The organism is Methylobacterium sp. J-092 (genome assembly GCF_022829325.1).
Lineage (GTDB): Bacteria > Pseudomonadota > Alphaproteobacteria > Rhizobiales > Beijerinckiaceae > Methylobacterium.
In genome coordinates this window covers 1-54,248 of record NZ_JAKSXU010000119.1, presented here as the reverse complement: position 1 = coordinate 54,248, position 54,248 = coordinate 1, and the positions used below count along the sequence as shown (strand labels likewise).

At 72.5% G+C, this 54,248-nt stretch carries 59 protein-coding genes (1 of these 59 running past the window's edge); 28 read left to right on the top strand and 31 right to left on the bottom strand.

Annotated elements, in window-relative coordinates:
• The 3 genes from MKK60_RS13875 to MKK60_RS13865 all read right to left on the bottom strand — a co-directional run.
• Positions 1–706 carry the 5' portion of a mannose-1-phosphate guanylyltransferase/mannose-6-phosphate isomerase gene (locus tag MKK60_RS13875; RefSeq protein WP_243986566.1) on the bottom strand. 719 nt of this gene lie to the left of the window's left edge, so only the first 706 of its 1,425 coding nucleotides appear in the window; its start codon is at positions 704–706; its stop codon lies off the left edge, out of view.
• 157 nt (positions 707–863) lie between these two features.
• A complete protein-coding gene (locus MKK60_RS13870) occupies positions 864–2,663 on the bottom strand; it encodes an alkaline phosphatase family protein (protein WP_243986565.1) in 1,800 nt (599 codons plus the stop codon).
• Positions 2,664–2,809: 146 nt separating this feature from the next.
• Positions 2,810–3,481, bottom strand: coding sequence for a metal ABC transporter permease (locus tag MKK60_RS13865; protein ID WP_147729579.1), 672 nt, complete (start codon positions 3,479–3,481; stop codon positions 2,810–2,812).
• A gap of 222 nt (positions 3,482–3,703) precedes the next feature.
• Between MKK60_RS13865 and MKK60_RS13860 the strand changes: the two genes are divergently transcribed.
• The 9 genes from MKK60_RS13860 (at position 3,704) to MKK60_RS13820 (ending at position 11,733) form a co-directional block, all read left to right on the top strand.
• Entirely contained in the window at positions 3,704–5,002 is a 1,299-nt protein-coding gene (locus tag MKK60_RS13860) for a LarC family nickel insertion protein (protein ID WP_243986564.1), read from the top strand.
• Complete coding sequence (locus MKK60_RS13855; protein ID WP_243986563.1) at positions 4,999–5,829, top strand: adenine nucleotide alpha hydrolase; 831 nt, start codon at positions 4,999–5,001, stop codon at positions 5,827–5,829. The genes MKK60_RS13860 and MKK60_RS13855 overlap by 4 nt, the downstream gene beginning before the upstream one ends.
• On the top strand, positions 5,826–6,506 hold the full coding sequence (gene larB, locus MKK60_RS13850) for a nickel pincer cofactor biosynthesis protein LarB (RefSeq protein ID WP_243986562.1): 681 nt from the start codon (positions 5,826–5,828) through the stop codon (positions 6,504–6,506). The genes MKK60_RS13855 and larB overlap by 4 nt, the downstream gene beginning before the upstream one ends.
• A gap of 32 nt (positions 6,507–6,538) precedes the next feature.
• Entirely contained in the window at positions 6,539–7,654 is a 1,116-nt protein-coding gene (locus MKK60_RS13845) for an aldo/keto reductase (protein WP_147729793.1), read from the top strand.
• A gap of 82 nt (positions 7,655–7,736) precedes the next feature.
• On the top strand, positions 7,737–8,339 hold the full coding sequence (locus MKK60_RS13840) for a HupE/UreJ family protein (RefSeq protein ID WP_243986559.1): 603 nt from the start codon (positions 7,737–7,739) through the stop codon (positions 8,337–8,339).
• A 187-nt stretch (positions 8,340–8,526) separates the two neighbouring features.
• Positions 8,527–9,078 (top strand): iron transporter, encoded by a 552-nt coding sequence (locus tag MKK60_RS13835; protein ID WP_147844021.1) that lies wholly within the window; start codon positions 8,527–8,529, stop codon positions 9,076–9,078.
• Between the two features lie 2 nt (positions 9,079–9,080).
• A complete protein-coding gene (locus tag MKK60_RS13830) occupies positions 9,081–9,461 on the top strand; it encodes a cupredoxin domain-containing protein (RefSeq protein ID WP_243986558.1) in 381 nt (126 codons plus the stop codon).
• A 12-nt stretch (positions 9,462–9,473) separates the two neighbouring features.
• On the top strand, positions 9,474–10,868 hold the full coding sequence (locus tag MKK60_RS13825) for a 4Fe-4S binding protein (protein ID WP_243986556.1): 1,395 nt from the start codon (positions 9,474–9,476) through the stop codon (positions 10,866–10,868).
• A 40-nt stretch (positions 10,869–10,908) separates the two neighbouring features.
• The gene (locus tag MKK60_RS13820; protein ID WP_147859047.1) at positions 10,909–11,733 is read left to right on the top strand and encodes an FTR1 family protein; all 825 of its coding nucleotides are present in this window, start codon (positions 10,909–10,911) and stop codon (positions 11,731–11,733) included.
• Positions 11,734–11,835: 102 nt separating this feature from the next.
• Here MKK60_RS13820 and rplS read toward each other — a convergent pair whose 3' ends face one another.
• Entirely contained in the window at positions 11,836–12,231 is a 396-nt protein-coding gene (gene rplS / locus MKK60_RS13815; protein ID WP_147729513.1) for a 50S ribosomal protein L19, read from the bottom strand.
• Between the two features lie 284 nt (positions 12,232–12,515).
• Between rplS and MKK60_RS13810 the strand changes: the two genes are divergently transcribed.
• From MKK60_RS13810 to MKK60_RS13795, 4 genes are all read left to right on the top strand, one after another.
• On the top strand, positions 12,516–13,082 hold the full coding sequence (locus MKK60_RS13810; protein ID WP_147729514.1) for a NifU family protein: 567 nt from the start codon (positions 12,516–12,518) through the stop codon (positions 13,080–13,082).
• Positions 13,083–13,271: 189 nt separating this feature from the next.
• The gene (gene tsaB, locus MKK60_RS13805) at positions 13,272–13,961 is read left to right on the top strand and encodes a tRNA (adenosine(37)-N6)-threonylcarbamoyltransferase complex dimerization subunit type 1 TsaB (RefSeq protein ID WP_243986554.1); all 690 of its coding nucleotides are present in this window, start codon (positions 13,272–13,274) and stop codon (positions 13,959–13,961) included.
• Between the two features lie 115 nt (positions 13,962–14,076).
• A complete protein-coding gene (locus MKK60_RS13800) occupies positions 14,077–14,598 on the top strand; it encodes a GNAT family N-acetyltransferase (RefSeq protein ID WP_147844003.1) in 522 nt (173 codons plus the stop codon).
• Positions 14,599–14,605: 7 nt separating this feature from the next.
• Entirely contained in the window at positions 14,606–15,481 is an 876-nt protein-coding gene (locus MKK60_RS13795) for a lysophospholipid acyltransferase family protein (RefSeq protein ID WP_147844004.1), read from the top strand.
• 6 nt (positions 15,482–15,487) lie between these two features.
• Here MKK60_RS13795 and MKK60_RS13790 read toward each other — a convergent pair whose 3' ends face one another.
• Both MKK60_RS13790 and MKK60_RS13785 read right to left on the bottom strand, forming a co-directional pair.
• Entirely contained in the window at positions 15,488–15,787 is a 300-nt protein-coding gene (locus tag MKK60_RS13790; protein WP_147844005.1) for an addiction module antidote protein, read from the bottom strand.
• Positions 15,784–16,044, bottom strand: a complete 261-nt coding sequence (locus tag MKK60_RS13785; protein ID WP_409567179.1) for a type II toxin-antitoxin system RelE/ParE family toxin — start codon at positions 16,042–16,044, stop codon at positions 15,784–15,786. Before MKK60_RS13785 ends, MKK60_RS13790 begins: the two co-directional genes overlap by 4 nt.
• Before the next feature lie 190 nt (positions 16,045–16,234).
• On the opposite strand from MKK60_RS13785, the gene miaB reads away from it, so the two are divergent.
• The 7 genes from miaB to MKK60_RS13750 all read left to right on the top strand — a co-directional run bounded on the left by miaB (position 16,235) and on the right by MKK60_RS13750 (position 24,037).
• Entirely contained in the window at positions 16,235–17,575 is a 1,341-nt protein-coding gene (gene miaB / locus MKK60_RS13780; protein ID WP_313901125.1) for a tRNA (N6-isopentenyl adenosine(37)-C2)-methylthiotransferase MiaB, read from the top strand.
• A 70-nt stretch (positions 17,576–17,645) separates the two neighbouring features.
• Positions 17,646–18,728 (top strand): PhoH family protein, encoded by a 1,083-nt coding sequence (locus MKK60_RS13775; RefSeq protein WP_243986644.1) that lies wholly within the window; start codon positions 17,646–17,648, stop codon positions 18,726–18,728.
• Positions 18,728–19,234, top strand: a complete 507-nt coding sequence (ybeY, locus tag MKK60_RS13770; RefSeq protein WP_147729656.1) for an rRNA maturation RNase YbeY — start codon at positions 18,728–18,730, stop codon at positions 19,232–19,234. Before MKK60_RS13775 ends, ybeY begins: the two co-directional genes overlap by 1 nt.
• 36 nt (positions 19,235–19,270) lie before the next feature.
• A complete protein-coding gene (locus MKK60_RS13765; RefSeq protein WP_147859051.1) occupies positions 19,271–20,443 on the top strand; it encodes a CBS domain-containing protein in 1,173 nt (390 codons plus the stop codon).
• Positions 20,440–22,101, top strand: coding sequence for an apolipoprotein N-acyltransferase (gene lnt / locus MKK60_RS13760; protein WP_409567177.1), 1,662 nt, complete (start codon positions 20,440–20,442; stop codon positions 22,099–22,101). Before MKK60_RS13765 ends, lnt begins: the two co-directional genes overlap by 4 nt.
• Complete coding sequence (locus MKK60_RS13755) at positions 22,098–23,291, top strand: MFS transporter (RefSeq protein ID WP_409566112.1); 1,194 nt, start codon at positions 22,098–22,100, stop codon at positions 23,289–23,291. Before lnt ends, MKK60_RS13755 begins: the two co-directional genes overlap by 4 nt.
• Before the next feature lie 173 nt (positions 23,292–23,464).
• Entirely contained in the window at positions 23,465–24,037 is a 573-nt protein-coding gene (locus tag MKK60_RS13750) for a YgjV family protein (protein WP_243986552.1), read from the top strand.
• A 57-nt stretch (positions 24,038–24,094) separates the two neighbouring features.
• Here the strand turns inward: MKK60_RS13750 and panD are convergent, their stop codons facing one another.
• On the bottom strand, positions 24,095–24,556 hold the full coding sequence (gene panD / locus MKK60_RS13745; protein WP_147729911.1) for an aspartate 1-decarboxylase: 462 nt from the start codon (positions 24,554–24,556) through the stop codon (positions 24,095–24,097).
• A gap of 139 nt (positions 24,557–24,695) precedes the next feature.
• Complete coding sequence (locus MKK60_RS13740; RefSeq protein WP_243986550.1) at positions 24,696–26,126, bottom strand: RsmB/NOP family class I SAM-dependent RNA methyltransferase; 1,431 nt, start codon at positions 26,124–26,126, stop codon at positions 24,696–24,698.
• Between the two features lie 78 nt (positions 26,127–26,204).
• On the opposite strand from MKK60_RS13740, the gene MKK60_RS13735 reads away from it, so the two are divergent.
• Together MKK60_RS13735 and MKK60_RS13730 are read left to right on the top strand one after the other, a co-directional pair.
• On the top strand, positions 26,205–26,456 hold the full coding sequence (locus MKK60_RS13735; RefSeq protein ID WP_243986548.1) for a DUF1674 domain-containing protein: 252 nt from the start codon (positions 26,205–26,207) through the stop codon (positions 26,454–26,456).
• A gap of 78 nt (positions 26,457–26,534) precedes the next feature.
• Positions 26,535–26,843: a cupin domain-containing protein gene (locus MKK60_RS13730; RefSeq protein ID WP_243937844.1), complete on the top strand. Its 309-nt coding sequence runs from the start codon at positions 26,535–26,537 to the stop codon at positions 26,841–26,843.
• A gap of 21 nt (positions 26,844–26,864) precedes the next feature.
• Here MKK60_RS13730 and MKK60_RS13725 read toward each other — a convergent pair whose 3' ends face one another.
• Positions 26,865–27,380: a L,D-transpeptidase gene (locus MKK60_RS13725; protein ID WP_147844213.1), complete on the bottom strand. Its 516-nt coding sequence runs from the start codon at positions 27,378–27,380 to the stop codon at positions 26,865–26,867.
• Positions 27,381–27,553: 173 nt separating this feature from the next.
• Positions 27,554–28,201 (bottom strand): 5,6-dimethylbenzimidazole synthase, encoded by a 648-nt coding sequence (bluB, locus tag MKK60_RS13720; RefSeq protein ID WP_243986546.1) that lies wholly within the window; start codon positions 28,199–28,201, stop codon positions 27,554–27,556.
• Between the two features lie 414 nt (positions 28,202–28,615).
• Between bluB and MKK60_RS13715 the strand changes: the two genes are divergently transcribed.
• Positions 28,616–28,990, top strand: a complete 375-nt coding sequence (locus MKK60_RS13715) for a DUF2794 domain-containing protein (protein ID WP_147727234.1) — start codon at positions 28,616–28,618, stop codon at positions 28,988–28,990.
• Positions 28,991–29,275: 285 nt separating this feature from the next.
• Here MKK60_RS13715 and MKK60_RS13710 read toward each other — a convergent pair whose 3' ends face one another.
• The 3 genes from MKK60_RS13710 to MKK60_RS13700 all read right to left on the bottom strand — a co-directional run bounded on the left by MKK60_RS13710 (position 29,276) and on the right by MKK60_RS13700 (position 33,579).
• A complete protein-coding gene (locus tag MKK60_RS13710) occupies positions 29,276–30,043 on the bottom strand; it encodes a Bax inhibitor-1/YccA family protein (protein ID WP_147844215.1) in 768 nt (255 codons plus the stop codon).
• Positions 30,044–30,316: 273 nt separating this feature from the next.
• Entirely contained in the window at positions 30,317–32,887 is a 2,571-nt protein-coding gene (locus tag MKK60_RS13705) for an ABC transporter permease (RefSeq protein ID WP_243986536.1), read from the bottom strand.
• Positions 32,887–33,579, bottom strand: coding sequence for an ABC transporter ATP-binding protein (locus tag MKK60_RS13700; protein WP_243986642.1), 693 nt, complete (start codon positions 33,577–33,579; stop codon positions 32,887–32,889). Before MKK60_RS13700 ends, MKK60_RS13705 begins: the two co-directional genes overlap by 1 nt.
• Before the next feature lie 207 nt (positions 33,580–33,786).
• On the opposite strand from MKK60_RS13700, the gene MKK60_RS13695 reads away from it, so the two are divergent.
• Positions 33,787–34,437: an arylesterase gene (locus MKK60_RS13695; RefSeq protein ID WP_243935727.1), complete on the top strand. Its 651-nt coding sequence runs from the start codon at positions 33,787–33,789 to the stop codon at positions 34,435–34,437.
• A 2-nt stretch (positions 34,438–34,439) separates the two neighbouring features.
• Complete coding sequence (gene thpR / locus MKK60_RS13690) at positions 34,440–34,979, top strand: RNA 2',3'-cyclic phosphodiesterase (protein ID WP_243986534.1); 540 nt, start codon at positions 34,440–34,442, stop codon at positions 34,977–34,979.
• Between the two features lie 8 nt (positions 34,980–34,987).
• Here thpR and coaA read toward each other — a convergent pair whose 3' ends face one another.
• The 14 genes from coaA to MKK60_RS13620 form a co-directional block, all read right to left on the bottom strand.
• A complete protein-coding gene (gene coaA, locus MKK60_RS13685) occupies positions 34,988–35,998 on the bottom strand; it encodes a type I pantothenate kinase (RefSeq protein ID WP_147725797.1) in 1,011 nt (336 codons plus the stop codon).
• Entirely contained in the window at positions 35,995–36,318 is a 324-nt protein-coding gene (locus tag MKK60_RS13680; protein ID WP_147725798.1) for a phosphoribosyl-ATP diphosphatase, read from the bottom strand. The genes coaA and MKK60_RS13680 overlap by 4 nt, the downstream gene beginning before the upstream one ends.
• Before the next feature lie 191 nt (positions 36,319–36,509).
• Positions 36,510–37,286 carry an imidazole glycerol phosphate synthase subunit HisF gene (hisF, locus tag MKK60_RS13675; RefSeq protein ID WP_147725799.1) on the bottom strand — a complete coding sequence of 259 codons (777 nt, stop codon included), beginning with the start codon at positions 37,284–37,286 and terminating at the stop codon, positions 36,510–36,512.
• 11 nt (positions 37,287–37,297) lie between these two features.
• Entirely contained in the window at positions 37,298–37,783 is a 486-nt protein-coding gene (locus tag MKK60_RS13670) for a DUF29 domain-containing protein (RefSeq protein WP_147725800.1), read from the bottom strand.
• Positions 37,784–37,820: 37 nt separating this feature from the next.
• A complete protein-coding gene (gene hisA, locus MKK60_RS13665) occupies positions 37,821–38,567 on the bottom strand; it encodes a 1-(5-phosphoribosyl)-5-[(5-phosphoribosylamino)methylideneamino]imidazole-4-carboxamide isomerase (protein WP_243986532.1) in 747 nt (248 codons plus the stop codon).
• A 44-nt stretch (positions 38,568–38,611) separates the two neighbouring features.
• Positions 38,612–39,274, bottom strand: a complete 663-nt coding sequence (gene hisH / locus MKK60_RS13660) for an imidazole glycerol phosphate synthase subunit HisH (RefSeq protein ID WP_243986530.1) — start codon at positions 39,272–39,274, stop codon at positions 38,612–38,614.
• Between the two features lie 22 nt (positions 39,275–39,296).
• On the bottom strand, positions 39,297–39,776 hold the full coding sequence (locus MKK60_RS13655; RefSeq protein ID WP_243986640.1) for a DUF2628 domain-containing protein: 480 nt from the start codon (positions 39,774–39,776) through the stop codon (positions 39,297–39,299).
• An 87-nt stretch (positions 39,777–39,863) separates the two neighbouring features.
• Positions 39,864–40,451 carry an imidazoleglycerol-phosphate dehydratase HisB gene (hisB, locus tag MKK60_RS13650; protein ID WP_147842693.1) on the bottom strand — a complete coding sequence of 196 codons (588 nt, stop codon included), beginning with the start codon at positions 40,449–40,451 and terminating at the stop codon, positions 39,864–39,866.
• A gap of 88 nt (positions 40,452–40,539) precedes the next feature.
• Entirely contained in the window at positions 40,540–41,415 is an 876-nt protein-coding gene (locus MKK60_RS13645) for an S-methyl-5'-thioadenosine phosphorylase (RefSeq protein WP_243986528.1), read from the bottom strand.
• A gap of 261 nt (positions 41,416–41,676) precedes the next feature.
• Complete coding sequence (locus tag MKK60_RS13640) at positions 41,677–42,588, bottom strand: cytochrome c1 (protein WP_147725805.1); 912 nt, start codon at positions 42,586–42,588, stop codon at positions 41,677–41,679.
• A 20-nt stretch (positions 42,589–42,608) separates the two neighbouring features.
• Positions 42,609–43,895 (bottom strand): cytochrome b, encoded by a 1,287-nt coding sequence (locus MKK60_RS13635; protein ID WP_147725806.1) that lies wholly within the window; start codon positions 43,893–43,895, stop codon positions 42,609–42,611.
• A gap of 17 nt (positions 43,896–43,912) precedes the next feature.
• The gene (petA, locus tag MKK60_RS13630) at positions 43,913–44,485 is read right to left on the bottom strand and encodes a ubiquinol-cytochrome c reductase iron-sulfur subunit (RefSeq protein WP_147842694.1); all 573 of its coding nucleotides are present in this window, start codon (positions 44,483–44,485) and stop codon (positions 43,913–43,915) included.
• Positions 44,486–44,699: 214 nt separating this feature from the next.
• On the bottom strand, positions 44,700–46,136 hold the full coding sequence (locus MKK60_RS13625; RefSeq protein WP_243986526.1) for an MATE family efflux transporter: 1,437 nt from the start codon (positions 46,134–46,136) through the stop codon (positions 44,700–44,702).
• Positions 46,137–46,234: 98 nt separating this feature from the next.
• On the bottom strand, positions 46,235–48,118 hold the full coding sequence (locus tag MKK60_RS13620) for an ABC transporter ATP-binding protein (RefSeq protein ID WP_147859056.1): 1,884 nt from the start codon (positions 48,116–48,118) through the stop codon (positions 46,235–46,237).
• A gap of 168 nt (positions 48,119–48,286) precedes the next feature.
• Between MKK60_RS13620 and MKK60_RS13615 the strand changes: the two genes are divergently transcribed.
• Entirely contained in the window at positions 48,287–48,748 is a 462-nt protein-coding gene (locus tag MKK60_RS13615; RefSeq protein ID WP_147842697.1) for a tRNA (cytidine(34)-2'-O)-methyltransferase, read from the top strand.
• 91 nt (positions 48,749–48,839) lie between these two features.
• Here MKK60_RS13615 and MKK60_RS13610 read toward each other — a convergent pair whose 3' ends face one another.
• Together MKK60_RS13610 and MKK60_RS13605 are read right to left on the bottom strand one after the other, a co-directional pair.
• Entirely contained in the window at positions 48,840–49,241 is a 402-nt protein-coding gene (locus tag MKK60_RS13610) for a carboxymuconolactone decarboxylase family protein (RefSeq protein WP_147727510.1), read from the bottom strand.
• Complete coding sequence (locus MKK60_RS13605; protein ID WP_243935734.1) at positions 49,177–49,602, bottom strand: MerR family transcriptional regulator; 426 nt, start codon at positions 49,600–49,602, stop codon at positions 49,177–49,179. Before MKK60_RS13605 ends, MKK60_RS13610 begins: the two co-directional genes overlap by 65 nt.
• Before the next feature lie 161 nt (positions 49,603–49,763).
• Here MKK60_RS13605 and hemF point away from each other — a divergent pair, with 161 nt between their 5' ends.
• A complete protein-coding gene (gene hemF / locus MKK60_RS13600) occupies positions 49,764–50,690 on the top strand; it encodes an oxygen-dependent coproporphyrinogen oxidase (protein WP_243986638.1) in 927 nt (308 codons plus the stop codon).
• Positions 50,687–51,808 carry an ATP-dependent RecD-like DNA helicase gene (locus MKK60_RS13595; protein WP_243935735.1) on the top strand — a complete coding sequence of 374 codons (1,122 nt, stop codon included), beginning with the start codon at positions 50,687–50,689 and terminating at the stop codon, positions 51,806–51,808. The genes hemF and MKK60_RS13595 overlap by 4 nt, the downstream gene beginning before the upstream one ends.
• A gap of 104 nt (positions 51,809–51,912) precedes the next feature.
• Here MKK60_RS13595 and trpB read toward each other — a convergent pair whose 3' ends face one another.
• Positions 51,913–53,133 (bottom strand): tryptophan synthase subunit beta, encoded by a 1,221-nt coding sequence (gene trpB / locus MKK60_RS13590; RefSeq protein ID WP_147844278.1) that lies wholly within the window; start codon positions 53,131–53,133, stop codon positions 51,913–51,915.
• A 227-nt stretch (positions 53,134–53,360) separates the two neighbouring features.
• Positions 53,361–54,248, bottom strand: an 888-nt coding sequence (locus MKK60_RS13585) for a c-type cytochrome (protein ID WP_243986524.1), incomplete at its 5' end; no start/stop codon positions are given.

Here is a 54,248-nt window from a genome sequence, read left to right as displayed (position 1 = left end):
CGAGGTCGACGCCGGCCCGCTCCAGCGCCGCGCGGGCGGCGGAGAGCACCGCGGGCGCGTGCGCCTCGAGCTCGGCCAGCATCAGGTCGGCCCGGAACAGGAAGTAGCCCGAGTTCCACAGGGCGCCCTCCGCGATCAGCGCGGCGGCGCCCTCCGCATCCGGCTTCTCGACGAAGCGCGCCACCGCGAAGGCGCCCTCGGCCTCCGGCAGCGCCCCCCCGCGGCGGATGTAGCCGTAATCGGTCGCCGGGCGCGTCGGCTCGATGCCGAGCGTCATGGTGTAGCCGGCCCGCGCGCCGACCGCCGCCGTGCGCACGGCGGCGGCGAAGGCCGGCACGTCGCCGATCACGTGGTCGGCGGCCATGATCAGCACCACCGCCTCCGGGTCTGCCTTGGCCGCGTGCAAGGCCGCCACCGCCACGGCGGCGGCCGAGTCGCGCCCCTCCGGCTCCAGGATGATGTCGGCGGACATCCCGGCCTGGGCCAGCTGCTCGGCGACGATGAAGCGCGACTCGGCTGCCGCGATCACCGCCGGCCGGGCGAAGACCGCCGCGTCGCCCACCCGCCGCGCGGTGGCCTGGAACGTCGATTCCGACGCGTCCACCAGCCGCGCGAACTGCTTGGGCATGCTCTCGCGCGATACCGGCCACAGCCGCGTGCCCGAGCCGCCGCACAGGATCACGGGCAGGATGCGGACGGTGCTCATCGGACGACTCCTGTTCCTGGGACCGGGCCGCACGGCCCGGTCTCGGCGAACCCACGGTAGCGCCCGCGCCGCCGCGAGGCGACTCGATGCCGGTCCGGCCGGCCGCGAATCCGTCGTGATGGCAAACGCCCGGCGTCGGGCGCCTCGGCCGGCGGCCTCACTCCAGCCCGAACGTCCGCCCCGGGAACCCGGCCGCATCGAAGTAGTGCTGGTCCCCGACCTGCTGGAAGCGCAGCACCGTGGTCAGGCCCGCCGGCGACGGTTCCGAGCGGAGCGTGCCGGCCTGCGCCTGCGGTACCGGCGCCTCCCGCATCGCCTCCCGCATCGGGCGGCCGATCAGGCGGCCCTTGGCGGGGATCTCGAGCTTGAGCAGGGCGGCGAGCGTCTGCCCGACATCGGCGTTGCTCACCGGCAGCGGGTCGACGAAGCCGGCCTTGAAGCTCGGGCCGATGGCGGCCATGAAGTTGTGGGTGTCGGCCCGGCTGAAGCTGCCGTGCATGCCCTGGCCCTGCTGCAGCGCCGTGTCGGCGACCTCGACGACGCAGGTCTCCGGGTTGGCGCAGCCGGTGCTGTACGAGCGGAAGTTGACGACGATCGCCGGCGTCGGCGTCGCGGCCTCGCCCTTCAGGTTCACCGCCGAAAGCGGCAGCGTGCCGGGGAAGCGCCCGAGCGCGTCGTCGACGAAGAGGCCGCTGACGTAGTCCTGCGCCAGGAGCGCCGCGATCGTGCGCGCGGCGAGCGCCCTGTCGCCCTTCGGCAGGTAGACGAGGTCCGAGCCGCCGTTGACCGCGACGACGAGGTCCGGCGCCTTCGGGTCGGGGCCGAGCAGCGCGTTGCCGAGCTTCGGCCGCTGGCCGGCGAGGACGGGGGCGGCGCTCGCATCGGGCTCGTGCAGCGGCAAGCCGAGGGCGGCCGCGAGGTCGAGCGCGAGGAAGCCCGGCGGAAGCTGCCCCGCGGGCACGCCGGGAAGCGCGGTCTTCGCGGACGGGCTCGTCGCGCTCTCCTTCGAGATGGTCGAGAAGCCGTGGTCGGCGGCGACGACGATGTCGGTGGTGTCGGCCAGCCCGAGCGCGTCCAGCGCCCGGCGCAGCGCCGCGAGGTTGTCGTCGGCGTTGCGGATGCCGGCGAGCGAGGTCGGCCCGTTGATGCCGGGCACGAGCTTGCCCAGGCTGTCGCCGTGGTTGTGCTGCACGGCGTCCGGGTCGCGCGACCAGTAGACCAGCACGAACGGTTTTCCGCGGGCCTTGAACAGCGGCAGCACGACCTTCGTGGCGACGTCGACGAAGTAGGCCTGCTGCGCGATGTTGGCGACCAGCGTGCCCGGCGTCGTCGCGTCGCCGGCCTTGCCGTTCTCCCCGCGCGAGGGGGCGGCCAGCGGCAGGCCGCCGGCCGCCAGCAGGCCCCGCATCTCGGCGCTGAAGGGGATGCCGCGCGCCGAGCCGGTGTCGTCGTCGACGATGATCGTCGGGGCGCCGTCGCGGCTGATGTTGTCGAAGTTGAGGGTCGGCCCGAGCTTGCCGATCGCCGCGGTGCTGATCCCGGCCTTGGCGGCGGCCCGCAGCACCGTCTCCTCGTTGAGCCAGTCGCCGTTGAAGAAGCCGTTCATCTCGCCGAGCACCGCATCGTTCTCGACGAAGGGCGTCACCGTCCCGTTCTGCGCCGCGACCGGCTTGCCGACGTAGATCGTGTTCGAGAAGTCGCCGGTGTCGCCGAGGTGGTGGCCGGTCGCCATCGCCGAGCCGTTGGCGGTGGTGAAGGTCGGGAACAGCGAATGGCTGTTGGCGAGGTTCACGCCCTGGTCGCGCAGCGCCGCCATGGCGGGCGCGGTCTCCGGGGTGACCATCCCGGCGCGCATCCCGTCGGGGACGAACAGGATCACGTTGCGGGGGCGCTCGGCCGCCGCGGCGGCGGTGCCGAGCAGGCCGGCGACGATGACGCCGTTGAGGATCGCACGCATCGCCGTCGTCTCCTGAAGCGCCGGCTGGAACGCGGCTCGGGGCCGCTTCTCCCCACGTCCCCATGACGTCCGTGTGACGACGAACGCGGGCGGGGCGGCGGGCGGGTCGGAATCCCCGGCCCGCCCGCGCGATCGGGGCGCGACGCCTACATCGGCGGTGTCAGCCCGTCCTTGCCGACGGCGACCCGGCGGGCGCTCAACGCGCTGCCGTCGCGGGCCGCGGTGACGAAGGCCTTGGCGCCGGGCTTCAGGACCGCCCGGTCGGCCGGCTCGAAGGTCACCACCGGCACCTGGGGCGGCACGACCACCGTCTGCGCGCCGTCCTTGTAGGTCACGGTCAGCGTGCGCTCCCCGCCGCCGGCGGCGCTGGCCGACACGGTGCCGTTGGTCATCGCGCTCTTCACCCGGGGGGCCGGGGCGTCGGCCTTGACCGTGCCATTGGTCATGGCGCTCTTCACCCGGGCGCCGCCGGCGGTGGTGTCGGGGATCGCGTCCCAGCCGTAATGGCCCTCGCCGGTGCCGCGCATGGCTTCGGGGAACAGCACGACCTCGATCGCGGTGCGCGGGCTCTCGCCCTTGGTGGCGGTGCCGATGAAGGTGCCCTCCTTCACGTCGTCGAGGCTGGCCTTGACCACCGAGACGAACTTGGTGTCGTCGCCGAGCGCGATCGTCTCCGACACGCCGTCGATGGTCTTCAGGGTGATCGCGCCGGGCGCGACCGCCTCGATCGTGCCGCGCAGGCGCTCGACGACCGGGGCGGCCTGGGCGCCGCCGATCGACAGGAGGCCGGCGAGGGCGAGAAGCGGGAGGCGTGTCATGAGGGTCCTGTCGTTGGGAAGGCCCGACCATCCGGCACGATCGTCCGAAAGCCTGCGGCTGCGGCCCGACCGCTATCATGCCGGCGCCGGGCCCGGCACCTGCCGGCCGGCGCGGCCATCCGCCTCGCCGGGGCTCGGCCGCGGGGCCTTGCCGCGAAACCTTTCCGGCCGATCTGGTGTTCGAACCGACGGGCCTTTCGCCCGCTCCACCATCGGACAGGCATGCAGATCCACCTCGACGCGGTCGGCGGCATGGCCGGCGACATGTTCGTCGCCGCCCTCCTCGACGCCTTTCCCGAGCACACCGAGGGCGTGTCGGCGAGCGTCCGCGCGGCGAGCCGGGCGGGCGTCGCCTGCCGCGTGCTGCCGCACAACGACGGCGTGCTCCAGGGCAGCCGCTTCCTGGTCTCCGGGCCCGGCGAGCCCGGTCCCGCGCCGCAGGGCGCGGACCGGCACGCGCACGGCCATCACGCGCACGGCCCCCACGATCACGATCCTGCGCACGGCCCGTCGCACGCCCACGCCCACGCTCACGATCACCGCCCGTGGTCCGAGATCCGCGTCGCGCTCGAACGCGCCGATCTCGAAGCGGCGGTGCGCGGGCACGCGCTCGCGATCTTCGGCCACCTCGCCGAGGCGGAGGCGCGCGTGCACGGCATCGCGGTCGAGCAGGTGGCGTTCCACGAGGTCGGCGCCTGGGATTCGATCGCCGACATCGTCGCCGCCGCCCACCTCGTCGCCGCGCTCGGCGCCACGCGATGGAGCGTCGGCGCCCTCCCCCTCGGCTCCGGGATGGTGCGCACGCAGCACGGCCTGCTGCCGGTACCGGCCCCGGCGACCGCGCTGCTGCTCGACGGCTTCCCGACCCGCGACGACGGCGTGCCGGGCGAGCGGGTGACGCCCACCGGCGCCGCGATCCTGCGCCATCTCTGCGGCGGGGCCAGATCGGCGCCGAGCGGCCCGCGCCGTCTCGGGCGCTCCGGCGTCGGCTTCGGCACCAGGCGCCTGCCCGGCCTGAGCAACTGCGTGCGGGTGCTTGCCTTCGATGAAGCGGCGCCGGAGACGCATCCGGACCATCGCACAATCGCGGTGATCGAGTTCGAGGTCGATGACCAGTCCGGCGAGGACTTGGCCATGGGGCTCGACCGCCTGCGGATGCGGGACGACGTGCTCGACGTCGTGCAGATGCCGGTCTTCGGCAAGAAGGGCCGGATAATGGCGCATGTCCGCCTGCTCGCCCGCGCCGACGCCCTCGATGCCGTGGTCGCCGCGTGCTTCTCCGAGACCGCGACGATCGGCCTGCGCCACGCGCTCGTCGCCGGCCGCGCCCTGCCCCGCCGGGCCGCGACCGTCGCGGTCGAAGGCCGGGACGTGCGGGTCAAGCTCGCGGAGCGGCCGGGCGGGCGCACCGCCAAGGCCGAGGCCGACGACGCCCGGTCGCTCGGCGGCCACGCCGCCCGGGTCGCCCTGCGCCGCGAGGCCGAGCGGATCGCCCTCGAGAGGCCGGAGCCGACGTCGTGAGCGCCCTTCCCACCCGGCTCGAGGCCGTCCTGCGCGAGATCGGGTCCGTCGCCGTGGCGGTAAGCGGCGGCGTCGACAGCCTGACGCTGGCGGCGCTCGCCCATCGCGTGCTCGGCGCCGACGCCGCGCTGATGGTGCATGCCGCCTCCCCCGCCGTGCCGGCGGAAGCCACCGACCGCGTCCGCGCCGAGGCGGCGCGCGCCGGCTGGAGCCTGCGGGTGATCGAGGCCGGCGAGTTCTCCGATCCGGCCTATCGCGCCAACCCGGTGAACCGCTGCTTCTTCTGCAAGACCAATCTCTACGGCGCGATCCGCGGCGTCACCGACCGGCCGATGGCCTCGGGCGCCAACCTCGACGACCTCGGCGAGTACCGGCCCGGCCTCGACGCCGCGGCCGGCTACGGCGTCCGCCACCCCTACGTCGAGGCCGGCCTCGACAAGGCGGCGGTGCGGCGGCTGAGCCGCGATCTCGGCCTCGGCGCGGTGGCCGAGCTGCCCTCCGCCCCCTGCCTGTCGAGCCGGGTCGAGACCGGTATCCGCATCGAGCCGGAGGTGCTGGCCTTCATCCACGCGGTCGAGCGCCGCGTCGGGGCCGCGCTGGCGACCCGGGCGGAGCCGGGCCGCGCCGTGCGCTGCCGCGTGCGCGCCGCGGGGATCGTCGTCGAGCTCGATCCGGCGAGCCTCGCGGCGCTCGATGCCGGCGGCCGGGACGCGCTCGAAGGCTGGATCGCGGCGCAGGCACCGGGACGCCTCGCCGCGAACGCGATCCGCTTCGAGCCCTACCGCACCGGCAGCGCCTTTCTCGTCGGCGGCGGGGCCCGGGCATGAGCGTTTCCGACGAGTTCACCCTGGATTTCGCCCGCGCCGAGCGGATCGGCCTCGAGGAGGCGGTGTTCTGCGCCGGCAAGTCCGCCGCGCAGATCGACGCGATCCTCGCTGCCGCGGCCGAGCGGGAGGCGCGCTTCCTCCTGACCCGCCTCGACGCGGACAAGCACGCCGCCCTGCAGGCGGCCCACCGCGCGGCGCTGGATTACTGCCCGGTCTCGCGCACCGCCGTCTTCGGTGCTGCCCGTCCGGTCGAGGGGCCGGCCCGCATCGCCGTGGTCGCGGCCGGCACCTCCGACGTGCCGGTCGCCCGCGAGGCGTTGCGGACGCTGGCCTACCAGGGTTGCGCGGCGACCCTCGTCGCCGATGTCGGCGTCGCCGGCCTGTGGCGGCTGACCCGGCGCCTCGACGAGATCCGCGCGCACCCGGTGGTGATCTGCGTCGCCGGCATGGACGCGGCGCTGCCCAGCGTGCTCGGCGGCCTCATCGCCGGCGCGGTGATCGGCGTGCCGACCTCGGTCGGCTACGGCGTCGCCGAGGGCGGCCGCACGGCGCTCGACGCGATGCTCGCGAGCTGCGCCCCCGGCCTCGCGGTCGTCAACATCGACAACGGCTACGGCGCGGCCTGCGCCGCCCTGCGCCTGCTCCACACCGCCGAACGCCTCCGGGCGGCCGGCTGAACCGATCCGTCGCCCGAACTCAGGAGAATCCCATGGAACGCCGCAGCTTCCTTCAGAGCGCCGTCGTCGGCGCGGGCCTCGCCGCAGCCGGCGGCAGCACCGCCACCGCGGCCGTCGACCCGACGGCCCTGCCCGGCAACCGGCCGTCCGATCCCGCGAGCCTCCCCCTCGTCACCGATCCGGGCGAGCGCCGCGGCGAGATGCTCTATCGCGCCTTCGGGCGCCATTCCGACAAGATCTCGGCCATCGGCATGGGCGGGTTCCACCTCGGCAAGAGCGCGGTGACGGACGACGAGGCGACGCGGCTGATCCACCAGGGGATCGAGCGCGGCATCACCTTCATGGACAATTGCTGGGACTACAACGAGGGCCGCTCCGAGCTGCGCATGGGCGCGGCGCTGCAGGAAGGCAGCCGGCGCGACAAGGTGTTCCTAATGTCCAAGATGGACGGGCGCACCAAGGAGGAGGCGACGAAGCAGATCGACGCCTCGCTGCACCGCCTGCGCACCGACCGAATCGACCTCGTCCAGCACCACGAGATCCTGCGCTACGACGACCCGGACCGGGTCTTCGCCGAGGGCGGCGCGATGGAGGCCTTCGTCGAGGCGAAGAAGGCGGGCAAGCTGCGCTACATCGGCTTCACCGGGCACAAGGACCCGCGCATCCATCTGCAGATGCTGGAGGTCGCCCACGAGCGCGGGTTCCAGTTCGATTCGGTGCAGATGCCGCTCAACGTCATGGACGCGCATTTCCGCTCGTTCGGCCACCTCGTCCTGCCCTACCTCGTGCAGAACGGCATCGCCGCGCTCGGCATGAAGACCTTCGGCGACGGCGTCATTCTGAAGAGCGACGCGCCGATCAAGCCGATCGAGTACCTGCATTTCGGCCTCAACCTGCCGGTCTCGGTGCTGATCACCGGCATCCAGAGCCAGCGCGACCTCGACCAGGCGTTCGAGGCGGTGAAGACCTTCCGGCCGATGGACAAGGCGGCGGTCGCCGAGCTGCTCGGGCGCAGCCGCCCCTACGCGCTCGAAGGCAAGTACGAGCTGTTCAAGACCAGCGCGACCTTCGACGGCACCGCCAAGAACGCGGCCTGGCTCGGGGAGGACGTCCCGGGGGTGAAGACCCTCGCCCCGACGATGGAGTGATTTTTGCCAGGGTGTCGGTGACCCCTGGCGCCCGCCGCCTATCCATCCGATGATCGACCCGACCAGACCGTCAGGACACCCCATGAAGCGTCTCGCCGCCCTCGCTCTTCCCGCCCTCGTCCTGCTGCCGCAGGCGGCGCTCGCCCATCCCGGCCACGGCGAGGCCGCGGGCCTCGTGCACGGCTTCCTGCACCCGGTGAGCGGAGCCGACCACGTCCTCGCCATGGTCGCGGTCGGGCTGCTGGCGGCCCTGCGCGGCGGCCGGGCCCTGTGGGCGCTGCCCGCGGCCTTCCTGGCGCTGATGGCGGCGGGCGCCGGGCTCGGCATGGCGGGCGTCGAGGTCTCCGGCCTCGGCCTGCCGGTGGCCGAGACCGGGATCGCCCTGTCGGTGGTCGCCTTCGGCCTCGCGGCCGCGTTCGGCCTCCGGCTTCCGGTCGCCGCGCTCGGCGCCCTCGTCGGCGGCTTTGCCACGTTCCACGGCTATGCCCACGGCGCGGAGATGCCCGAGACCGCCTCCGGCCTCGTCTACGGCCTCGGGTTCCTCGCCGGCACCGCCCTGCTCCACGCCGCCGGCCTCGGCCTTGGCCTGGCGATCGCGGCCGGCACCCGCCGTACGGTCATGGCTCCCATGCTCGGCGGCGCGGTGGTCGCCTCCGGCGTCGTGCTGCTCGCAGGGCATTTCTAAGTCGAGACCTCCGGCGGGGCAGGCACTCGCCGGAGTTCGAGCTTCCGAGATCTATGATTCATCTTTCAAGCCGGCTGATTTTTACCAACCTGGACTTTATAGTTCCCAGTTTGGAACGATTATGATTTGAGCATGTGACGAACAAGCCTCTTCCAATTTCAGCGCGGCCGGGTATGCGATGCATCCCATGCGCGCGCTCCGTCTCACCCTCCCCCTGCTCGCCGGCCTGGCCGGCCTCACCGCCTCCGCGGTCGCCAAGGAGATCCCCGTCGGGCCCCACGTGACCCAGAACGGTCTCGAGGTCGCGGCGGTGTACCTGCAGCCGATCGAGATGGACCCGCCCGACATGATGCGCGCGGCGGCGCAGTCCGACCTGCACCTCGAGGCCGACATCCGCGCCGCCAAGGACAACCGCAACGGCTTCGCCGAGGGCGACTTCGTGCCGTCGCTGACCGTGACCTTCGAGGTGGTGAAGCTCGACGGCGACAAGCCCACTGACCAGAAGGTCTCGGGGCCGCTGATGGGCATGGTCGCCAACGACGGCCCGCATTACGGCGACAACGTCAAGCTGTTCGGGCCGGGCCGCTACCGCCTCAAGCTCACCGTGGCGCCCCCCGGCCCGCACGCCCATTTTGGCCGCCACGTCGACAAGGAGACCGGGGTGGCCGAGTGGTTCAAGCCGTTCGACATCACCCAGGACTTCACCTTCGCCGGCATCGGCAAGAAGGGCGCGTACTGAGGATGCGGGCCGCGACCGGTCTTCCCGCCCGCTGGGCGCTGCTCGCCCTCGCACCGCTTCTCCTGGCGCCGCTTCTCCTGGCGCCTCGGGCCGCGCGCGCCGACGACATGCCCGTGATCAAGGTCGAGATGAAGGACGGCGTGATCCTGCCCGCGATCATCGAGGTTCCGGCCAAGACCCGCTTCAAGCTGGAGATCTCGAACACCGGAACCTCGCCGGTGGAGTTCGAGAGCCTCGAGTTGAAGCGCGAGAAGGCGCTCGCCGCCGGCTCGACCTCGTCGATCATCTTCCGCACCCTCGATCCTGGCAGCTACGACGTCTTCGACGACTTCCATCCGGAGGCGAAGGCGACGCTGGTGGCCAAGGACGCGGTGGCGAAGTAGCCGGTGGCCGGCGTGACCCTCAGCCCCGGCCGGGAGGCCTGGATCGACGGACGCCTCGCCGACTTCGGCGACTGGCTCCGCCGGCACGGCGGCGTGCTGCGCACCATCCAGTGGGCGGTGGTCGGCATCTACGTCGTGCTCGTGGCCGTGCCTGCCTTCCTGCCGCTGCCCGACCGCGGCGCCCATCTCTGGTCGAACCTGACGCTGGCGGCGCAATTCGCGTTCTGGGGCATCTGGTGGCCGTTCGTGCTGCTCAGCATGGTCATCGCCGGGCGCGCCTGGTGCGGGGTGCTGTGCCCCGAAGGCACGCTCACCGAGTTCGCCAGCCGGTGGAGCCTCGGCCGCGCCGTGCCGCGCTGGATCACCTGGGGCGGGTGGCCGTTCCTGGCGTTCGCCGGCACCACGGTCTACGGCCAGATGGTCAGCGTCTACGGCTACCCGAAGCCGGTGCTCGCCGTGCTCGGCGGCTCGACCGTGGCGGCGATCCTCGTCGGCGCCGTGTACGGGCGCAACAAGCGGGTGTGGTGCCGCTACCTCTGCCCGGTCAACGGCGTGTTCGCGGTGCTCTCCAAGCTCGCGCCGGTGAGCTTCCAGGTCGACGGCGCCGCCTGGAGCGCCTCGCCGAAGCCGAAGCCGGGGCAAGGCTTCAACTGCGCGCCCCTCGTGGCGGTGAAGACCATGCGCGGCTCGGGCGCCTGCCACATGTGCGGGCGCTGCAGCGGCTATCGCGGCGCCGTGCGGCTGGCCCGCCGCTCGCCCAACCACGAGATCGTCCACGTGGCCGGCGACGAGCCCTCCCTCGACCAGACCGTGCTGATCCTGTTCGGCATGATGGGCCTCGCCGTCGGCGCGTTCCAGTGGTCGTCGAGCCCCTGGTACATCGACGGCAAGCAGTGGCTCGCCACCTGGCTGATCGAGCGCGGCGTCACCTGGCCGCTGGAGACCTCGGCGCCGTGGTTCGTGCTGACGAACTACCCCGAGCACAACGACGTGCTCACCCTCCTCGACGGCGCGATGCTGCTCGCCTACATCGCCGCCGCCTGCCTCGGCATCGGGCTCGCGCTGACCGGCCTGGTCGCGCTCGCGACCCGCGCGGGCGGGCCGTGGTCCACCGCCCGCTTCCACCACCTGACGCAGGCGCTGATCCCGATCGCCGGCTGCGGCGTCTTCCTCGGCCTCTCGGCGCTCACGGTCACCTTCCTGCGCGGCGAGGGCTTCGTCCTGCCCTACGTCGACGAGGTCCGCGCCGGCCTCCTCGGCGGGGCCAGCCTGTGGAGCCTCTGGCTGGCCTGGCGGATCGCCGGCCTGTCGGCCGGCGGCCCGCGCCGGGTCGCCACCACCCTGTGCATCGGTGCCGCCGCGGGCCTCGCGGTGGCGAACTGGGCGCTTCTGTTCTGGATCTGGTAGCGCGCGAGCGCCCCATCAACGCGAAAGCCGGGATATCCGCATGATCGGAGCCTTCGTCATCGCCTTCCGCGAGGTCATCGAGGCGGGCCTCATCATCTCGATCGTGCTGGCGGCCACCCGCGGCATTCCCGGGCGCGGCCGCTGGGTCGCGCTCGGCATCGTCGGGGGCCTGGCCGGCGCCGCCCTCGTCGCGCTGTTCGCCGAGAAGATCTCGGACGCGTTCGAGGGCGCGGGGCAGGACCTGCTCAACGCCGCCGTGCTCATCGTCGCCGTGCTGATGCTGGTCTGGCACAACACCTGGATGGCGGCCCACGGGCGCGAGCTCGCGGGCGAGCTGCGGGCGGCGGGCGAGGCCGTCCGCTCCGGGCAGCGCACCGCGGCGGCGCTGGCGCTGGTCGTCGGCGCGGCGATCCTGCGCGAGGGCGCGGAGCTGGTGCTGTTCCTCTACGGCCTCGTCGCCTCGGGGGCGTCGGGGGCCGACCTGCAGGCCGGGGCGCTCGCCGGCGTCGGCGCAGGCGCCCTGCTCTCGGGCATCAGCTATTTCGGCCTCGCCGCGATCCCGAGCCGCTACGTGTTCTCGGTGACGAGCGCGCTGATCATCTTCCTCGCCGCCGGCCTCGCGGCGCAGGCGGCGCAGTTCCTGTCGAACGCCGGCATCGTCACCGGGCTCGACCAGATCCTGTGGAACTCGTCCGGCCTGATCCCGGAGAACGGCTGGCCGGGCCGCGTGCTGCACGCGCTCGTCGGCTACACCGACCGCCCGACCGCGCTCCAGGGCATCGTCTACGTCGGCACGATCCTGGTGATGGTCGGGCTGATGCAGGTGACCGCCTCGAGCAAGCGCCGGGCCCTGCGCACCGCCTGAGCGCCTCGGCCGGCACGCAACCCCGGCAACGAAAAGCCCGCCGCGATCGGATCGCGGCGGGCTTTTCTCGTCGCGTCCGCTCCCCGTACGGGGAGGCGCGGACTACTCGGCGGCGGCCGGCGCGGCCTTCGCCTTGCCCTTGTTCTTGTCGGTGCGCTCGGCGATGCGGGCGGACTTACCGCGGCGGTCGCGCAGGTAGTACAGCTTGGCCCGGCGTACCTTGCCGCGGCGCACCACCTTGATCGAATCGATCAGCGGGCCGTGGACCGGGAACAGGCGCTCGACGCCCTCGCCGTAGGAGATCTTGCGGACGGTGAAGCTCTCGTTGAGGCCGCCGCCGGAGCGCGCGATCACCACGCCCTCGTAGGCCTGGACGCGGGTGCGCTCGCCTTCCTTGACCTTGACGTTCACGATCACCGTGTCGCCGGGCTGGAAGTCGGGGATGGTCTTGTTCAGTCGAGCGACTTCTTCCTGCTCGAGCTGCTGGATGATGTTCATGAATAGCTCCGGCCGTCGCGCCGCGCTGCCCCGGATGGGCTTGCGGGCGTCAGGATTTCGGCATCCTGTTTTGAGTTGGCGCCGCGATACACCAAGCCCACGCGCTTGTCGATTGCCGGCCGCGCCCGTCGATTGCCGGCGGCGATTGCCCATTGCCGGCGGGGCCCGTCGATTGCCCGCCCCGGTTGAGAAAATCCGGTCCGCGGTCCACATGGAGGATGGCGCGAGACGCGCCGTTCCCGGCCGGCCTTGAACCGGCGCAGCGGACGAGGATCCTGTCAGACATGTTCATCCAGACCGAAGCGACCCCGAACCCCGCCACCTTGAAGTTCCTGCCCGGTCGGGTGGTGCTGCAGGAGGGCACCTTCGAGGCCAAGGACGCGGACGGCGCCGCCCGCTCGCCCCTGGCGCAGCGCCTGTTCGACGTGCCCGGCGTCGCCGGCGTGTATTTCGGCCACGACTTCATCTCGGTGACCAAGGCCGACGGCGTCGACGAGTGGCCGCAGGTCAAGCCGGCCCTTCTGGGCGCGATCATGGAGCACTTCCAGTCCGGCGCGCCGGTGATGGCGGAAGGCTCCGCGCAGGCCGACGACGACGCCGAGGAATTTTACGACGCCGCCGACCACGACACCGTGGTGACGATCAAGGACCTGCTCGAGACCCGCGTGCGCCCGGCGGTGGCGGGCGACGGCGGCGACATCACCTTCCGCGGCTACAAGGAAGGCGTCGTCTACCTGGAGATGAAGGGCGCCTGCTCCGGCTGCCCGTCCTCGACCGCGACGCTCCGGCACGGCGTGCAGAACCTGTTCAAGCACTTCCTGCCCGAGATCCGGGAAGTCCAGGCGGTCTGAGACCGGCGCTTCGAAATCGCGGCGCTTCGGGTGCGCGCCCAGCCGGCACCCGAAGCGCCTTTGCAACACCTTCTCCCGAACCGCGCGCCGACGGCCGCCCCGCACTGACGGGCGCGGCCGTTTTGGCTTAGGCTCGCGGCTTCCTTCAGAGGGCGGACGGGAGCGAAGCCCCGGCGAACGGGAGTGGGCGTGCATATCCTGGCCATCGACACGGCACTCGAGCTCTGCTCGGCCTGCGTCGCGACCGAGGCGGCCGACGGGTCCGTCGATCTGCTCGCGCAGGAATCCATGACGCTCGCCCGCGGCCACGCCGAGGCGCTGCTGCCGCTGGTCGAGCGGGTGATGGCCCGGTTCGCAGCCGGGTTCGAGGGCCTGTCCCGCGTCGCCGTCACCGTCGGCCCCGGCAGCTACACCGGCCTGCGCGTCGGCCTGTCGGCGGCCCGCGCCGTCGGCCTCGCCGCCGGCATTCCCGTGGTCGGGGTCACCACCCTCTCGGCGCTGCTGGCGCCGCAGCTGGCGCTGAACGGCGACGGCCTGATCGCCGCCGCGATCGATGCCCGCCACGGTGCGGTCTACCTCCAGGCGATGAGCGCGGGCGACGGCATCGTCGTGCCGCCGACGCACCTGCGCCTCGAGGAGGCCGCCGACCGGCTCGGGGCCGGCCCCGTCACCCTCGTCGGCTCCGGTGCCGCCCTCCTGGCGGCCGTGCTCCGGGCCCGCGGGATCGCGGTCGACGTCGCGGGCGCCGGCGGGCCCGACATCGCCTGGGTCGCCTCGCTCGGCCTGGTCGCCGACCCGGCCCAGGCCCTGCCCCGGCCGATGTACCTGCGCGGGGCCGACGCCCAGCCGCAGGACCACGCGCGGATCGCCCGCCGATGACACGCAAGCCTCATCGCTCGGACCGTTCCAGCGGCCTTCGGCCGCCGGCAAGCGCGAAGGCGCGCCGCCGATGCGGCGGATCGCCCGCGATGCGGCGGCATCGAGGGCCACAGGCATGAGCCGCCCGGTCTCGCCCTTCTGGCCGCTGGAATGGTGGCTCGCCTGGTGGGAGGCCTGGGGCCCCGAGCCCTACGTCGCGCCCTTGCGCGAGGCCGACCAGGCGCGCACGCTCGCCCGGCTCCACGCCACCGCCTTCGCGCGGCCCTGGGACGCGCACGAGTTCGAGCGGATGCTGTGCGAGCGCGCGACGCAGGGGCACGCCCTGTGGCGGGCCGGCGCGATGCAGGGCTTCATCCTGTCCCGCAAGGTCGCCGACGAGGCCGAGATCCTCACCGTCGTGCTGGCGCCCTCCGCCCGCGGCGGCGGCCTGAGCCATCGGCTGCTGCGCGAGCATCTCGGGCACCTGGCGCTGATCGGCGTCGCGCAGGTCCACCTGGAGGTCGACGAGGGCAATGCGCCCGCGCTCAAGCTCTACGCCCGGCACGGGTTCACCCGGGTGGGCACGCGGACCGGCTACTACGCGCAGGCCGACGGCAGCCGCGCGACCGCGCTCACCATGCGCGCCGACCTGACGTGAGCGCCCGGTGACGCGCGTCGGGGTGGCCCTGCGCCTGGTCGTCTGCGCGCTGGCCTTCGCGCTGCTCGCCGGTCCGCACTGGCTGGCCCTGCGCTTCGGCGAGCGCCGCGGATGGGGCCTCGCGCCGGCGCTGTTCCACCGGGTGTTCCTGGCCCTGTTCTCGGTGCGCGTGACGCAGAGCGGCACCCCGCCCCGCCCCGGCGAGGCCGCGCTGGTGCTCGCCAACCACGTCTCCTGGCTCGACATCATCGCCGTCGGCTCGCTGCGGCCGCTCTCCTTCGTGGCGAAGTCCGAGATCGCCGGCTGGCCGGTGATCGGCACGCTCGCCGCCCTCCAGCGCACGGTGTTCATCGACCGGGCGCGGCGCGGCGCGACCGCGACCGTCAACGCCGCGATCGGCGACCGGCTGGCGCGGGGCGAGCTCGTGGTGCTGTTCGCCGAGGGCACCACCGGCGACGGCACCCGCCTGCTGCCGTTCCGCTCCTCGCTCGTCGGCGCGGCGCGGGCCGCGATCCAGGCGCGAGGGGCCGACGGCGGCCTCGACCGCATCCGCCTGCAGCCCCTGGCGATCACCTATCCGCGCCGCAACGGCCTGCCCGTGGGCCGGGCCGAGCGCCCCGAGATCGCGTGGTACGGCGACATGGACCTCGCCCCCCATCTCGCCCTGTTCTTCGAGCGCGGGCCGATCGACGTCCACGTGGTCTGGGGCCAGCCGATCGCCTTCGAGGCCGGCACCGACCGCAAGGCCGTCACGGCCCAGGCGGAGGCCGCCGTCCGCGCCGCGATGAAGGGCACGGGGGCGATGCAGGGCCACGCGGGGGTGCCGGGCCACGCGCCCGCCCGGCCGCTGCCGGGCCTCACGGACGGCACGGCGGCGGCCTGAATCCCGTCAGGCCGGTTCGGGCGCGTGCGGCACGGTCGCCGTCAGCCGCAGGTTCATCGCCCTCAGGACGCGCACCGTCGTATCGAGGCTCGGATTGCCCTCCTCGGAGAGGGCCTTGTACAGGCTCTCGCGCGACAGGCCGGAGGTGCGGGCGATCCGCGTCATGCCGCGGGCGCGGGCGGCGACGCCGAGCGCGTGGCGGAAGAGCGCCGTGTCTCCTTCCTCGAAGGCCGCGGTGAGGTATTCCGCCAGCGCCTCGTCGGTCTCGAGATAGTCTGCCGAATCGTAGGGCTGCGTCTCGGTCATCCGCCGTCTCCATCCTTCAGATCTGCGGCCAGCGCCCTGGCCCGCACGATATCCCGTTGCTGGCTGCCCTTGTCTCCGCCGCAGAGCAGAACGATCAGGGCTTCGCCGCGACGGATGAAGTACAGTCGGTAGCCAGGTCCGTAATCGATGCGCATCTCGCTCACCCCGGAGCCGACCGGCTTCGCATCGCCGGCATTGCCCAGAGCGAGACGGTCGATCCGGATCGCGATCCGCGCCTTGGCACGCGGATCCCGCAAGGCGCCGAGCCAAGCATCGAAATCAGCCGTGCGTCGGGCCGGAATCCTAAATGTTCGTATTCTATAGGATACGAATTGGCAAGCGCTCGGACCGGGTCGCGACGGCGGGCCGGATCTATGATAGAGGCGTGCCGCCTCGGCCGCAGAGATATTCGCGCGCCGTATCCCAAGGAACCCGGGACCCGACGCGGTGTCGAAAAAAGCCTTCGTCAAATCCTACGGCTGCCAGATGAACGCCTACGACGCCGCCCGCATGGCGGACGTCCTGGCCGAGCAGGGGTTCTCCGCCACCGACGCCGTCGAGGAGGCGGACGTGGTGGTGCTCAACACCTGCCACATCCGCGAGAAGGCGGCCGAGAAGGTCTATTCCGAGCTCGGCCGGCTGCGCGTGCTCAAGGACGCGCGGAAGCTCGAAGGCCGCGACACCCGCATCGTCGTCGCCGGCTGCGTCGCGCAGGCGGAAGGCTCCGAGATCCTGCACCGCGCGCCCGTGGTGGACGTGGTCGTCGGGCCGCAGAGCTACCATCGGCTGCCGGACCTGCTCGCCCGCTCGCATGCCAGGCGCGTGGTCGACACCGAATTCCCCGTCGAGGACAAGTTCGACCACCTGCCGGCGCGCCGCACCGCGGGCGTCTCCGCCTTCCTCACGGTGCAGGAGGGCTGCGACAAGTTCTGCGCGTTCTGCGTGGTGCCCTACACCCGCGGCGCCGAGGTCTCGCGTTCCGTCGCCGCCGTCGTCGCGGAGGCGGAGAAGCTCGCCGCCGGCGGGGTCCGCGAGATCGGCCTCGTCGGCCAGAACGTGAACGCCTATCACGGGCTCGGGGCCGACGGCGGCGCGGCGACGCTGGCCGACCTGATCCGCGCGGTGGCGCGCGTGCCGGGCATCGCGCGGATCCGCTACACCACGAGCCACCCCAACGACATGGGCGACGACCTGATCGCGGCCCATGCCGAGATCCCGGCGCTGATGCCCTACCTGCACCTTCCGGTGCAGTCGGGCTCCGACCGGATCCTGTCCGCGATGAACCGGCGCCACACCGGCGACGCCTACCGGCGGATCATCGACCGCGTCCGCAGGGCCCGCCCCGACATCGCCCTGTCCTCGGACTTCATCGTCGGCTTTCCCGGCGAGACCGACGCCGAGTTCGCCGACACGATGCGGCTCGTCTCCGACATCGGGTTCGAGAGCGCCTATTCCTTCAAGTACAGCCCGCGCCCCGGCACGCCGGCCGCCGAGCGCAGCGACGCGGTCCCGGAGGACGTGATGACCGGCCGCCTGCACGCGCTGCAGGCGCTGCTCGACGCGCAGCGCCACGCGTTCCAGCGCGCGGCGGTGGGGCAGGTGGTCGAGGTCCTGGTCGAGAAGGCCGGCCGCAGGCCCGGCCAGGTCGCGGGCAAGACGCCGCACCTGCTCGCCGTTCAGTTCGACGCCCCCACCTCCCGTATCGGGCAGGTCGTGCCCGTGCGCATCGTCGAGGCGGGGACCAACAGCCTGTTCGGCGCGGCGATCGAGGCCGCGGCGGCCGCGTAGGGCGGCGGGCCGGGCGATGAAGGGAGTGTTCGTGGCGTCATTCGACGGAACGGCCGGGCGCAGCGGCCCCTTGCGCGGGCGCGGGCCCGCCGCGCGGCCGCTCGGCCCGGGCTTCGGCCACGACGAGCCGGTCGAGGTCTCGCTGACCTTCGACGACAACCGCCTCGCGAGCCTCGTCTTCGGCCAGTACGACCAGAACGTCGCGCATATCGAGCGCCGGCTGGAGGTGACGGCCACCGCGCTGGGCAACCACGTCGTGCTCAAGGGCTCGCCGGACGCGACCGAGCGTGCCCGCCGGGTGTTCGAGAAGCTCTACGCCCGCGTGCGGACCGGCGGCAGCGCCCTGACGCTCGGCGACGTCGACGGCGCGATCCAGGAGGCCACCGTCCAGGGCCAGCTGTTCCCGGCGGCCGCCATCGCCGCCGAGCCGGACCGGCCGCATTTCGAGCAGATCGCCACGCGCAAGCGCGGCGCGGTCCGGGCCCGGAACGCCGCACAGGACGCCTACATCAAGGCCCTGCGCGCCAACGAGCTCGTCTTCGCCGAGGGTCCGGCCGGCACCGGCAAGACCTGGCTCGCCGTCGGCCACGCGGTCTCGCTGCTGGAGCAGGGCCACGCCGAGCGGCTGATCCTCTCGCGCCCGGCGGTCGAGGCCGGCGAGCGCCTCGGCTTCCTCCCCGGCGACATGCGCGACAAGGTCGACCCGTACCTGCGCCCGATCTACGACGCGCTCTACGACTTCATGGAGGCGCGCCACGTCGACCGCGGCCTGCAGACCGGGGTGATCGAGATCGCGCCGCTGGCCTTCATGCGCGGGCGCACGCTCACCAATGCGATCGTGCTGCTGGACGAGGCGCAGAACACCACCTCGATGCAGATGAAGATGTTCCTGACCCGGCTCGGCGAGAACTCGCGGATGATCGTCACCGGCGATCCCTCCCAGGTCGACCTGCCGTCGGGGCAGAAGTCGGGGCTGGTCGAGGCGGTGCGGGTGCTCGACGGCGTCGAGGGCATCGGCCGCATCACCTTCCGGGACAAGGACGTGGTCCGCCACGACCTCGTGCGCCGCATCGTCACCGCCTACGAGGGCGCAGCCCACGGCGAGGCGGATGCCGACCGCAACCCGAACCCGCGGCGGCGGCCGCTCGCGTGATGGGGCACGCGATCGACATGGTGGTCGAGGTGGCGATTGAGGACGAACGCTGGAGCGGCGCGGTCCCTGACCTCGAAGCCTTCGTGATTCGCGCCGTCGAGGCCGGGCTCGCCGCGGCCCCCGAGCCGCCCGCCGGCCCGGTCGAGGTCAGCGTCCTGCTCGCCGACGACGCGACCGTGCAGGCGCTCAACCGGACCTGGCGGGGCAAGGACCGGCCCACCAACGTGCTGTCGTTTCCGTCCTCGCCGCAGCCCGCCCATGCCGGCGTCGCGGTGCCGCTCGGCGACGTCGTTCTTGCGTACGACACGTTGGTGCGCGAAAGTGCCGAGCAGTCGAAGCCGCTCGTCCACCACCTCGCGCATCTCCTGGTTCATGGCACCCTCCACCTGCTCGGTCAGGACCACGAGACCGGCGACGCGGACGCGGAGGCCATGGAGGCCCTGGAGGTCGCGGCGCTCGCGACCCTCGGCGTGCCCGACCCTTACGCGGACTCCGCGGCCGGCTGAGCGACGACGTCCCAACCGATCCCAGACACGAGAGACATGACCCACGATCGAAGTCGCGGCGCGGCCCAGGCCGCGCTCAGTTCCAACGAGGCGGAATCGGGTGCGCGCGAGCCCTGGTACGACCGCCTCCTCCAGGTGCTGCACCTGAAACCGCGCGATTCGCTGCGCGGCGACATCGAAGAGGCCCTGGCCGAGCCCGATTCGGGCGAGAACGCGTTCTCGCCGCTCGAGCGCGCCATGCTTAAGAACGTCCTCGGGCTGCACAAGGTGCGCGTCGACGACGTGATGATCCCGCGGGCCGACATCGTCGCGGTCTCGGTCGAGACCAGCCTCGGCGACCTGCTGAAGCTGTTCCGCACCGCCGGCCATTCCCGCCTGCCGGTCTACGGCGAGACGCTCGACGACCCGCGCGGCATGGTCCACATCCGCGACTTCGTGGACCACATCGCCGCGCGGGCCGAGGCCGCCCCGCGCCGCAGCGCCGCGGCCGCAGCCAACGGCGCGACGCCCGCCCCCGCCGAGGCCGAGGCGGCCAAGGATGCGCTGAAGGACGCGCAGAAGCCCGCCCCGCGGGTGCGCCGGGCGCCCGCCCGCGCCCTGCGCACGCTCAACCTCGGCAACGTCGACCTCACCGCGACGCTCGCCTCCACCCGCATCCAGCGGCCGGTGCTGTTCGTGCCGCCCTCGATGCCGGCGATCGACCTGCTGGTGCGGATGCAGGCGACCCGCACCCACATGGCGCTCGTCATCGACGAGTACGGCGGCACCGACGGGCTGATCTCGATCGAGGACCTGATCGAGATGGTGGTCGGCGACATCGAGGACGAGCACGACGTGGTCGAGGGCCGCCTCGTCCAGCGCCTCGAGGGCGAGGCCGAGGTGTTCGTGGCCGATGCCCGTGCGCCGCTGGCGGAGGTCTCCGAGGCCACCGGCGTCGACCTCGTCGCGGCGGTGGGCGAGATGGCCGAGGAGATCGACACGATCGGCGGCATGATCGTGACGCTGGCCGGCCGCGTGCCCTCGCGCGGCGAGCTCATCGCCGGCCCCGGCGACCTCGAGTTCGAGGTGCTCGACGCCGACCCGCGCCGCCTCAAGCGCCTGCGCTTCCAACGCGGGCCCGCCCGCATCGCGGCCTCCGCCGTGCCGCTCGCCCTGCCCCCGCCCGCCGCGCCCCCTGCCGTCAACGCGATCGAGACGCCCGCACCGTGACGCCGGCTCCCGAAGCGCCCCCAGCAGCCACGCTGCCGGGCGGCGCGGCCGCGCGCCTGGCCAACGGCGTCATGCTGTTGCGCGGCTGGCGCCGGCTCGCCCTGAGCTTCCTCGCCGGCAGCGTCGGCGCGCTGGCGATGCCGCCCTTCGGCCTCCTGCCCGCGCTGGCCGTGTCCCTCGTCGTCGCGGTCTGGCTGGTGGACGGGGCGGCGGGCTCGCGCAGCACGGTCGCCGCCCGGCTCCGCCCCTGCGCGCTGGTCGGCTGGGCCTGGGGCTTCGGCTACCTGTTCGCCGGGCTGTGGTGGCTCGGCTCGGCCTTCCTCGTGGAGGCCGACGAGTTCCTGTGGGCGCTGCCGCTCGGCGTCGTCGGCCTGCCGCTGGCGCTCGGGCTGTTCTACGCCGCGGGCTTCGCCGTCGCCGGCCTGCTCTGGGTCCGCGGCCCGGCGCGCATCGCCGGCCTCGCCTTCGGGCTGGCGGGCGCCGAGTGGGTGCGCGGGCACGTCTTCACCGGCTTCCCCTGGAACACCCTCGGCATGGCGCTCGGCCAGAACCTCTGGCTGATGCAGTCGGCCTCCCTCGTCGGGCTCTACGGCCTGACGCTGCTCGCCGTCCTCGTCTGCGCCGCGCCGGCGACGCTCGCCACCGGCTCGCATCCGCGCAGCCGCCTCGGCCCGACGGCCGCCGCCGCGATCGTGCTGGCCGCCATGGCGCTCCACGGCGCGGAGCGGGTCGGGCCCGATCCCGACCCCACCGTCGCCGGGGTGCGCCTGCGGCTGGTGCAGCCGAACCTGCCCCAGGACGCGAAGTTCCGCCCCGAGAACCGGCAGGACATCGTCGACCGCTACGTCGAGCTGAGCCGGCGCCCGCCGGAGGCCGGCGAGGCGGCGCCGACGCACATCCTCTGGCCGGAATCGGCCTTCCCGTTCCTGATCCAGCGCGATCCCGCGGCGATGGCGCAGGTCGGCGCCGGGCTGGAGCCCGGCCAGCACCTGATCACCGGCGCGGCCCGCGCCGAGGAGCCGCTGCCCGGCGAGCGCCTGCGCTACTTCAACGCGATCATGGCGATCGAGCCCGGCGGCCGCATCGTCGACAGCTACGACAAGGTCCACCTCGTGCCGTTCGGCGAGTACCTGCCCGCGCCCCTCGACGCGGCCCTGCGGGCGGTAGGCCTGCGCCAGTTCGTGGCCGTGCCGGGCGGCTTCTCGGCCGGGACGCTCGCCGGCCAGCGCATCCTCAACGTGCCGGGCCTGCCGCCGGTGGCGGCGACGATCTGCTACGAGGCGATCTTCCCCGGCGCGATCCTGCCGGCCGGCGCCACCGCCGCCGATCGGCCCCCCGGCCTGATCCTGAACGTGACCAACGACGCCTGGTTCGGCGACACGCCTGGCCCGCGCCAGCACCTGGCGCAGGCCCGCCTGCGCGCCGTCGAGGAGGGCCTGCCGCTGGTGCGCGACGCCAACACCGGGATCTCGGCGGTGATCGACGCGCACGGGCGCGTCGTCGCGCAGCTGCCGATCGAGCAGGAGGCGGTGCTCGATGCCGACCTACCCGTCCGCATCCTCGGCGGCACCCTCTACGGCCGGGCCGGCGACTGGCCCTTCGCGGCGATGCTCGCCGCCTGCCTCGCGGGCGCCCTCCGGGCCCGGCGGCTCGCGTGAGAGCGGCGCGGCGCATCCCGCCCCTCCTGCTGACCTGCGGCCTGATGGCGGTGGCGTTCAACCTGCGCCCGGCGCTGAGCACCGTCGGGCCGCTGCTCTCGTCCATCCGCGCGGCGACGGGTCTCTCCGCGGCGGGGGCTGCGGTGCTGACCACCCTCCCCGTCCTCTGCCTCGGCCTCGCCTGCGCGCTGACGCCGCTGATCCTGCGACGGCTCGGCGCCGACCGCGGCGTGCTCCTCGGCATCGTCGTGGTCGCGGCCGGCCTGGCCCTGCGCGGCCTCGGCGGTGTCGCGGCGCTGTTCGCCGGTACCGCGGTCGCCGCCTTCGGCATCGGGCTCGCCAACGTGCTGCTGCCGGCCGTGGTCAAGCGCGACTTCCCCGGCCGCGCCGGGGCGATGACCGGGCTCTACACCATGACGCTCTGCCTCGGGGCCGCCGCCGGCGCCGGCCTCGCGGTGCCGCTGGAGCAGGCGATCGGCCGGGGCTGGCCGCTGGCGCTCGCGGTCTGGGCGCTGCCCGCGGTCGTCGCCGCCCTCGCCTGGGCACCGTTGAGCCGGGCCGTGCCGGAGCGGTCGTCGGCGGCCGCGCCGGGCCGGCTCCTGCGCGATCCGCTGGCCTGGCAGGTCACCGCCTTCATGGGCCTGCAATCCTCGCTCGCCTACGTGCTGTTCGGCTGGCTGCCGGCGATCCTGCAGGGGCGCGGGCTCCCGGCGCTGGATGCCGGCCTCGTCGCCTCGGTGGTGACGCTGCATCAGGCGCCGGGCGCCCTCGTCGTGGCGATGCTGGCCGCGCGCGTGCGCGACCAGCGCGGCTGGATCGTCGCGGTGCTGGCCGCGACGCTGACCGGCTTCCTCGTCCTCGCCTTCGGCCCGGAGAGCCTGCGGTTCCCCGCCTCCGGGCTCCTCGGCCTCGGCATCGGCGGCTGCTTCGGGCTGGGCTTGAGCCTCCTCGTCCTGCGCACCCGCGACGCCGCCTCGGCCGGCGCCCTCTCGGCGATGGCGCAGGGGATCGGCTACGTCTTCGCCTCGCTCGGCCCCCTCGGCTTCGGCCTCGCCCACGACGCCACCGACGGCTGGGTCCTCCCGGCCGCCCTGTTCGCGACGATCATCGCGGCGGCGGGCGTCGCCGGGATGGGCGCCGGGCGCGACCGGGCGGTCGGCGCGGCGGCCCGAGCCGCCGGCACGGCGTAGAGGCTTCCGGCCCCCGTCGGAGGGTCCCGCCCGCACCGCCCCACGCGGTGATCTGCGGTTGCGCCGCAGCGACGGGGGCGGGCACCCGAAATGGCCGTTAACCGACCGGTTACCATGACGACCTAGCGCCTGCCGCCAGTGCGGCGCGCTTCCGCGCCGACCGGGCGCGGACCATGACCCTGATGACGTTGGCCCTGAGCGGATGGGCCGCGGCGAAGCCGCATCTCGACCTCTTCGGAACCCTCGGCCTGCTGCTCGGCTTCGCCGCCGGGATCCTGCCGCATCGGCGCGGGATGCTTCTCGCCTCGGCCGGATGCGCCGCCGCCTTCGGCCTGCACTACCTGCATCTCGGCGCGCTCACCGGCACGGCGATGTGCGCCATCGCCCTGCTGCAGAACCTCGTCTCGGCGCAGGCGATCGGGCCCGCGGGCCGTGCCGCCTGGGTGGCACCGCTCTTCGCCGCGACGACGCTGGTCGCCGCCGGGACGACGCTCGCGACCTGGTCCGGCTGGCCGTCGGCCTGCGCCGGGCTCGGCGCCCTCCTGGCGACGGCTGCCCGCCTCCAGGGCGATCCGCAGGGCATGCGGCGCCTCTTCCTCGGCGCCAGCCTGTGCTGGGCCGTCCACAGCGGCCTCGTCGGCTCGGTCTTCGGGCTCACCTGCGACCTGCTGACCCTGTCGGGGCTGGCCCTGTCGCTGGTCCGGCATCAGCGGCGCCCGGCGCCGCGGGCGCTCCCCGCCACCTGAGGCCGCGCCGCGGCGGGCGGCGCCGCTTCCCTCCTCCGTCCCGAGGGGGCGCGACGCTCACGCCACGCGGATGTGGGTCGCCACCCGCGGCGGCTCCTCGGCGCCCGTCTCCGCTTCGAGGATGCGCATGTCGAGCCGGCCCTCGTCGTCGCGGAACACGTCGTAGACGACCCGGTCGACCACGGCGTTGCCGTCGCCGAAGATCAGCACGCGCGGCTTGTGGGCGATCACGTCGTCGACGCCGCCGTAGCTCGCCGAGGCGATGATGACCTCGTCGCCGACTTGGCAGGTGCGGGCGGCGGCGCCGTTCAGGACGCAGCAGCGCGAGCCGGCGGGCCCGTACAGCACGTAGGTGCTGATCCGCGCGCCCGACATCTTGTTCCAGATCTCGACGAATTCGAGCGGGTCGAGCCCTGCCTCGCGGCAGAGGTCGGCATCGAGCGTGATCGAGCCGTGATAGTTCAGGTCGGCGCCCGTCACGCGGATGCCGTGCAGCTTGGCCCGAACGAAGCTCTGCATCATGCTCCCCCGAGCCGGGCGACGTCGGCCCGGCGATGCGCGGCTGCACCTCCGAGTCGGGGCGGTCGCGTCGCGCTTCCTACGGCGGCGCATGCCTGCGTGGCAATCGGCCGGTCGGGACGCTCCCCTGCCCCCCGCGCTACCCCTTGTGCCGCAGCCGGCTCGCGAAGAAGCCGTCGAGGCCGCCGCGCCGGCTGTCCGAGCCTTCGAGGTGGGCCGGGAGCGTGCGCAGGTCGCCGTCGGCGTTGATCACGCCGTCGAGGCCGCCGACCTCGTCCGCCCGCACCGGCACCCGCTCGAACGCGCCGTTGCGCTTCAGGAAGGCGGCGACCTGGCGCTCGCCCTCCTCCTGCTCCAGCGAGCAAGTGCAGAAGACGAGGCGCCCGCCCGGCCGCACCAGGGTCGCGGCCTTGTCGAGCAGGCGCGCCTGGAGGAGGTGCAGGCGGATCAGGTCGGATTCGGTCTTGGTCCAGGCGACGTCCGGATGGCGGCGGATCGTGCCGGTGGCCGAGCACGGCGCGTCGAGCAGCACCGCGTCGAACGGCTTTGGGGGCTCGTAGGCGAGCGCGTCGCCGACGACCACCTCGGCGGTCAGCCCGAGCCGGGCGAGGTTCTCGGACAAGCGCTCCAGGCGCGGGGCCGAACGGTCCAGCGCGGTCACCAGGGCGCCCCGGCTCGCGAGCTGCGCGGTCTTGCCGCCCGGCGCGGCGCAGAGGTCGGCGATGCGCTCGCCGGGCTGCGCGCCGAGGAGTCGCGCGGGGATCGCGGCGGCGGCATCCTGCACCCACCACGCGCCATCGGCGAAGCCGGGAAGCTCGGAGACCGGCACCCGCAGGTCGCCGAGCCGGAGCGAGCCGGTGGGCAGCGCCGCCGCGCCAAGGCGCTCGGCCCAGTCGCCGGCCTCGCCCTTCAGCGTCAGGTCGATCGCGGCGCCGGCCAGGTGCGCGCGGGCGATGGCGGCGGCTTTCTCCGGCCCGTAGGCCTCGCGCCAGCGCGCGGCCAGCCAATCCGGGGTGTTGGCCTCGAGCGGGTCGTCGCATTCGGCCAGGATCGCCTCGCGCTCGCGCACGACCCGGCGCAGCACCGCGTTGACGAGGCCGGCGAGATGCCGCGCCTGCGGATCGGCCTTGGCCAGGCGCACCGCGAGGTCGACCGCGGCATGGTCGGGAACGGCGAGGTCGAGGATCTGGGCGGCGCCGGTGGCGAGCAGCGCGACGAGGCGCGGCTTGTCCTCGGGCAGGCCCTGCTCCATCCGCGCGGCGAGCGCGCGCCGGAGGAAGCCGAGGCGGCGGAAGGTGACCGTGGCGATGGCCCGCGCCAGACCGGCATCGCCGGCGTCGAGCCCCGCGACGCGGGACGCCTGGGCCAGCGCATCCTCCAGGGCGAGGGCGCGGTTCTTGCCCAGCAGGTCGGCGACGACGGCGTGCGCCACCCGGCGCGCGGCGAGGCCGGCGACGTCCGCCTCGACCGCCTCCGGTGCGGATTTCGTCGGCGATTTCTGCCCCGGGCGCGGACCCTTGGTCGCGCCCGCCGCCCGCGCCGGCCCGGACGCGTTGCGCCCTCTGCCCATGGATGCCACTTCTCGAAAGACCCTTCGTGCCGGCATGCTGCCGCCGGACCCCGATGCCCTCCCACTTGAGCGAGTCCGATGCAAGGTGAAACCAGCCGCAACGGGACCGACGAAGCCCGGACCGAACACGTCGAGGACGGCGGCGGGACCGCCCCCCGTCCCCTCACCCCGGCGGCCGCGCGCGCCCTGGCGGAGGCGGCCGAGCGCCGCAGGACGATCGACGCGCGGGCCGCCGCGCTCTCGGCCGCCCCCGAGCGCCTCGGGCGGGGCGGCCTGGAGCCGGTCCGCTACGACGACTGGGAGGTGAAGGGGCTCGCCGTCGACTTCTGACGTCGCGCCTCGCCGGCTGGAACGACCGTGCCGGCCCGCTGTTGGGCTCGCGAAGCACATGGCGCGACGAGGGACCCGATGACGACCAAGGTATCGAGCAAGGATGCGCCGAGCGGCGCCGGCGGCGAGATCGCGCTCGCGAAGGGCGCGCTGGTCGCCATGCGGATGTGGCGCGACGAGCCGCCGACCGACGACAAGCCGAGCACCACCTCGGAGCACGAGACCGTGGGCTACGTGATCTCCGGCCGGGCCAAGCTGGTGCTCGAGGACCGGACGGTCGCGCTGGAGCCCGGCGATTCCTACTGCGTGCCGGCCGGCATCGCGCACACCTACCACATCCTGGAGACCTTCACGGCGATCGAGGCGACGGCCCCGCCCGCCGCCTGATCCCGCCGGGCTCCGGGGCGTTCAGCGCGTCACGTAGACCGGGGTGCCGACCGAGACGCGGTCGTAGAGGTCAACCACGTCCTGGTTGTACATCCGGATGCAGCCGTAGGAGGCCCAGGTGCCGACCGAGCTCGGGCGGTTGGTGCCGTGGATGGCGTATTCGCCGCCCGACAGCGTCATCGCGGCGGCGCCCATCGGGTTGTGCGGCGAGCCGCCGGCGATCAGGTTCGGCAGGCGCGGGTTGTCGCGCTTGACCTCGCTCGGCGGCGACCATGCCGGCTGCACGTACTTGCCGTCGATCGCCTTGGTGCCGAACCACTGCTTGCCCGGCTTGCCGACCGCGACGGGGTAGCGGATCGCGGTTCCATCGCCGTTCACGAGGTAGAGCCGGCGCTGCGAGACGCTGATCACCACCGAGCCCGGCATCACCCCGTCCGAGAACGGCACCACCTCGCGTGCCAGGGCCGGCGCCCCCGCGACGAGGCCGGCCAGCAGCGCGCCGCCGAGGCTCGTGGACACGTACTTCCTGACCGACATCTTGGGATCTTCCTGCAAAGCGTGACCGTTCGCTGCAGCAATAATCCACGGCCAAGCTCGGCGTTCCAGCTCATCCTGCGACGACTGCGGGCTTACTCACCGTCTTCGGGGAAGACGGTAAAAAGCGCCGGGCTTCATCGTGATAAAGGCGATCGTCCGTCGAAAGACCTGCTTTACCGCTCGATCAGATCCAGCGCCGTCGCGTCCTGGGATTGCCAGCCGTGGCGGACGAGCTCGGGGTCGGCATGCTCCTCGACGGGCCAGCCGACGCAGAGGTAGGCGACGAGGTGCCAGCTGCCCGGCACGTCCAGCAGCGCCGCGATGCGGGCCGGCTCGAGGATCGAGACCCATCCGGTGCCGAGGCCGCGGGCGCGGGCGGCGAGCCAGAAGGTCTGCACGGCGCCGACCACGGAGTAGCGCAGCATCTCCGGCATGGTCGCGCGACCGAGGCCGTGGCCCGCCTCGGTCGCCTCGTCGCAGAAGACCGCCAGGTGCACCGGCGCCTCGCGCAGGCCCGCGAGCTTCAGGGCGCGATACTGCGCCTGGCGGGCGTCGGCGTAGCGCAGGGCCGCATCGGCGTTGCAGCGCTCGAAGCTCGCGACCACGCCGGCGCGGCGCTCGGGGTCGGCGACGCGCACGAAGCGCCACGGCTGGCTGTTGCCGACGGAGGGGCTGCGATGGGCCGCCGCCAGGCTCTGGCGGAGCAGGGCCTCGTCCACCGGGTCGGGCCGGAAGCGGCGCACGTCGCGGCGCCACGCGAACAGGTCGTCGAGCGCCTGCCGGAAGTCGTCGTCGAAGCGGGGCGGGCAGGGGTCGGTCATGGTCGGTCCGCCTCATAGCGGGTTTTGCGCCTTCCCGCTGCCCGTGGGCCCCGGGGAGATCGAACGGGCCGGGCGGGCACAAAAAAAGGCCGCCCTCGCGGGCGGCCTGAAGTCCTTGGGTCTCGAAACCTCTGGGATGTCGCGTCGTGGGATCCGGTGACGCCCGAGGGCTGGGGAGCTCGGGATTCGGGCGTCGACGGGCACGACCCGACGAGGGTTCGGCCTTCGTTGTCGCGCCGCAACGCGGCTCGGGAAAGGCGTGATCGGGGCGAAAGCGCGGCATTTGTTTCTTGGGCGTGTCCCGTCCGCAACGAATCGGATCGCCGCCGCGGGACTCTTGCGGGCCGGCCACCCGAGGCCCATCCTCAGCGGCTGACGGCAAGACGACGGCGGCAGGCCGACGGCGGAGGAACGATGACCGAGCGGACGAGCGGCGAGATCCGGACAGACGATTCGACGGCCCGCGTGGTCCCCTTCCCGAGCCCATCCACCGCCCCGCAGATCGCGTTCGATCGGCACGAGCTGCGCACGATCTTCAACCTCTACGGCCGCCGAGTCGCGGAGGGGGAGTGGCGCGACTACGCCCTCGACTTCCGCCGCGACAAGGCGGTGTTCTCGATCTACCGCCGCACCTCCGAGATGCCGCTCTACCGGATCGAGAAGGACCCGAAGCTCGCGCGCCGCCAGGGCGCCTACGCCGTGGTCGCCGCGACCGGCGTGGTGCTCAAGCGCGGCACCGACCTCGCCCGCGTGCTCGCGGTGCTGGAGAAGCCCCTGCGGGCCGTGTGAAGCGTTCGGATTTTTGCGCGGCGATCCTTCGTCCGGTGCCGTCTTGGCCGATGGTACGCTCGCTGCGCGCCCGGATCGCGGCGCGGGGGGCCCTCCCCCCGAGCAGGCGATCGGCCTCGCACATCTTCAGATTCCTTTTCCGGACCCTCCCCGTCATCCCGGGGCTGCGCAGGGCGGACATTGCCCGCTGGGGGAAGTGGCGCGGCGTAAGCGTAGCTCCCCCGGAACGAAGAAGGCCCCGGCGTTTCCGCCGGGGCCTTCTTCGTTCGTCCGGTCCGTCTTCGCTCAGCGGCGGTCGCCGAGGAGCGAGAGCAGGAACTGGAACATGTTGATGAAGTCGAGGTACAGCGTCAGCGCGCCGTTGACCGACATCTTGGCCGCCGCTTCGCCGTCGAAGCCGCTGGAGAGATACATCTCCTTCAGCTTCTGGGTGTCGTAGGCGGTGAGCCCCGCGAAGATCAGCACGCCGAGCACCGAGACGGCGAACTGCAGCGCCGACGAGGCCAGGAAGATGTTGACGATCGAGGCGATGATGATGCCGATCAGGCCCATCATCAGGAACGAGCCCATCCCCGAAAGGCTGCGCTTGGTGGTGTAGCCGTAGAGGCTCAGCGCGCCGAAGGTCGCCGAGGTGATGAAGAACACCCGCACCACGCTGGCGCCGGTGAACACCAGCAGCAGCGTCGACATCGAGGCGCCCATCACCGCCGCGAAGGCGAAGAACATCGTCCGCGCCGACGAGGCCGACATCCGGTCCATCCGCATCGAGAAGACCAGGATGAAGGCGAGCGGGGCGAACATCAGAACCCACTTGAGCGGGCTGTTGTAGAGCGTCTGGCCGAACGGGGTCAGGGCGAGGCGGCCGGTCGCAGTCGCGGTGGTGGCAGCCATGTTGAGGCCGAGCGCGACGAGGCCGGAGATGCCGAGCCCGACGACCATGTTGTTGTAGACGCCGAGCATGAAGGTCCGCAGGCCCTGGTCGAACGCGACCTGGGTGCCGGCCTGCGACGGCGCCTGGGCGCCGTAGCGGAAGGGAGAGTTGTCGAATGCCATGGGAGTGACCTCGGAAGGCTCGCTCGTGCGTGGTGTTTGAGACGAGGCCCACGCAGGGGACCTCTGGCGCCATCGAGCGCCTCGTGTCGGAATATGTTGCTTTCGGCCGCCCCGCACAAGAGCCCGGCAGAGCTTGAAAAAGCGCTTTCGATGAATCCCCGCGGGTGAAATTTGTTCACGAAGTCTGGGATTAAAGTTCGCTGCTACTTCGCCGACGGCTCCCGATGCCGTCGTTCACGATCGCGGCAAGCTCACACGGGGGATACGCAAGGGTCACGCCTGCCGCAGGTACGGTGCCGGCTTCTGGCCGAGGATGCGCCAAGTCCCGGCGAGCCCCAGCACCACGGCGAGCACCACCGCGGCCGCGGCCGCCGCCAGCGCCCCCGACAGGTCGAGGACGAAGTCGAGGCGCATCACCCGGGTGACGATCACCCAGCCGGCGAGCGTGCCGGCGAGCAGCCCGAACAGGGCGGTGACGAGGCCGAGCGCCCCGTATTCGAGGCCGTAGGCGGCCAGCAGCCGTCCGCGGGTTGCGCCGAGCACCTTCAGCACCACGGCGTCGTAGAGGCGCGCCCGGTGCCCCGCGGCGATGGCGCCGGCCAGCACGAACAGGCTCGCCAGCACCGCCACCGCGCTCGCGCCGCGGATCGCCAGCACCAGCCGGCCGACGAGGTCGCCGACGGCATCGAGGGCGTCCTTCACCCGCACGCTGGTGACGGAGGGGAACGCCTTGGCGACGTCGCGCAGGATCCGGTTCTCGACCGCGCCGTCGGTGCCCCCGGGCAGGGTGAGCGTCGCCAGGTCCGAGTGCGGCGCGCCGCGGAAGGTGCCGGGGGAGAACACCATCACGAAGTTGATGCCGAGGTTGCGCCACTCGACCTTGCGCAGGTTGGCGATGGTGGCGGTGAGGTTCCGCCCGAGCACGTTGACGGTGACGCGGCTGCCGACCTTGAGGCCGAGGTTTTTCGCGAGATCCGCCTCGAACGAGACCAGCGGCGTCCTGGCTTGCTCCGCGTTCCACCACGTGCCTGCGGTGAGCGTCGAGCCCTCGGGCACGTCCTCGGCGTAGGTGATGCCCCGGTCGCCGTCGAGCACCCAGGCGGCGTCCTCCGGCGGGCGGATCTTCTCGGCCGGGACGTCGTCCAGCGCCACGATGCGGCCGCGCATCATCGGCACCCGCTCGATCTTGGCGCTGGGCGCCTGGCGCGCGAGGAAGTCGTGGAAGGCGCCCGAATCGGCGGCCGGGATGTCCAGGAAGAACAGGTTCGGCGCGCGCGCCGGAAGGGTCGCCGAGATGGTGCGGCGCACGTTCACGTCGATCAGGCTCAGGGTCACCAGCAGGGTCACGCCGAGGCCGAGGGAGAGGACGATGGCCGGCGTCAGGGCGCCGGGGCGGTGGAGGTTGGCCAAGGCCATCCGCGGCGCGGCCCGCCGCGGATGCGGCAGCCGGCGGGCGAGCGCCATCACGCCGACCGCGACCAGCCGCAGCAGGCCGAAGGCGAGGCCGGCGGCGGCGATGAAGATCAGCGCCACGCGCCGGTCGAAGGCGGTGCCGACGGCGAGCCCCACCAGGGCGGCGAGCGCCAGCGCCAGGATCGCCCGGTAGCGCGGGCGGATGCCGCTGGCTGCCGGGTCGACGGCGTCGCGAAACAGCCCCGAGACCGGGACGTCGTGGGCGCGCCCCAGGGGCGTGATCGCGAAGGCCAGGGCCGTGAGGAGCCCGTAGGCCGCCGCCTGGAGCAGCTCGAGGGGCGCCAGCGTCGGGTTCAGCGGCAGGGGCAGGCTGTCCCGGAACAGCGCGTCGAGGGCGAAGGGCAGCGCGGCGCCCACAGTGAGCCCGATCGCCGTGCCGAGCCCGGCGATCAGCATCACCTGCGTCAGGTACAGGGCGACGACCTTCGAGCCCGGCGCACCGACGCTCTTCAGGGTCGCGATCGAGGGGCGCTTGCGCTCGACGAAGGCGTTGACGGCGTTGGCGACGCCGACCCCGCCGACGATCAGCGCGGTGAGGCCGACTAGCGTCAGGAACTGGGTGAAGCGCTCGATGCTCTTGGAGAACCGCGGGTCGGCGTTGGTGCGCGCCCGCATCTCCCAGCCGGCCTGCGGAGCGGCCGCCGCGATCCGGGCGGCGGCGGCGTCGAGGCCCGCATCGTCGGCGCCGGGCAGCAGCAGCCGGTAGCTCCAGCGGTTGAGGCTTCCCGGCTGGACCAGGCCGGTGCGGCGCAGCGCATTCTGCGACACGATCAGCCGCGGCCCGAAGCCGATGCCGCCGGCGATCTTGTCGGGCTCCGAGACGAGGGTCGCGCGGATGGCGAAGGGCCGGCCGGCGAGCGTGATCCGGTCGCCGACCTTGAGGTCGAGGCGGGTCAGAAGCGCGGGGTCGGCGAGCGCGCCGTCGATCCCGTCACGCTCGGCCAGCAGGTCGGCGAGGGGCGCCTGCGGCTCGGTGACGAGCTCTCCGGCGGTCGGGTAGCCGGCATCGACCGCCTTCAGCTCGACCAGCGCCGCGCCCTCGCCCGCCACCGCCATGGCGCGGAGCGAGGCGACCACGTCGACACGCCCCTGCGCGTCGAGCACCGCGCGCTCCGGCTCCGTCGCCTCGCGGTTGATCAGGCTGTAGCTGAGGTCGCCGCCGAGGATGCGCTTGCCCTCGCGGCCGAGCCCGTCCGACAGCGAGCGCGAGATCGAGGCGACCCCGGCGATCGCCGCGACGCCGAGCGCGATGCAGGCGAGGAACACGGCGAAGCCGCGCAAGCCCCCGCGGAGCTCGCGCAGCGCGAGGCGCAGGGTCAGCGGCAGGCGCGAGGCGGGCGTCGGCCGGGGTTGGGAGAGGGTGCCGTGCATCAGGCCGCCACCGGCTCCTCGATCCGCCCCGAGCGCAGGCGCACCGTACGATCGCAGAGGCGGGCGAGCCCCGGATCGTGGGTGACGAGGACGAGCGTCGCGCCGCGGTCGCGCTTCAGCGCGAACAGCAGGTCGACGATCTGGCGGCCGGTCGCCTCGTCGAGATTGCCCGTCGGCTCGTCGGCGACCAGGATCGCCGGGTCCGGTGCCACGGCGCGGGCGATGGCGACGCGCTGCTGCTCGCCGCCCGAGAGCTGAGCCGGGTAGTGGTGCAGCCGGTGGCCGAGGCCGACGGCTTCGAGCTCCCGCCGGGCGCGGGCATGGGCATCCGGCTTGTCGGCCAGCTCCAGTGGCAGGGCGACGTTCTCCAGGGCGGTCATCGTCGGGACGAGGTGGAAGGCCTGGAACACGATGCCGATCCGCCGGCCGCGGAAGCGTGCGAGCGCGTCCTCGTCGAGGGCGCCCAGGTCGGTGTCCTCGATCCGGATCGCGCCGGCATCGGGCCGCTCGAGGCCCGCCATCACCATCAGCAGGGTCGACTTGCCGGAGCCCGACGGCCCGACGAGGCCGACCGCCTCGCCGCGGCCGACGTCGAGCGAGATGCCGCGCAGCACGTGGACGCGGGCGGCCCCCCGCCCGAGGCTGAGGTCGATGCTAGAGAGAGCGATGGCTGGCGTCCCGGACGCGGACATGGCAGGCGAGGTCTTGCCGGGAGAGGGGTTGTCGGCGGTCACGGTCGAGCCGATCTGTGGCGGATGGCGAACATGCGGGACGGAGATCACGGTTGGCGGACGAACGTTCGGTGCGCTCCGGCACGACCCGTGCCGGGCGATGCGCGCGGGCTCGATATGGCGAGCGCGACGGAGCCACGCCATGATGGCCGGCGCAGGGCGGCGCTGATGGCGCTCTTTGCCGCAGCGGGGCTGGTCCTGTCGATGGCGGGCCTCGCGCCGGCCAAGGCGGATCCGAAGCCCGAATCGAAGCCGATCCGGCTCGTCGCGCTCGGCGACAGCCTCACCGCGGGCTACCGCCTTCCGGCGGGCTCCGCCTTCCCGGCGGTGCTGGAGCGGGCGCTCGCTGCGAAAGGCCGGACGGTGACGGTCGCCAATGCCGGCGTCTCGGGCGAGACCGCCACCAACGGCCTCGACCGGGTCGACTGGTCGGTGCCCGACGGCACCGACGGGGTGATCCTGGAGCTCGGCGCCAACGACATGCTGCGCGGCACCGACCCCGCCGTGACGCGGAAGGCGCTGGAGGCGATCGTGACGCGGCTGAAGGCGCGCGGCATCCCGGTGCTGCTCGCCGGCATGCGGGCCTCGACCAACCTCGGGCCCGACTACGTCGCGCGCTTCGACGCGATCTACCCGGATCTCGCCCGGACCTACGACCTCGTGCTGTACCCGTTCTTCATGGCCGGAATGGTCGGCGACCGCGCCTACACCCTCGACGACGGGCTCCACCCGAACGCCAAGGGCGTCGACGTGATCGTGGCCGGCATCCTGCCCTCGGTCGAGACCTTCCTCGGGCGGCTCCCGGCCGGGGCTCGTTAGCGATGCCGCGCCTGTTCACGGCGCTCGGCCTCCCGCCGGAGATCGCCGCCGGGCTGGCGCCGTTCCGCGGCGGCCTGCAGGGCGCACGCTGGATCGAGCCGTCGGATCACCACGTCACCCTGCGCTTCCTCGGCGACGTGCCGGTCGCGCTTGCCGAGGACGCGGTCGAGGCGCTGTCGGAGATGCGGGCGCGGCCGGCGCTCGAGGTGGTGCTGGACGGCCTCTCGGTGTTCGGCGGCGACAAGCCGCGCGCGCTGCTCGCCAGCGTCGCCGCCAACGCCGATCTGATGGACCTCCAGGCCGAGCAGGACCGCCTGATCCGCCGGGCGGGCGCCGAGCCGGAACGGCGAAGGTTCGTGCCACACGTGACGCTGGCGCGCCTGCGCCGCGAGGCCACGCCCGAGGCGGTGGCGATGTACCTGTCGCAGGCGCCGATCTTCACGCCGCTGCGCTTTTCCGCGACGCAGGTGGTGCTGTACTCGGCGCGCGACTCGACCGGGGGCGGGCCCTACGTCGCGGAGGCGGCGTTTCCGTTCGCCTGAGCGGGGTCCTACAACCGCCGCAGCGCGACGCTCTCGATGCGGTGGCTCGCGCCCTTGGCCAGGATCAGGCTGGCGCGCTGGCGGGTCGGCAGGATGTTGTCGCGCAGGTTCGGCAGGTTGATCGTCGTCCACAGCCGGTCGGCGATGGCGAGCGCTTCCGATTCGGGCACCTCGGCGTACTTGCGGAAATACGAGCGGGGGTCGCGGAACGCGGTCTGGCGCAGGCGCATGAAGCGCATCACGTACCAGCGGTGCAGATCGTCCTCGTGCCCGTCGAGGTAGATCGAGAAGTCGAAGAAGTCGGAGACGAACGGAATCGCGGTGCCGTCGCGCGGCAGGCGGGCCGGCTGCAGCACGTTCAGGCCCTCGACGATCAGGATGTCGGGGCTCTCGACCACCCGCTCCTCGCCGTCCACCCGGTCGTAGACGAGGTGCGAGTAGAGGGGAGCGGTGACGCGCTTCCGGCCCGATTTCACGTCGTGCAGGAACTGCAGCAGGGCGGCGGTGTCGTAGCTCTCGGGAAATCCCTTCCGGTCCATGATGCCCTGCGCGGCGAGCGCGGCGTTCGGCAGCAGGAACCCGTCGGTGGTGACGAGGTCGACCTTCGGGGTGTTCGGCCAGCGCGCGAGCAGCGCGGCGAGCACGCGGGCCGTGGTCGACTTGCCCACCGCCACCGATCCGGCGAGCCCGATGATGTAGGGCGCCTTGGTCTCGCGCTCGGCCATCAGGAAGCGCTGGGTCGCCTTGAACAGGCCCTGGCTCGCCGCGACGTAGAGCGCGAGCAGCCGCGACAGCGGCAGGTAGATCGCGACCACCTCCTCCACCGAGATCGGGTCGTTCAGCGATTGCAGGCGCTCGATGTCCTCCTGCGTCAGCGTCAGCGGCGTGTCGGCGCGCAGCTGTGCCCAGGATTCGCGGCTGAACAGGCGGTAGGGCGACAGCCGCTCCGACCCGTCGCCGGTGACCGGGTTCTGCCCCGTCACCGGGGTCTGGCCGGCGGCGAGCGCGGCCGCCTTCATGCCGGCGGCCTCGACGCCTTCTCGGCGATGCCGCTCTGCGCCGTGCGGCGCTCCAGCTCCGCCATCACCGCGGAGAGCTCGACGCCGCCGGCGCGCAGCAGCACCACGAGGTGGTAGAGCACGTCCGCCGCCTCGTTGGTCAGCCCGGTCTTGTCGCCCTGCACCGCGGCGATGGCGGCCTCCACCGCCTCCTCGCCGAGCTTCTTGGCGGCCTTGGCCGGGCCGCCCGCGAGCAGCTTGGCCGTGTACGATTGGTCGGGCGCGGTGCCGGCGCGGCTCGCCACCAGGCGGGCGAGGTCGTCGAGGGTGTAGGCGGACATAGAGGACCCGTGCGGCAGGGTTCGGAAACGACGATGCCGTCGCCGGAACCTGCGTCAACGGCGGGCGCCGGGCAAGACGGGAGCCGGCACAGCAGCGCCTCGCCACCCGCATTTGCGCGACGGGCGGGTGGAATTGTCGGAAAAATGGTGCCGGATCCGGCCGCGGCCCCCGGCGTCTTCCCGATCTCGGGTCAGGCGTCCAGCCGCATCGCGAGGCCGGCCGCCGCCATGTGCGCCTTGGCCTCGGCGACGCTGGCTTCCCCGAAATGGAAGATCGAGGCCGCGAGCACCGCGCTGGCATGGCCTTCGGCGACGCCGGCCACGAGGTCGTCGAGCCCGCCGACGCCGCCCGAGGCGATCACCGGCACGGTCACCGCGTCGGCGACGGCGCGGATCAGCGCGAGGTCGTAGCCCGAGCGCGTCCCGTCCCGGTCCATGGAGGTGACGAGCAATTCGCCCGCTCCCTTGGCCGCCACCGTGCGGGCGAAGGCGATCGCGTCGAGGCCGGTGGGGGTGCGGCCGCCATGGGTGAAGATCTGCCACGCGTCCGGCTCGCCCGGCGCGGAGGTGCGCTTGGCGTCGATCGCCACCACGACGCATTGCGCGCCGAACTTCTCGGCGGCCCGCGCGACGAGGTCGGGATCGTTCACGGCCGCGGTGTTGATCGCGACCTTGTCGGCGCCGGCGAGCAGCAGCGCGCGCACGTCCGCCACCGCGCGCACGCCGCCGCCGACGGTGAGCGGCATGAAGCAGGCCTCCGCCGTGCGGCTCACCACGTCGAGCAGGGTGCCGCGCGCCTCGTGGCTCGCGGTGATGTCGAGGAAGCAGAGCTCGTCGGCCCCGGCCGCGTCGTAGGCCTTGGCCGCCTCGACCGGATCGCCCGCGTCGCGCAGCTCGAGGAACTTCACGCCCTTGACGACGCGGCCGTCCTTGACGTCGAGGCAGGGAATGATGCGGGTCTTGAGCACGCTGGGAGCCTTCAGGCGGTCGTGTCGTCGGGGTCGATCGCGAAGGGACGCGTGAGCATCTCGTCGTGGGTGTAGGGGCAGGTCTCGGGAAAGGTCTTCAGCGGAAGGCCGGTCTCGTCAGCCGCTTCGAGACGGGCGCGGCGGTAGGCGCGTTCCATCGCTTCCACCCGACGGCTCTTCAGGCCGGGACTGTCCGCCAGCTCGTCGGCCGCAGCCACCCGATGCGTCGCGATCGAGATCACCCAGCTTCGCGTCCGTCGCGATGGCTGGTGATCCCACTTGAGCATATGCAGCAGGACGATGCGCCACGCGCCGACGAGGCTGCTGAACTGGCTGCGACCCAAGCTCTCGATCTCCTCGGCGAGGTTCTCCCGATCGAGGCCGGTCAGGTCGCCCGCCCGGAGGCGTGCCCCCTGCTCCTGCGTCCAGGTGTAGAAGTCGTCCGCGTAGGCCGTCCCGGTCTCGGCCGGTCGCGCCGCCTTCGCCGAAGCCGTCATCGCCGCCTCCCGGCAAACCCTTGACCGGGCGAGCCTATCACGAAGCGCCGCCTCCGCGCGCCGCCCTGATCGCGAACAGCGCCGCGCGCGGGTCGATGCGGCCGTCGTAGAGGGCGCGCCCCGTGATCGCACCGGCCAGCATCGCGCAATCGGGCTCGAGCAGGCGGTGCACGTCCTCGATCGAGGCGAGGCCGCCCGACGCGATCACCGGGATGCTCACGGCTTCGGCGAGCGCCACCGTCATCTCGATGTTGAGGCCCTTCAGGATGCCGTCGCGGGCGATGTCGGTGTAGATGATCGCCGAGACGCCGGCATCCTCGAACCGGCGGCCGAGGTCCTCGGCGGTCATGCTCGAGGTCTCGGCCCAGCCCGCCACCGCGACGCGCCCGTCCTTGGCGTCGATGCCCACCGCGATCCTGCCGGGATGGCGCCGCGCCGCCTCGTGGACGAAGGCCGGGTCGCGCACGGCCGCCGTGCCGATGATCACCCGTGCGACGCCCTTCTCGAGCCAGCCCTCCAGCGTGCGCATCTCGCGGATGCCGCCCCCGAGCTGCACCGGGATGTCGACCTGGGCGAGGATCGCGTCGACGGCGGCCGCGTTCATCGGCTCCCCGGCGAAGGCACCGTCGAGGTCGACCACGTGGAGCCAGGAGAAGCCCTGCTCGGCGAAGGCCCGGGCCTGCGCCGCCGGGTCGTCGTTGAACACCACGGCCTGGGCCATGTCGCCCTGCACGAGGCGGACGCAGTGTCCTTCCTTGAGATCGATGGCCGGATACAGGATCACGCGGACGCTCGTTTCTTCTGGTCGTTCGACGGAGGGCGCGGCGGTTACGGCCGCCAGCGCAGAAAGTTCGCAAGCAGGGCCAGCCCGAGATGCTGGCTCTTCTCCGGGTGGAACTGGGTGCCGGCGAGGTTGTCGCGCGCCACCATCGCGGTGACGGGACCGCCGTAGGCCGCCTCGGCGACGACCTCGTCCGGGCGATCCGCCTTCAGGGCGAAGCTGTGCACGAAGTAGGCGTGCAGCCCGTCCGGCCCGGTGCGGATGCCGTCGAGCAGCGGATGGTCGCGGGACGGCGTCAGGGTGTTCCAGCCCATGTGCGGGATCTTGAGCGTGGGGTCGGACGGCCGGATCGGGCCGACGTCGCCGGAGATCCAGCCGAGGCCTTCCGTGGTCTCGTATTCGAGGCCGCGGGTGGCCATCAGCTGCATGCCGACGCAGATGCCGAGGAAGGGACGCCCCGACCCGATGGCGGCATCGGTCATCGCCGCCACGAGGCCGGGGACGGCATCGAGCCCGCGGCGGCAATCGGCGTAGGCGCCGACCCCGGGGAGCACGATCCGGTCGGCGCGCGCGACCGCGTCCGGATCGCCGGTGACGACGATGCGGGTCTCCGGCAGCCCGGCCTCGCGGGCCGCCCGCTCGAAGGCCTTGGCCGCCGAGTGCAGGTTGCCCGACCCGTAATCGATGATCGCGACGGTCTCGGCGCTCACGGTCGTTGTTCCTCGAAGACGCTCACCGGCCGCCCTGCGCGGGAAACAGGCCGATCACAGGCTCGGCCGCGCAGTTGCCCGCGAACGCGGTCGAGGCCCGGACGGTCGGCGCGGGGGCGGGGTCGAGCCAGCGCGTCATCGCCTTGGCTTCGGCCTCGTCGGCGTTGAAGGCCACCACCGCGTCGCGCGCCGGCCGGCCGTTGCGGGCGAGCGTCCAGCGCCGGAGCGAGGACGCCTCGAGCCCGATCAGCACCAGGACCAGCAGCGTGATCGCGGTGCCGGCGGCGGGCGACAGGCCGAGGCCGTAGCCGACGAGCGCGGTGGCGCCCAGCCCGGCCAGCACCAACAGGGCTGCGAGCCAGAGGCGGTGATAGAGGAACCACAGCACCGAGAAGGCGAAGGCCGCCCACGAGAACCCGTCCGGCACCAGCTGCGCCCGGTCGAGGTCGTGCGCCTCGCCGGAGCGGGCCTCGTGCGGCAGATGGAGCGTGTAGCTGCGCATCCTCATGGCGACCCCTTCCCTTTCCTGTCGGCCGAACGCCGGATGCGGCTGCGCGAGCCCGCCGCGACGGCCGTCCGCGATCCTCGCCTAGAGCGAACCCTTGGTCGAGGGAACGCGTCCCTCCTCGCGGGGATCGACCGCGACGGCCTTCCGCAAGGCGCGGGCCAGCCCCTTGAAGCAGCTCTCGGCGATGTGGTGGGCGTTGTCGCCGTAGAGCGTCTCGACGTGGAGCGTGATGCCGGCGTTCATGGCGAAGGCCTGGAACCACTCGCGCACCAGCTCGGTGTCGAAGGCACCGATCTTCTCGACGCGGAAGGCGGTGCGGAACACCAGGAACGGCCTGCCCGAGATGTCGATCGCGACCCGGCTCAACGTCTCGTCCATCGGCATGTGGATGTCGGCGTAGCGGGCGATGCCGCGCTTGTCGCCGAGCGCCTTCGCGAAGGCCTGGCCGAGCGCGATGCCGCAATCCTCCACCGTGTGGTGCTGGTCGACGTGCAGGTCGCCGGTCACCCGCGCCTCGACGTCGAACAGGCCGTGCCGGGCGAACAGCTCGAGCATGTGGTCGAGGAAGCCGACCCCGGTGGCGATCCCGGCCTTGCCGGTGCCGTCGAGGTCGATCGAGACCGACACGTCGGTCTCCGCCGTCTTCCGGCTGATGCTGGCGCTGCGCATGGTCTTTGTGGGTGTTCGTTCGCCGGGCCGACGCGGCCGGCTTTCGTGCCTTCTAGTGCGGAAGCCGTCGCCGGGGGAAGGGCTCGGCTCAATCCTTGAGCACGCGCCCCGCCACCGCGTCGAGCTTGGCCAGCAGGTCCGGGTCGCGGTGGGACGGCGCCGTCATGATCGCGCCGTCGAGCGCCCGGTGCGAGCCGGCCGGGCAATCCTCGCGGGTCGCGGGCAGGTCGCGGGCGAGCCGCGCCACGAGGCGGGCGGCCTTGTCGGCGTTGGCCCGCGCCACCGCGACGACCGAGGCCACGTCGACCGCGTCGTGGCCCGGATGCCAGCAGTCGAAGTCTGTGACCATCGCGATGGTGGCGTAGGTGATCTCGGCCTCGCGGGCGAGCTTGGCCTCGGGCATGTTGGTCATGCCGATCACGTCGAACCCTTGCGCCTTGTAGCTCTTCGATTCGGCGAGCGAGGAGAATTGCGGCCCCTCCATGCAGACGTAGGTGCCGCCGCGATGCACCGCGATCCCCTCCGCCTCCGCCGCGTTCGCGATGCGCTTCTGCAGGTTCGGGCCGACCGGGTGGGCGAGCGAGACGTGGGCGACGCAGCCGTTGCCGAAGAACGAGGACGCGCGCCCCACCGTCCGGTCGACGAACTGGTCGATGAGCACGAACAGGCCCGGATGCAGCTCGTTGCGGAACGAGCCGCAGGCCGACAGCGCGACGAGGTCGGTGACGCCGGCCCGCTTCAGCGCGTCGATGTTGGCGCGGTAGTCGATGCCGGACGGGGAGAGGCGGTGCCCGCGGCCGTGGCGGGCCAGGAACACCACCTTGGTGTCCCCGATGCGCCCGATCCGCAGGGCGTCGGACGGCTCGCCCCAGGGCGACGCCACCCGCTCCTCGCGCACGTCCTCGAGCCCCGGCAGGTCGTAGACCCCCGACCCGCCCATCACACCGAGCACCGCTGCCGTCATGTCGATCGTCCGTTGTCGAAGGTGGCGCGTAGGAGCCGCTGCGGGGCTCCCTCTCCATGGGGAGAGGGGTGGGGTGAGGGGCGTGACCTCTCCGGACGGCGCACGCCCCTCATCCTGTCCTTCTCCCCCCGGGGAAGGGACCCGCGCAGGTCTCGGCGAGGTCGAGATCTCCGCGTCCCGCTATCACGAACTGCGCGCGCGGCAAAAACGCGAACGGGCCCCGCGAGGGGCCCGTTCGGTCGTCCGTGGATCGATCGGGCGTCAACCCGCCTTGTGCAGCTCGGGCTGGAGACCGTGGACCTCGCCGCCGACGTCGGCCCAGACCCGCTTCTTGACGTAGTACAGCAGCCCCGAGAGCAGGATCAGGAACAGGATCACCCGGAAGCCGAGCGCCTTGCGCGCCATCATGTGCGGCTCGGCGGCCCAGGCCATGAAGGCCGCGACGTCGCGGGTGTACTGGTCGACCGTCTCCGGCACGACCGGCTGGCCGGCCTCGTTCTTCGGGTAGGTCACCTGGCCGTCGCTGATCGGGTTCGGCATCGCGATCAGGTGGCCGGGATAGTACTTGTTGTAGTGCACGCCGTCCGGCACGTCGGTGCCCTTCGGGGGCTCCTCGTAGCCGTTCAGCACCGCGTGGATGTAGTCCACGCCCTGCTCGGAATAGCCGACGAAGGGCAGCGCGTCGGTGATGAACCACGGGAAGCCGCGCTCGAAGGTGCGGGCCTTGGCCAGCACCGAGAAGTCCGGCGGCGCCTTGCCGCCGTTGGCCGCCGCCGCCGCCTGGTCGTTCGGGAAGGGCGGCGGGAACTTGTCGGCCGGGCGGCCGGGTCGCTCGAACATCTCGCCGGCGTCGTTCGGGCCGTCCTTGACCTGGTAGGTCGCGGCGAGCGCCTTGACCTGGCTCTCCGAGAAGTCGGGACCGCCCTCCTCCGCGAGGTTGCGGAAGTCCACGAGCTTCATCGAGTGGCAGGCGGAGCAGACCTCCTTGTAGACCTGGAACCCGCGCTGGAGCTGCGCCTGGTCGAAGCGGCCGAACACGCCGGCGTAGCTCCACTGGAGGCGGGGCGGCTGGTTGCCGCCATGCGCGTCCTCGGCGGAGGCCGCCGAGGAGCCCAGCGGGGCGCCGAGGGAGAGCGCCAGCAGGGAGGCGGCGAGAAGGCTCGAGAGTTTCATCGTCGGTTCCGGTCCTGCCCTCAGCCCTTGGTCGTCGGCGCCGCGGCGGCGCCCGCCGGCAGCCCGGACCCGCTCACCTGCTTGCCCGGCCCGGTCACGCTCTCCAGGATCGACCCGGGCAGCGCCTTCGGCGTCTCGATCAGGCCGACGATCGGCATCACGAGGAGGAAGTGGGCGAAGTAGTAGAAGGTGCAGATCTGCGAGGCGATGACGTAGCCGCCTTCCGGCGGCTTGGCGCCGAGCCAGCCCAGGATGACCGTGACCGCCAGGAACAGCCAGAAGAACTGGCGGTAGATCGGCCGGTAGTTGCACGAGCGCACCCGCGAGGTGTCGAGCCACGGCGCGAGCGCGAGGATCAGCACCGCCGAGAACATCAGGATCACGCCGCCGAGCTTCGACGGCACCGCGCGCAGGATCGCGTAGAACGGCAGGAAGTACCATTCGGGCACGATGTGGGCCGGGGTCACGGCGGGGTTGGCCGGGACGTAGTTGTCGGCGTGGCCGAGATAGTTCGGCTGGTAGAAGATGAACCACGCGAACAGGATCATGAACACCACGGTGGCGAACACGTCCTTGATCGTGGCGTAGGGGGTGAAGGGCACCGCGTCCTTCGAGGACTTGATCGGGATGCCGGTCGGGTTGTTCTGGCCGGTGACGTGTAGCGCCCAGACGTGGAGCACCACGACGCCGGCGATCATCCACGGCAGCAGGTAGTGCAGCGAGAAGAAGCGGTTGATCGTCGGGTTGCCGACCGAGTAGCCGCCCCAGAGCAGGCTCTGGATGGTGTCGCCGACCACGGGGATCGCGGCGAGGATGTTGGTGATGACAGTCGCGCCCCAGAAGCTCATCTGGCCCCAGGGCAGGGTGTAGCCGAGGAAGGCGGTCGCCATCATCAGGAGGTAGATGATCACGCCGAGGATGTAGAGCACCTCGCGCGGGGCCTTGTACGACCCGTAATACAGCGCCCGGAAGATGTGCACGTAGACCGCGACGAAGAACATCGACGCGCCGTTGGCGTGGGCGTAGCGCAGCAGCCAGCCGTAGTTCACGTCGCGCATGATGTGCTCGACCGAGTTGAACGCCTGGGTCGCCGAGGGCTCGTAGTGCATCGCGAGCCAGACGCCGGTGACGATCTGGATGCCGAGGAAGGCGATCAGGATCGCGCCGAAGGTCCAGAAGTAGTTCAGGTTGCGCGGCACCGGGAAGGCGACGAACGACGAGTGCACCAGCCCGACGATCGGCAGGCGGGCCTCGAACCACTTCGCGAGGCGGCTCTTGGGGACGTAGGCGTTGGCGTGAGCGCTCATGGGCGGTCCCTCGTGTCTCAGGCCGCGGCCTTGGCTTCCTCGCCGATGCGGATCTTCGCGTCGGTCTGGAAGGAATAGGGCGGGATCGGAAGGTTGATCGGGGCGGGGCCGCGGCGGACGCGGCCGACCGCGTCGAACTGCGAGCCGTGGCAGGGGCAGGCCCAGCCCTCGAAGTTGCCCTGGTGGCCGATCGGCACGCAGCCGAGATGGGTGCAGTTGCCGTAGACCACGAGCCACTGGTCGTGGCCCTTCTTCACCCGCGTGCCGAAGGGAGCCGGATCGGAGAGCTGGCTCTCCGGGATCGCCTTCATGTCCGTCACCTCCTTCTCGGTGAGCTTGCGGACGAAGATCAGCTTGCCGCGCCAAAACACGTTGATGATCTGGCCGTCGGTGATCGGGGCGAGGTCGACGTCGATCGGCGCGCCGGCGGCGATGGTGGCGGCGTCCGGCGCCATCGAGGCGACGAAGGGCCAGGCGACGGCGCCGACGCCGACGGCGGCGCCCGCGCCGGTGGCCAGGTACAGGAAGTCGCGGCGGGTTCCGTCCGGGGCGGCGGTGCCGGTGGACGCGGCGGCGGAGGTGTTCGCCAAGGTCGTCAATCTCCCAGTGTGCCGTCGCCCGATCTCGTGGCGTCGGGCAGGTCGGCGGAGCGCTCCCGGGCGGATGGAAATCCGATCTCGCCCGCCGCGTCGGACCGCCCGTGCGGAGCGGACCAGAGCATCATCGTTCTAATCTGTGCAATGCGACCGCACGTCGCCCGAAGTCAAGCCAAGCTGTGCCGGAGGACGACACGGATCGGGTTTCCTATCGCGCGGGCGGCCCGGCGGGCCCGGGCCTGCGGTCCCGAAGCGCGGTCAGGCGGCGCCAGCGGGCGGTGAGCAGGATCGCGACGACGAACAGGCCGGCGCAGAAGCCGAGCCAGATCCCGTAGCCCTGCAGCCCCGCCCCCCAGGCGAGCGCCGCGCCGGCGGGCACGCCGATGCCCCAGTAGCCGCCGACGGCGATCAGCATCGGCACCTTCGTATCTTGCAGGCCGCGCAGCATCCCGAGGGCGACGGACTGGACCCCGTCGGCCACCGCGAACAGGGCGGCGAAGCCGAGGAAGCCGACCGCGTAGGGCATCACCGCGGCGTTGGCGGGTGCCTCGACGTCGAGGAACAGCCCGATCAGCAGGCGCGGCGCGCCGAGCTGGAGGCTGGCGCAGGCCGTCATGAAGCCGAAGCCGAGCGCCAGCGCGACGCGGCCGGCGAGCCGCACGCCCTGCGGGTCGTGCGCGCCGTGCCGCAGGCCGACGCGCACGGTGGCGCCCTGCGCGACCCCGTTCGGGACCATGAAGCAGAGCGCCGCGATCTGGATCGCCACCGCGTGCGCGGCGAGCTGGGCCGCGCCGAACAGCCCCATGCCGAGCACCGCCGCCTCGAACAGGCCGGCTTCCGCGAGCCCCGTCCCCGCCATCGGCAGGCCGAGGCGGAACAGGGCCGAGAGGCGCTTCGCATCGAAGCGCCAGACCCGGTGCAGCAGCCGGTACCGGCGCAGGCCGCGGTCGCGCAGGATCACCGCGACGAGCACGAGGAGGGTGAAGAACGCGGCGCAGGTGGTGGCGATGCCGACCCCGACCAGCCCCATGCCGAGGCGTCCGGGGCCCTCGAAGGCGAGCCAGACCCCGAGGCCGATATTGACCGGCAGCGCCATCAGGCTGGCGGCGAGCGGCCAGCTCGGGCGCTCCAGCGCTGCGAAGGTGCCGCGCAGCACCATGAACAGCAGGGCCGGCCACATCGCCCATTGTAGCGCGCGCATGTAGCGGCCGGCATCCTCGGCCAGCGCCGGCGGCTCGCCGATCGCTTCCAGCAGCGCCCGCGTGTGCCACAGCCCGAGCATCAGCGGGATCGCGACGAGGGTCGCGGCCCAGAACCCGGCCCGCACGAGGCGGCGCACGGCGTCCGAATCGGTGCGGTCGCGCCCGAGCGCCTCCGCGATCAGGGGCGCCACCGCCGAGGTCAGGCCGATGCCGCAGATGAACAGGATGAAGTACAGGCTGGTGGCCAGCGTCGCCGCCGCGAGCTCGGGCGCGCCCAGGCGGCCGAGCATCACCGTGTCGGCGGTGATCAGCCCGTGCTGGGCGAGGTTGGTGAGGACGAGGGGCGCGGCGAGCGCGAGGGTCGCGCGCAGCTCCGCGATCCACGCTCGCCGGACGGGAGGCCGCCCCTCCCCGGCCGAGGCCGCGAGGCCGAATGCCGGCATGTCTTGGTCTTTCGATGATTTGGCCGGCGCGGCCGCCCATTTGAATGAAGAGAGGTCCTATGCCCTCCCCGTCATTCCGGGCTCTAGTTCCGCGCGTTCTACCCCGGCAACGCGTCGGAAATCCGACGGGGCTCGGGTTTGGGCGCCCGGTCGGGCAGGAAGCCGCCGGACTGGCGCTCCCACAATCGGGCGTAGAGGCCGCCGCGGCCGATCAGCTCGGCATGCGTCCCCTCCTCGACGATGCGGCCCTCGTCGATGACCACGAGGCGGTCGAGCGCCGCGATGGTCGAGAGCCGGTGGGCGATGGCGAGCACGGTCTTGCCCTGCATCAGGGTGTCGAGGCTCTCCTGGATCGCCGCCTCGACCTCCGAATCCAGCGCCGAGGTCGCCTCGTCGAGGATCAGCACCGGGGCGTCCTTGAGGATCACCCGGGCGATGGCGATGCGCTGGCGCTGGCCGCCCGAGAGCTTCACCCCGCGCTCGCCGACCTGGGCGTCGTAGCCGCGCCGCCCCTTGTGGTCGACGAGGTCGTGGATGAAGGCGTCGGCATGGGCGAGCTCGGCGGCGCGGGCGACCGCGTCCATGGTCGCGTCGGGGCGGCCGTAGGCGATGTTGTCGCGGATCGAGCGGTGCAGCAGCGAGGTGTCCTGGCTGACCATGGCGATGGCGCCCCGCAGCGAATCCTGCGTGACGCGCGCGATGTCCTGGCCGTCGACGGTGATGCGGCCGCTCTCGACGTCGTGCAGGCGCAGCAGCAGCGAGGTGATCGTGGTCTTGCCCGCGCCGCTGACGCCGACGAGCCCGACCTTCTCGCCGGCCCGGATGTGCAGCGACAGGTTCTCGATCACATTGGCGTCGCCGCGGCCGTAATGGAAGCCGACGTTCTCGAAGCGGATGTCCCCGCCCGCGACCTTCAGCACGGCGGCGTCGGGCGCGTCGACGAGCCCGTGCGGACGGCTGATCGTCTGCATGCTCTCCTGGATCACGCCGACGTTCTCGAACACGCCGCGCACGGTCTGCATCACCCAGCCCGACATCGCGAGCAGGCGCAGCACCAGCGCGAGGCCGGCGGCGGCCTCGCCCGTGGTCATGCCGCCGCGCTGCCACAGCATCAGGCACAGGGCGCCGGTGGCGAGCAGCAGGGCGCTGTTGAGGATGCCGAGCAGGGTCGTCGTCAGCGTCACCAGCCGGAACTGGTGCAGGTAGGTCCGGGTGTTGCTATCGATCGCCTCGCGCACGGCCGCGCGCTCCTCGCGGTCGCGGGCGAAGAGCTTGACGGTGAGGATGTTGGTGTAGCTGTCGACCACCCGCCCGACCAGCGCCGAGCGGGTCTCGGCGGTGCGGTGCGACCGCTCGCGCGCCCGCGGCACGAACCACGCCGTCAGCCCGGCATAGGCCGCGATCCAGGCCACCACCGGCAAGGCCAGCCACACCGAGATCGACGAGAACAGGCCGACCGCGGTGATCGCGTAGATCGCCACGTAGAGCAGGGTGTCGATGAACACGACCGCGATCTCGCGCACCGCCGGGCCGACCTGGACGATGCGGTTGGCGAGGCGGCCGGCGAAGTCGCCCTGGAAGTACGAGAGCGAGTGGCCGAGCGTGTAGAGGTGGGTGCGCCAGCGGACCTGGTTGGTGGTCTGCGGCACGATGAGCTGGTTCGAGGCGACCTCGTGCAGCCAGATCGTGGTCGGCCGCACCACCACGAGGAACAGCGCGGCGAGCGCCAGCGCGAGCCCATGATCCTGCAGCAGCGTCGTCCGGTCGGCGCCGTTCATCAGGTCGATGAACCAGCGCATCAGCAGGTAGAGCGAGGCCTCGACCGTGCCCGCCACCACCGCGATGACGAACAGGGCGGCGAGCGCGGCCCGCATCGGGCGCAGGTAGAACGCGGCGAAGCCGAGCACGGTTTTGGGGGGCATCCGCTCCGCGTCGAAGGGCGCGAACGGGTCGATGCGGCGCTCGAGCCAATCGAGGAACATGGTGTCACGGTGCTTTGCGTCGGGGAGGCGTGACCCTCATGTAAGCCCGCGGTCGTCCCGGCCAAGCGGGGAGCGATGCCGCAGCGCGTCGGGGCTGCCATGCGTCGGCACGGATCGGCCGTGCCGGCGTGGATTGGTCGGCGGCGCCGAAGCGGATATCCCCGGAGCATGCTCCGCCTCGCGCTCTACCAGCCCGACATCCCCCAGAACACCGGCACGCTGCTGCGCATGGCGGCCTGCCTCGGGCTCTCCGTCGAGATCGTCGAGCCGGCGGGCTTCGACGTGTCCGACCGTCACCTGCGCCGCTCGGGGCTCGACTACCTCGACCACGTCGCGATCACCCGGCACCGTTCCTGGGCGGCGTTCTCGGAATGGCGCCTCCAGGCAGGAATCCGCCTGGTGCTCGCCACCACCGCGGGCGCCCTGCCCTACACGGGCTTCGCCTTCCGCGACGGCGACTGCATCCTGATGGGCCGCGAATCGGCCGGCGTGCCCGAGGCGGTCCACGCCGCGGCCGACGCGCGGGTGGTGGTGCCGATCCGCGCCGGAATGCGCTCGCTCAACGTCGCGGTCGCGGCGGCGATGATCTGCGGCGAGGCGATCCGGCAGGGGGCCGGGCCGACGGCCTGAGCCGCCCGGCCCGCGCGCGCCCGACGGTGTCGCCGGGCGCCTCGCGCCGGTTCGCCGCCGTGGGCGGTGACTCGCGCCCGCGCGATCGGCGTCACGCCGGCGCGCGGGCCGCGAAGACCTCCTTGGCGGCGAACAGGCCGTTGAGGGCGGCCGGGAAGCCGGCATAGACCGCCATCTGCATGATCACCTCGGTGATCTCGTCGCGGGACAGGCCGACGTTCAGGCCCGCCTCGATGTGCACCTTAAGCTGCGGCGCGGCGTTGCCCATCGCCGTCAGCGCCGCGATCGTGGCGATCTCCCGCGATCGCAGGTCGAGGCCGGGGCGGCTGTAGATGTCGCCGAACGGGAACTCGATCAGGTAGCGGGCGAAATCCGGGGCGATGCCGGACAGCGCCGCGATCACGTGCTCCCCGGCCTGCCCGTCGATCTCAGCGAGCGCGCGGGCGCCCCGCGCGTAGCGGCTTTCCGGGGTCGGGCTCTGGTCGGTCGTCATCGTGCATCCCTTCGGTCGAGCAGGCATAGCCGGCGATCTTCGTGTCGAGGGCGGCCAGGGCGTCCTGCAACGCGGCGACGTGCGTGCGGACCTGCGCGCGATGCCGTTCGAGCAGCAGGCGCCGTTCCGGAGCCGTCGCCGGTCCGGCGCGCCGCAGGGCCGCATAATGCAGCATCGTCCGGATCGGCATGCCGGTGGTCTTGAGACGGTCGAGGAAGCCGATCCAGGCCAGGATCGACCCGTCGTAGTCCCGGTGCCCCGCGGCGTCCCGCTCGACGAACGGCAGCAGCCCGATCCGCTCGTAGTAGCGGAGGGTGTGGGCCGTCAGGCCCGAGCGTTTGGCGAGTTCGCCGATCCGCATGCACCGCTTGCCTCTCGGCCCTTTGACCCTTTGGGCCCTCGCCACGATGCCATCGAGGCTACAACTTCGAGCGCGCTCGAAGTCAAGCGCGGGTCGAAGCCCGGTTTCGCGATGCGTGAATTGACGCCGCCGGGGCGGAGTGGGACATCCCGTCCATGACGATGCCGGACACCGAGACAGCCCGCCCCCGCCTGCCCGAGGCCGACGTCACGGCGCTCAAGGCGGAGGCGACCGCGTGGTTCACGACGCTGCGCGACCGCATCGTCGGCGCGCTCGAGACCCTGGAGGCCGAGGCCGAGGGGCCGTTCCATCCGGACGCACCCGCTGCGGCTGGGCACTTCGAAAAAACCCCCTGGGAGCGGACCGACCACACCGGCCGGCCCGGCGGCGGCGGCACCATGGCGATGCTGCACGGCCGGGTGTTCGAGAAGGCCGGCGTCCACGTCTCGGCGGTGCACGGCGAGTTCGCGCCGGAGTTCCGCGCCCAGATGCCGGGCGCTGCGGAGGACCCGCGCTTCTTCGCCACCGGCATCTCGCTGATCGCGCATCCGTGGAACCCGAACGTGCCGACGGTCCACATGAACACCCGCTTCGTGGTGACGACGAAGACGTGGTTCGGCGGCGGGGCCGACCTCACCCCAGTGCTCGAGCGCCGGCGGACGCAGGACGACCCCGACACGCGGCACTTCCACGCCTGCCTCAAGGCAGCCTGCGACGCCCACGCCCCGGCGGCGAACTACGACAAGTACAAGCAGTGGTGCGAGGAATACTTCTACCTGCCGCACCGCAAGGAGCCCCGCGGCGTCGGCGGGATCTTCTACGACTACCACTGGACCGGCGACCCGCAGGCCGACCTCGCCTACACCCGCGACGTCGGCGGCGCCTTCCTCGCGGCCTATCCCGAGATCGTCCGGCGCAACGTCGCGACGCCCTGGACCGAGGCCGACCGGCTGGAGCAGCAGGTGCGGCGCGGGCGCTACGTCGAGTTCAACCTGCTCCACGACCGCGGCACGATCTTCGGCCTGAAGACCGGCGGCAACGTCGCCTCGATCCTGTCGTCGCTGCCGCCGACCGTGCGCTGGCCGTGAGCGAGGGCCTCCCCAAAAGCTTCGCCCCGCAGCAGGACGCGGCGCTGAAGGCCATCGCCGCCTGGCGCAAGGACAAGGGCGCCGCCCAGGTGTTCCGGCTGTTCGGCTACGCCGGCACCGGCAAGACCACGCTGGCCCGCCGCATCGCCGACGACGTCGACGGCTCGGTGGTGTTCGGCGCCTTCACCGGCAAGGCGGCCTCGGTGATGCGCCAGAAGGGCTGCCAGGACGCCGCGACGATCCACTCGCTGATCTACCGCACCAAGGAGACGGAAGAGGGCGGCCCCGCCTTCTCGCTGAACCGCGCCGGGCCGGCGGCCAAGGCCGACCTCATCGTCATCGACGAGTGCTCGATGGTCGACGCGGACCTGGGCCACGACCTGCTGTCGTTCGACAAGCCGGTGCTGGTGCTCGGCGACCCGGCGCAGCTGCCGCCGGTGCGCGGCGGCGGCTTCTTCACCGAGGCCGAGCCCGACGTGATGCTGACCGAGGTCCACCGCCAGGCCAAGGACGACCCGATCGTGCGCATGGCGATGACGGTGCGCGAGGGCGGCCGGCTCGCGCTCGGCGAGTACGGCGCCAGCCGCGTGGTCTCGCGCCGCGCCATCGACCCGACCCAGGTGCTCGACTGCGACCAGGTGCTGGTGGGCATGAACAAGACCCGCCGTCTCTACAACGGGCGGCTGCGGGAGCTGGCCGGCCACGTCGACCCGATGCCGGCGGTGGGCGAGAAGCTGGTCTGCCTGCGCAACGACCGCACCAAGGGCCTGCTCAACGGCTCGACCTGGACCGTGCAGGCCCTGCGCGCACCGCCCCGCCCCGACACGATCCGCCTCGACGTGGTGCCGGAGGACGACGCCGGCACGCGCAAGCGCGCCATCGACATCAAGGTTTTACGCGCCGTGATTTCCGGGTCGGAGGAGGAGATCCCGGCCTTCCTGCGCCGGGAGACCGACGAGTTCACCTACGGCTACGCCCTCACCGTCCACAAGGCGCAGGGCTCGCAGTGGGACAAGGTGGTGCTGTTCGACGAATCGTTCGCCTTCCGCGAGCACCGGGCGCGGTGGCTCTACACCGGCCTGACCCGCGCGGCGCAGGCGATCACGGTGGTGGTGTAGGACCGGCTCTTCCCTCCCCCGACGGATCTCGTGCTCGCCCGAGATCCGCACCCCGTGTGCCCAAGTCGGGCAGGCCCGACTTGGGTGCGGGGGAGCTTGCAGTCTCAGAGCTTCGTCCCGAAGATTTCCGCCACCTGCGGGATGTCCTTGTCGCCGCGGCCGCACAGGTTCATCACCATGAGATGGTCGGCCGGCTTCTTCGGGGCCATCTCCAGCACCTTGGCAAGGGCGTGGGCCGGCTCCAGCGCCGGGATGATGCCCTCGAGCATCGAGCACAGCTTGAACGCGCCGAGCGCCTCCTGATCGGTGGCCGAGAGGTAGGTGACGCGGCCGGCCTCGTGCAGCCAGGCGTGCTCGGGGCCGATGCCGGGATAGTCGAGGCCGGCCGAGATCGAGTGCGCGTCCGCGATCTGCCCGTCGTCGTCCATCAGCAGGTAGGTGCGGTTGCCGTGCAGCACCCCCGGCCGTCCGCCCGAGAGCGAGGCGGCGTGCAGGCCCGACGAGACGCCGTGGCCGGCGGCCTCGACGCCGAAGATCTCCACGTCGCGGTCGTCGAGGAAGGGGTGGAACAGCCCCATCGCGTTGGAGCCGCCGCCGATGCAGGCCACGAGCGAATCGGGCAGCCGCCCCTCGGCCTCCAGCATCTGCTCCTTGGTCTCGCGCCCGATGATCGACTGGAAGTCGCGCACCATCGCCGGATAGGGGTGCGGCCCGGCGACCGTGCCGATGCAGTAGAACGTGTCGGCGACGTTGGTGACCCAGTCGCGCAGGGCCTCGTTCATCGCGTCCTTCAGGGTCTTGGTGCCGGACTCGACCGGGATCACCTCGGCGCCGAGCATCTTCATCCGGAAGACGTTCGGGGCTTGGCGCGCCACGTCGACGGCGCCCATGTAGACCACGCAGGTCAGGCCGAACCGGGCGCAGAGGGTCGCGGTGGCGACGCCGTGCTGGCCGGCGCCGGTCTCGGCGATGATCCGCTTCTTGCCCATCCGGCGGGCGAGCAGGATCTGCCCGAGGACGTTGTTCACCTTGTGCGAGCCGGTGTGGTTCAGCTCGTCGCGCTTGAAGTAGATCTTCGCGCCGCCGCAATGCTCGGTCAGCCGCTCCGCGAAGTAGAGCGGGCTCGGCCGGCCGACGTAGTGCTTGAGGTAGCCGTCCATCTCGGCCTGGAACCCCGGGTCGGCCTTGGCCGCGGCGTAGGCCTCTTCCAGGGAGAGGATCAGCGGCATCAGCGTCTCGGCGACGAAGCGGCCGCCGAAGATGCCGAACCGGCCGCGCTCGTCGGGGCCGGTGCGGAACGAGTTTGGAGGGGGAGAGAGGGTCACGGATCGCGTCCTTGTTCGCGAGGGTGGGGTCGCGACGCGGTGATCGCGAAGGGCGGTCCGGGTGCGTGGCGCACCGGGCGCGCCGGGTCGGGTCCGGTTTGCGGTAGGATCGCCCCGCGGGTCAACACGCGCCCGCGCATGGCGGCCGGGGCCGACCGTCGCGGCGGGACGAAAAAGGGCCGGGCGTCGCCGCCCGGCCCTCGTTGTCCGATCCCGTCCGTGCCGGGCTATTGCGGCTTGTCGGCGGGAACGCCCTGCTCGCTGCCGTTCGCCTTGAGATCCTGGGCCTTCTGCTCGGCCGCGGGGTCGGCCTTGGCCGGCGCCTCGGTGGTCGCGGGCGCCGGCGGCGCGGTCGGCGCAGGCGCCGTGTCGGCGGCGGGCGACGGCCCGCTGCTCTCGGGCGCCGACTTCTGCTCGACCGCGTTGCGGTTCTCGGAGCCGGCGCCGGCGGGCGCGCCGGGCGGCTTCTCGGTCACCGGCTTGGCGCCCTCCGCCTTGGTGTCGGCGGGCTTGGCCGGGCTGTCCTTGCCCTCGGAGGCCTTGCCGGCCGCCGGCTTCTCGGAGGTCGGCTTGTCCGCCGGCTTGGCTTCGGCGGGCTTGGCGTCGGCGGGCTTGTCGGCGGACTTGGCATCGGCCGGCTTGGCATCGACCGCCTTCTCGACCGCCGGCAGCGGCTTGGGGCTGTCCGACAGGGTGTGGAGGTAGGCGATGACGTTGGCGCGCTCCTGAGGCGAGCTGATGCCGGCGAACGCCATCTTGGTGCCCTTCACGTAGGCCTTGGGGCTCGTGAGGAACTCGTCGAGGTCGGCGTAGGTCCAGGTGCCGCCCTTCTCCTTCATGCCGGCCGAGTAGTCGAAGCCCTCGTGGCTGCCCTTCTTGCGCTCGACCACCTCCCACAGGTCGGGGCCGACCTTGTTCGGGCCGCCCTTCTCGAAGCTGTGGCAGGCCTGGCACGCCTTGGTGCCGCCCTGGCCCTTCTCGACGTTGGCGGAGGCCAGCCGCACGGCGATCGGCTCGACCTTGGCGGCCTCGGGCGCCGCGGCGCTCTCCTCCTTGGCCTCGGGCAGGTCGTAGCCGGCCTTGCCCGCGGGCTTGGGATGGTAGATCAGCTCGGC

Coding starts and splice junctions, on each gene's coding strand:
- MKK60_RS13870 (WP_243986565.1), bottom strand. CDS start 2,663: ATGCGTGCGATCCTCAACGGCGTCATCGTCGCCGGCCTGCTCGGCACC.
- MKK60_RS13865 (WP_147729579.1), bottom strand. CDS start 3,481: ATGACACGCCTCCCGCTTCTCGCCCTCGCCGGCCTCCTGTCGATCGGC.
- MKK60_RS13860 (WP_243986564.1), top strand. CDS start 3,704: ATGCAGATCCACCTCGACGCGGTCGGCGGCATGGCCGGCGACATGTTC.
- larB (WP_243986562.1), top strand. CDS start 5,826: ATGAGCGTTTCCGACGAGTTCACCCTGGATTTCGCCCGCGCCGAGCGG.
- MKK60_RS13845 (WP_147729793.1), top strand. CDS start 6,539: ATGGAACGCCGCAGCTTCCTTCAGAGCGCCGTCGTCGGCGCGGGCCTC.
- MKK60_RS13840 (WP_243986559.1), top strand. CDS start 7,737: ATGAAGCGTCTCGCCGCCCTCGCTCTTCCCGCCCTCGTCCTGCTGCCG.
- MKK60_RS13835 (WP_147844021.1), top strand. CDS start 8,527: ATGCGCGCGCTCCGTCTCACCCTCCCCCTGCTCGCCGGCCTGGCCGGC.
- MKK60_RS13830 (WP_243986558.1), top strand. CDS start 9,081: ATGCGGGCCGCGACCGGTCTTCCCGCCCGCTGGGCGCTGCTCGCCCTC.
- MKK60_RS13820 (WP_147859047.1), top strand. CDS start 10,909: ATGATCGGAGCCTTCGTCATCGCCTTCCGCGAGGTCATCGAGGCGGGC.
- rplS (WP_147729513.1), bottom strand. CDS start 12,231: ATGAACATCATCCAGCAGCTCGAGCAGGAAGAAGTCGCTCGACTGAAC.
- MKK60_RS13810 (WP_147729514.1), top strand. CDS start 12,516: ATGTTCATCCAGACCGAAGCGACCCCGAACCCCGCCACCTTGAAGTTC.
- MKK60_RS13800 (WP_147844003.1), top strand. CDS start 14,077: ATGAGCCGCCCGGTCTCGCCCTTCTGGCCGCTGGAATGGTGGCTCGCC.
- MKK60_RS13790 (WP_147844005.1), bottom strand. CDS start 15,787: ATGACCGAGACGCAGCCCTACGATTCGGCAGACTATCTCGAGACCGAC.
- ybeY (WP_147729656.1), top strand. CDS start 18,728: ATGGGGCACGCGATCGACATGGTGGTCGAGGTGGCGATTGAGGACGAA.
- MKK60_RS13765 (WP_147859051.1), top strand. CDS start 19,271: ATGACCCACGATCGAAGTCGCGGCGCGGCCCAGGCCGCGCTCAGTTCC.
- MKK60_RS13750 (WP_243986552.1), top strand. CDS start 23,465: ATGACCCTGATGACGTTGGCCCTGAGCGGATGGGCCGCGGCGAAGCCG.
- panD (WP_147729911.1), bottom strand. CDS start 24,556: ATGCAGAGCTTCGTTCGGGCCAAGCTGCACGGCATCCGCGTGACGGGC.
- MKK60_RS13740 (WP_243986550.1), bottom strand. CDS start 26,126: ATGGGCAGAGGGCGCAACGCGTCCGGGCCGGCGCGGGCGGCGGGCGCG.
- MKK60_RS13735 (WP_243986548.1), top strand. CDS start 26,205: ATGCAAGGTGAAACCAGCCGCAACGGGACCGACGAAGCCCGGACCGAA.
- MKK60_RS13730 (WP_243937844.1), top strand. CDS start 26,535: ATGACGACCAAGGTATCGAGCAAGGATGCGCCGAGCGGCGCCGGCGGC.
- MKK60_RS13725 (WP_147844213.1), bottom strand. CDS start 27,380: ATGTCGGTCAGGAAGTACGTGTCCACGAGCCTCGGCGGCGCGCTGCTG.
- bluB (WP_243986546.1), bottom strand. CDS start 28,201: ATGACCGACCCCTGCCCGCCCCGCTTCGACGACGACTTCCGGCAGGCG.
- MKK60_RS13715 (WP_147727234.1), top strand. CDS start 28,616: ATGACCGAGCGGACGAGCGGCGAGATCCGGACAGACGATTCGACGGCC.
- MKK60_RS13710 (WP_147844215.1), bottom strand. CDS start 30,043: ATGGCATTCGACAACTCTCCCTTCCGCTACGGCGCCCAGGCGCCGTCG.
- MKK60_RS13705 (WP_243986536.1), bottom strand. CDS start 32,887: ATGCACGGCACCCTCTCCCAACCCCGGCCGACGCCCGCCTCGCGCCTG.
- MKK60_RS13700 (WP_243986642.1), bottom strand. CDS start 33,579: ATGTCCGCGTCCGGGACGCCAGCCATCGCTCTCTCTAGCATCGACCTC.
- MKK60_RS13695 (WP_243935727.1), top strand. CDS start 33,787: ATGGCGCTCTTTGCCGCAGCGGGGCTGGTCCTGTCGATGGCGGGCCTC.
- thpR (WP_243986534.1), top strand. CDS start 34,440: ATGCCGCGCCTGTTCACGGCGCTCGGCCTCCCGCCGGAGATCGCCGCC.
- coaA (WP_147725797.1), bottom strand. CDS start 35,998: ATGAAGGCGGCCGCGCTCGCCGCCGGCCAGACCCCGGTGACGGGGCAG.
- MKK60_RS13680 (WP_147725798.1), bottom strand. CDS start 36,318: ATGTCCGCCTACACCCTCGACGACCTCGCCCGCCTGGTGGCGAGCCGC.
- MKK60_RS13670 (WP_147725800.1), bottom strand. CDS start 37,783: ATGACGGCTTCGGCGAAGGCGGCGCGACCGGCCGAGACCGGGACGGCC.
- MKK60_RS13655 (WP_243986640.1), bottom strand. CDS start 39,776: ATGCGCAGCTACACGCTCCATCTGCCGCACGAGGCCCGCTCCGGCGAG.
- hisB (WP_147842693.1), bottom strand. CDS start 40,451: ATGCGCAGCGCCAGCATCAGCCGGAAGACGGCGGAGACCGACGTGTCG.
- MKK60_RS13645 (WP_243986528.1), bottom strand. CDS start 41,415: ATGACGGCAGCGGTGCTCGGTGTGATGGGCGGGTCGGGGGTCTACGAC.
- MKK60_RS13640 (WP_147725805.1), bottom strand. CDS start 42,588: ATGAAACTCTCGAGCCTTCTCGCCGCCTCCCTGCTGGCGCTCTCCCTC.
- MKK60_RS13635 (WP_147725806.1), bottom strand. CDS start 43,895: ATGAGCGCTCACGCCAACGCCTACGTCCCCAAGAGCCGCCTCGCGAAG.
- MKK60_RS13625 (WP_243986526.1), bottom strand. CDS start 46,136: ATGCCGGCATTCGGCCTCGCGGCCTCGGCCGGGGAGGGGCGGCCTCCC.
- MKK60_RS13620 (WP_147859056.1), bottom strand. CDS start 48,118: ATGTTCCTCGATTGGCTCGAGCGCCGCATCGACCCGTTCGCGCCCTTC.
- MKK60_RS13615 (WP_147842697.1), top strand. CDS start 48,287: ATGCTCCGCCTCGCGCTCTACCAGCCCGACATCCCCCAGAACACCGGC.
- MKK60_RS13610 (WP_147727510.1), bottom strand. CDS start 49,241: ATGACGACCGACCAGAGCCCGACCCCGGAAAGCCGCTACGCGCGGGGC.
- MKK60_RS13605 (WP_243935734.1), bottom strand. CDS start 49,602: ATGCGGATCGGCGAACTCGCCAAACGCTCGGGCCTGACGGCCCACACC.
- hemF (WP_243986638.1), top strand. CDS start 49,764: ATGCCGGACACCGAGACAGCCCGCCCCCGCCTGCCCGAGGCCGACGTC.